Genomic DNA, 56,742 nt, shown 5'->3' with positions numbered 1-56,742 from the left:
GGTTCTTTCTCCGTGCGGTATATGTCAGGAAAGACTGTTTTACTGGGGTCCGACGGTAAAGGTCGGAGTGACATTGCCAGGAAAAAAGCTGACATTTAAAACATTAGCAGAAGTGCAACCGTATCATTGGTCAGCTGCTTATGACGACATTACAGAAAAGTGGAATCCTTTGAAGTGATTTATTTCGAATGATCAAAATGGGAGGCAAGTGACATGGAACCAAAATGGCTTGAATGGGCAAAGCAGCTTCAATCCATTTCACAGGCGGGATTGACTTAGCTGATTTATGGCAGAATAGCTATTTTGCTAGTGGCAATAGAATCTATATTGCAGATCAACTAATAAAAGATATTTCTTCAACCTATGCAAAAATTTCAGTTTTGGCAGCAATCGTGATTAGCTATTTGGAGTGAACAGTGGATGTAACCTGTTTGGAATTGACTAAAGGTATTCGAAATTAAAGAAGGTTCCACTAAAGAAAACCTTAGTCAATTCATGTTTTTTAAATGAGGGCATAGCTCTTGCTAGCATACTTGTCGTTCTATTAAAAAAAGTTCTTTAAGGGAGGCAGCATAGATTTCCTTCGCCTTTTTCAAATTCTCTTTCAAGCTTTTCAACACGCCAGACCAAGCCATTTCATGCCATTTAAAGGCTTCTGACCAGTTGTCATCGTTCTTAAAGCCTGTATGATTGATGTGAACGCTTGTTGTTGATTCATCTATCTTTTCCAATGAAACTTGCACAACCGTTAAGTCATTTTCAGCATTCATTAGCTCATTAAATGGATCAGGTCCCCGCCAAGTAAACTGCAATTCGTTCTCCGTAGCCATTTTGATTATTTTGCATCCCTTTGTATTCATTTCTTGTTTATTTCCAGGAATAAAAAACAGTTCATAAGCTCCTCCTTCTTTTGCCTCAATAACAGCTTCTGGGGCAAACCATTCTGCCACTCGTGCTGAATCAATCCATGCCAACCAAACTAAACTTTTTGGAGCGTAAATGTTAACCTTCTTTTTGATGGCTCTCTCATTTAATGTGCTTGTCATTTTTCACAACCTCCTTCTAGGGATTCTACTGATTTATGATCATTATATCATTATCATTTTGAATTTTCAGTCTATTCCGACTTGAAATCCAGGAAGGAAAAAGATAATTGAAAAGAGAAGTATCTTAAAATAACGATATCATATTTTAGCTTAATCTGGAGGATGGTCATGAGATTACCTACTAAAATTGGAATAGATTCCGAAGGCTACATTCTCAACCAAACGGCAAAGGAAAATATTCAACAGGAATTCAGACCGGTTCTGAACGCAGCTATTTCACTCTTGAAAATGTCGCTTGATGGGAACCTGCACAGTATTTATATTTACGGAAGTGTAGGGAGGGGAGAGGCGAAGCAAGGCATCTCCGATTTGGATTTGAATGTTATCGTCTATTCCTTCCCTTCAACAAAAGAGAAAAATCAGCTATTAGCCGATACCGAACGATTGGTTGAACAATATAAGTCGGCGATTAAGGTAGATTATAGTTTTGTTCAGTTAGAAGAAGCTGTATCGCTAGAAAATAAATATGAGTGGGGATTTTGGCTTCGTCATATGTGCTCCTGTTTGCATGGTGAAGATCTTTCGAAACAGTTCGAACGAATGAAGCCAAATGAAAAAATCAGTGCAGCCTTAAATGGAAACATCGAGCAGTTAATGGGACAATTCCGCCAAGAGTTGCAGCAAGATCAGCCTGCATCTAAACAAAGAAAGCGATCGATGTTAAAACGCATAATCAGAGGTGCGTATTTAAAAATTAATGTTTTAGATGAAAGCTGGTCAACGGAGAGTGGGGAAAATTTAAATATCCTCATGCACTATTTTCCCAAGGACCCTCTTTTTCAAGAGATTAGGCGGTTGCAGCTTTGTGAAGAGGAAATTTCAAGCAGTGAGCTGATAAGTTTAATTGATCAATTTAGGGGCTGGCTGATGGCGAGTGGGGGAATGAATGCCCTTTAAAAAGGCCAATCCAAAAGGAAGGGCAAATAACCCATTTAAAAAGGAATGAGTACATATGAAGATAAAATATCCCTCCCCTTTGCAAAAAGGAGATAGAATTGCTGTTTCTGCCATTTCTAGTGGGGTAGAGAAGTCATTGCATATTTTATTGGAGAAAGCGAAGGAAAATGTAGAATCGCAAGGGTACAAAGTTGGGTTGAATGATACTGACTGGAATGAGAGAAAAGCTAGAAGCGCCAGTAAAGAGGTAAGAGCTGAAGAATTCATGTCACTATTGAGTAATCCCACAGTTAATACGATTATTCCTCCATGGGGTGGGGAATTTTCTATGGAGGTTCTGCCTCGTTTAGATTGGGAGAAAATCAAGGAATTGCCACCTACATGGATTCTTGGTTACTCGGATATCAGTACAATCTGTTTTGTATATACGACTGCGACGGGGAATGCTTCAGCGCATGGGACGAATTTTATAGAGTTATCGGCTCCACGATGGGATGAACTGAGCGGGAAATGGATGGACGTTCTTTCAACATCAGCAGGTGAAAGGGTTAGTCAGTATTCATCATCCCAATATCAATCTTCGTGGCAAAAGACATTTGCATATCCAGGAACAGGATTCTATTTCGATCAAAAAACAGTATGGAAAAACTTAAGTGGGAGAAATGAAGAAAGGTTTTCCGGGAGATTGGTAGGAGGAATCATGAATACTTTGCAAGTCATCATAGGAACACCCTTCGATCATGTTGAGGAATATATAGCCTCCTATACGATCAATGAGGGCACAATCTGGTTTCTGGAATCGGTAGAGATGAGCTCGGCTGAGATTTATCGCTCATTATGGCAAATGAAGAATAACGGATGGTTCAAAAATACAACAGGCATTCTACTTGGCAGGGCTAGCGGTTATACACAGGCGAAGGATTTTATGCTAGAGGATGCCTTGAGAGAAATATTTGCTGAAGAAGGCATCCAAGTTTTTTATGATGTGGATATTGGTCATATGCCGCCTCAAAATATCTTAGTGAATGGGGCATATGCCGAGGTTTCATTTAATAATGGATCTGGAAAAATTGACATGCACTTTATTTAATTGTTGTTCTGAACTGAAACAAGAAATAGTAAATATATCAATCAAAACATAAGCATAGGAGTCTAGAATGAATCAATTAGGAATTGTCCTTGTAGTGAGCGTATCCATCTTTAAGGATGAGGAAGTGTTAATCATTAAAGAAAATAAACCGACGGCCATCAATAAATGGAACTTTCCAAGCGGGAGAATGGAGTATGGTGAAGATATATTGGAGGCAGCTCGGCGAGAGGTTAAAGAAGAAACAGGTCTTGATGTAAAATTGACAAGTAGCACAGGTGTATATAACTTTTATAGCAGTACAAATAACCAAGTTATTCTATTCCATTTTATTGCTGAACAATCAGGGGGATCAATAAAGCTTGAAGAAGATGAGATTGTTGAATGTAAGTGGGTTAAGCCTGGTGATCTATTAAACTATGAATTGCGCGAATTGCATGTCCTTGAACAAATCATAAATAATATAAAGCAAAAGAAATTTCTCCCCATCTCCTTATTTAATGCAATGATAGAAAGGGTCAATTTTAAATGATAACTAAGAGCAATCTCAACAAAGAAAACCTATTATACATCCTCGAAAATTCGTGGTCTATTCAATCAAGCTCACAATGGAGCAAGGAGGCATTATTATAATATTATGAATGGCCAACGGTGTGACTTTACGGCTTCGCAATTTGGAGGAGAAATTCATTATACCGATACTTCTTCTGACAGAAAAGAAGCCTTTTCAGATACAAATGATCTTCAATACAACCATCTAAAGAAACGTACACTTGATCAGCTTGCAAAAGGGAAATGAGAGGTTTTAATTTTTAGCAATAATAGAGTATGAATCTACGTCCTTATATTAGACCACTAGCTTTCGAAAACAAAATCATTATTAATAGAATGGTTCATACTCAAGGAGGTGCTTAAATGAACAATATAAGCTTCACAACAAAGCCGCCGTCAAGCTTCGGTCATCTGCTAACCATCTATGAAGCTTTAGGATGGAATTCACTGAATCTATCTATAGAAGAATTGGAACGAATGTGCCAACAGAGTTGGTATTGCCTTTACGCCTACGACCAGGATCAGTTAGTTGGAATGGGACGTGTTATTTCGGATGGGATAGTGACAGGGGTAATATGCGGCTTGTGCGTATCCCCGAGTCATCAGCAGTCGGGAATTGGCAAAGAAATAGTAAATCTTATCATTAATCATTGTGAGCAAAAACGTGTGATCCCTCAGTTGATGTGTGAACAACGTTTAGAAACATATTATGAAAAACTAGGCTTTGAAAAATTCACAATAGGAATGAAGAAGAGCATTAATCGCTGAATCTAACGCTGAGAGGAAGCATGATCGTGTTGGTTATAGAAGAAGAGATCAAAGCCGATATTATAAAATCAACTTCAAGGATATTAGGTTTCGAAATATTGGAAACTACTCCAATAAAATGAGGCTACTTGAATTTAAAATGGAAGGGAAGACAAATAATGGGGACTTTCTCATTAAGCAATACAATCAAGAACGGATGAAATTATACAATGCTGATAGCCTATTATTAGTATTTGAGCAGCAAGCCAGGCTTCAAAGAAATGGTTTTCCTTGTCCGAGGCTTTATTCGCATGACGACAATTTTCTTTTTGAATCTGAAAATGCTGAACGCTTCTTAATCATGGAATATTGTGATGGCGATATCATTCCTCCTGGAAAAATAAATAAAGCACAAATGCTGGACTTGGGAAAAGCAACCGGTCCGCATGCATGGTCTTTTGAATGACGGAACACTCCCCGAACAAGACACCCCAGAATGTATTCCACCGAGTCGCAAGGAACGTCTAGAGCAATTGGCAGGCTATACGAGCACAAACGGACAGAAGCCACACTCAATTGATACAACTTGTGAATCTGCAAAGCACATTAACGCAATCCATTCATATGGATGAATTTCAATTAGATAAGACGGGATGGGCGCCTAGAGATTTATGGATGGATAATTTATTATGTTTCCCGAGAAGGGATATCAACAATATTATTTGCAAAAGAGGCCGCGACAATAGCTGTAAATATTCCTCCACATTCCATAGTTCGATGAGAGTCGAAATAATATCATATTATAATCGTTTTATGCAAAGCAAACTAGGAGGAACGATTTATGACAGATTATACGACTCAGGAAATAAATCCAAAGATACTTTATTATGGAACTCCCGTCATATTATTAAATACACTTAATGAGGATGGTTCGACGAATATCAGTCCAATGTCCTCTTCTTGGGCATTGGGACATTCTATTGTTTTAGGAGTGGGTCTGGGAGGTAAAGCCATAGAAAATTTAGAACGTACGGCAGAATGTGTAATCAATGTGCCCAACCCCGAGCTTTGGTTAAACGTAGAGAAGCTAGCGCCTTTTACAGGAAAGCAGCAGGTACCCTCTTATAAAAGAGAGGCAGGATTTACATATGAGAAAGATAAATTTTCGGTAAGCAATTTGACTGAAGTAGGTTCGAAAAAGGTAAGGCCAGCAAGGATTAGTGAATGTCCACTTCAAATAGAAGCGTTTGTGAAAAACATCCGCATTCCAGACGATTCAAAGGAATTTGCTATTGTGGAAGCAGAAGCCGTCCATATCCATGCTCATGAGGAGATAATTATTGAGGATAATCATATTAATCCATTCAAATGGAGTCCGTTAATCTACAATTTTCGTCATTATTTTGGTTTAGGAGATCATCTGGGCAAAACCTTTCGTGCTGAAACGTAAAGGGTAACTGGACCTGCTTATAGATTATTATTTGTTGTCTTATTTTAGTTTTATATAGTAAAATATTTACAAGTATATAATATAGAACTGGGGAAAAACGATGATAATATCTGAGCAGTTACACGACTATTTAATGAGGCACTCTCATGAAATCACACAAACTTGGCTGGATTCTAGAAAAGATGACGGAAGTATCTATTCGAAAAATAGTACATATGAGGTCACAGAGTTATTAAGAGAGCAGAATCAAAAGTTTCTTAAAGTTGTCATTCAGTCCTTAATTAAAAATGTGGATTATGTTTGCTGGGCTGAAGAAGTATCAAGTGATCGGGCAAAGTCACAGACCCCTTTGCATATTTCCCTGCAAAACTTTAAGAAATTCAGAGGAATCTTTTGGGGATATTTAGTGAAATTTGCAGAAGAAAACAAGTTAACTATTAAGGATCTAGGGCAACTAGGGGATCAAATCAACTACACATTTGATCACATCATAGAGCTATTCTCCATGAACTATCAAAAAGTAAATGATCTAATAGTTGAGAGTCATCGGGAAGTAATCGTGGAGCTGAGCAGTCCAATCATCAAGTTGAATGAAAGCATTGGAATCCTTCCTCTTGTTGGTGGCATTGATACCCATCGTGCCAGAGTTATAAAGGAAAACGTTCTCTCAAAAAGCAAAGAACTTCTTTTAGATCATTTAATCATTGATTTATCAGGTGTACCATATTTTGATACCATGGTTGCAAATGAAATTTTCCAAATTGAGAAAATGCTCTCATTATTAGGAATTAGTGTGGCATTAACAGGTATACAGCCAACAATTGCTAACACATCCATCCAACTAGGCTTAGATTTCAAAGACATTTGCACTTATGCAACCGTTCAAAAAGCGCTGCCAAAATTGCTGGGAGAATGAGGTTATCGATTTAACTTCTTTTTGTGTCTTATGGAATTAAGGTCAAAGAGATCCAAATTAGCCGAAAATAAATAATCGCCGATAAAAATCAAAAAATGATCGATAAATTGAGATTATCGCCGATATATTGAAAAAACCGTCGATATATTTTTAAAACAGGATTTTAAAGCTTACCAGCTTCGATTCTTAGCTGAGCCCCCATCTTAGAGAGTCAAAATTCTAAAATGGTATCGATAAACTAAATAGTACGCCAAAAGTTGGAGGAAATATCAATCTTAGTTCGGAATTAATCTTCTATGAAGGCATCTACAATAAAAGAGAGAAAAGATCAAACAATCCATTTTAGGAGGATGATCCAAATGCAGAGAAGGTCTTTAATGATAGCATCATTGCCAGGGTACACAGAAGAAATAGGGGGCTGGCTTTGGTGTTTAGAAGATGTTCGGGGTTCTTTATTGACAGCGTTATCTGGAATCGATCAAGGTATGTTGGATGCAAAGGTCGATGAAAGGCAAACGATTGGTTCGCTGTTATATCATATAGCCATGGTTGAGGCTGATTGGTTATATGAAGAGGTGCTTGTAAAAGAGTGGGATGTGGAGATTAAGTCACTATTTCCACTAAACATTAGTGCTGAAGATCGCACTTTATCCCATATAGAGGGGCAAAGCTTAGAAGAGCATATTCATCGACTTAATAGGGTTCGTGAAGTGCTTCTTTCCTCCTTCCAGTCAATGGATTTAACGGATTGGCGGAAACCTAGAGTCTTAGAAGAATATGACGTTACTCCAGAATGGGTTATCTATCATTTAATTGAGCATGAATCACATCATAGAGGACAGATTTTTCATTTGCTTAAGAGATTGCAGATAGCTGAGCAATAAACAATTTTAAAATCCAAAGGGGTTAATTGGATGAAGAATTACATTTGTGAAACTTGTGGAGTGCAGTATGATTGTTCAATTGAAGCACCTGATAGATGCATGATATGTGAAGAAGAAAGGCAATTTGTAAGCGTCGAAGGGCAAACTTGGACGACATTAGATGCAATGGTTAATGAAGGTGTTTATAAAAATGTGTTTGATATTGAAGAGGAAGGGGTTCATGCCATATCAATAGAACCGAGTTTTGGCATTGGACAGACTGCGTATCTTATTCAGGATCAAAACTTTTGCTTGTTATGGGATTGCATTACGTATATTGACCAAGAAACTCTCAAGAGAGTGGAAGAGTTAGGTGGAATCGATGCAATCGCCCTATCTCATCCTCATTATTACTCAACCCAAGTAGAATGGGCAGAAGCCTTTAATGCTCCGATATATATTCATGAAGATGATCGGAAATGGGTTACTAGACCAAGTGAAAGGATTATCTTCTGGTCTGGTGAGTCGCTGCAATTAAAACAAGGTCTCACTCTTCATAGAATGGGTGGACACTTTAAGGGTGGTACGATTCTTGAGTGGCAAAATGGAAATAATCATAAGGGCATTTTATTCACAGGTGATATTATTCGAATTGTGGCTGATCGCGACTGGGTAAGCTTTATGTACAGCTACCCCAATTTTATTCCATTGCCAAGTTCAACCGTAGAAAGGGTCGCTGACAGGGTGAAAGATTTTAAATTTACGCGGCTATATGATGCTTTTCATCGTGTAATTAGTGAAGAAGCTGAGTTGAAAGTCCAAAAGTCTGCCCATCGGTATATTGGAGCGTTAAACGGGACATTGTTTGATACTTGATTTAAGTGATTGCAGTCTAGAGAATGCTAAGCCGCTGAAGTCAGTGGCTTTTTTAATTAGGTTGTTTAGATTGCGGTGCTGCTCCGTTTTTTAAAAAATCTGAACGGTTTGAAAAGGGTTGCTGAGTTTTGTAATGAAAAGGTTCATTTCTTACCTATAGATTAAGAAATGAACACATTATTATGATGGTTCATTTCAAATCTCAAAAATAAAAATAACTCCGTTCAAATAAAATCGATACGGAGTTATTATTGTAGCTTTTGAATGTTTTTTTCTTAATGTTTATTTAACCATTTAAAAGCTTGAACTACTTCCTTTGCAATCTCGATATCTTGGGCACTACTCCCTCCACTTATCCCGACGCCACCAACAATTTTGCCTTCACTAGCTAAAGGAATGCCTCCTCCAAGGATCACTATTTTACCATTATTGGTTGTATTTATACCGAATGAGGGACTGCCTGGGAGAGCTGCTTCCGCTAAATTAGCAGTCGGCATCTGCATACTTACACTAGTCCAAGCCTTGTTCTTAGAGATTTCTATACCAGCAATCCTCGCATTATCCATTCGAAGAAAAGCAATTAAATTAGCACCATCATCCACAATTGCAATATTGCTTGAGAGCCCCATTTGATAGGATTTTTGTTCGGCAACTCCCAATAGCTGTTTTGCTGTTTCAAGCGTTAGTTTAGCCAAAATTACCACCTCTTTCTTATATGCCTATAGGATATGCAATGAGACAAAAACGGTGAAAGCTTAAAGAAATTAATGTTTTTATATAAAATCCTATTTACTTTTTTGAAAAATAAAAAATCTCCTTTACTATTTAATTCATTTGGATAATACTTATATTCAAATGAATGTTTGAATGATGTGAAGGGGATGAGTAGATGGAATTCTATGATGTTGTGATCATTGGGGGAGGACAAGCCGGCATTACAATGGGATATTACTTAAAAAAAGAGGGAATTCGTTTCACCATTTTAGATGGTAATGAAAGAGTTGGAGATTCATGGAGGAAGCGATATGAGTCATTGGTGTTATTCACTCCCCGCGAGTATAGCAGTCTACCTGGAATGCAAATGGATGGTTTAATGGATGGATTGCCTACGAAAGACGAAATAGCTGATTATCTGGAGGAGTATGTTCACCATTTTGATATCCCTATTTTACATAATGTAAAAGTAGAAAAATTAGATAAGACCAGAAATGACTGTTTTTATATATTGACAGAGAAGGGGAAAATCGAAGCCAAAAGGGTTATAGTGGCTACTGGTGCATTTCAAAAACCGTATATACCTCTAGTGTTTAAGGATCAAGGAAAAGATATTTTTCAAATCCATTCTTCCAGTTATCGATCACCTAAAGAACTGCCAGGGAAATCCGTGTTAGTGGTAGGAGGGGGAAATTCAGGGGTGCAGATTGCTGTTGAATTAGCTGAAGAGAGAGAAGTAACGATAGCAGTAGGCCATCCATTTAAATTTTTGCCGCTTCGCTTTTTAGGAAGAAGTATATTTAGCTGGTTAGATAAGATTGGTCTTTTATATGGAGGGATTGATAGTAAAAAAGGAAGGTGGTTTCAAAAGCAGAAAGATCCTATATTTGGCGGAGAATTAAAATCATTAATAAAAAACAATAAAGTCAAAATTATGCCTAGAGTCATTAGCATTGAAGGAACCGATATTTTATTTGAAAACAAGAGTAGACAGACATTTGATAGCATAGTTTGGTCAACTGGATTTTCTCCTTTATATGACTGGATATCGATAGATCATGCGATTGCGGCAGATGGAAGGCCTATTCATGAGAGAGGGTTAAGCAATGTTGATGGCTTGTTTTTTATCGGACTGCCTTGGCAATACCAGCGAGGATCTTCCTTAATTTGTGGAGTAGGAATGGATGCAAAGTTTTTAATTCCGTACCTGCTTGAAACTTAGATCAGCCTTACAGTCAATAGCGAGAAGGAAAGGGATGATAAGATTGTTAGGTATGGACAGAAAAGGTCCAAAGGATATTATCATATTTGTAATCTCAGCATTAGCCATTATCGCTGCATTTCTTCGTTTACACCTAAGGATTCTTTAGAATTATATCAGTCTATCCACTTTACTGATGATATTTCAGAGTTAGATAGGATTATGCTCAAAGGCATGAGGCTAATTTTAATAAGGAGGATTATGGGTTTTTGAGTGAACTTGACAACCAGCCACAAAGTATTTCTCAATATACCTTATTTGAATATGAGGATAAGACCTATCTTATAAAGACAACAGAGGAGTTAGGGAGGTTAAAAGTAATGAACGTTGAAGAATTGCCGGAGGAAATCAGAAATTATTTTCTTAAATTAGAATAATAAATATTGCAGACCTAAGAATACGGGTATATACTCGTATTAAGAATGAATCACTTTTATAAGGAGAAGGTCTATCTATGAATCAAGCTTGTTATTGTATTCCGTTTAGAACGGCTGCTCGAAAGGTGAGTGCTCTTTATAATCAAGCGCTAGAGCCTGTGGGTGTAAACATAGCTCAATTTAGTATGTTGCGCAAAATTAGAAAGGCAAAGGAAATTTCGATTACTGAACTTGGCAAAGTGTGTGAATTAGATCGATCAACTGCAGGACGAAATGTGAGAGTGTTGGAGAAAATGGGCTTAGTACAATTTATTAAAGGTGAAGACCATAGAGAGACAACGGTTTCGCTTAGTGAAAATGGACATCAAACGCTTGAAGATGGGGAATTGCTGTGGGAGAAGTCGCAAGTGGAAGTGGAAAATAAATTAGGCGGGCCAGAAAAGGCACAGGATTTTTTAGAATTATTAAAAAGTCTTTAAATATAAATAAAGAGATACTTTTTTGTTCAAAAAGGGTATATACCCGTAAATGGAAGGTATGAGGTTCATGCGGCGTCTCCATTACAGCTGGATTGTGCTGATTATTGTTTTCTTTTCGATTATTGTTGCAGGGATTACGCGATCCTCTTCAGGGGTGTTCATTATTCCGTTTGAAGCGGACTTTGGGTGGGAACGATCAAAGATTTCCTTGGCAATAGCTATCAGCTTATTTATATATGGAATATCGGGCCCGTTTATGGGAGCGATTGTCCAAATCATCGGCATAAAAAGGATGATGCTTCTGTCCATGGGAACCTTGATGGCTGGTCTGGCTTTCACGTTCTTGATGAGTGAAACCTGGCATTTGATTTTAATATGGGGAATCATTATTGGTCTAGGTTCCAGTTTGTTTTTAACCGTATTAAGCCCAATTATCGCAAATAAATGGTTTGTGAAGCGCAGAGGATTAGCAGTTGGCATATTAACGGCTAGTACTGCGACAGGACAGCTTGTATTACTGCCAGTACTTGCTTACATCATTGATCGATACAATTGGCAGTATGCGGTAGCGATGATTTTATTTCTAAGCGCAGTTAGTTTCATTATTTTGTTTTTCTTAATGAAGGAATCGCCAATGGCAATTGGAACCATGCCATATGGGGAAGTTAAAGATACCATGGAATCGAAAGCAGTTAAATCAGGCAACAACCCTTTCATTATTGCATTTACAGCATTAGGTGAAGCAATCAAAGCGAAGGAGTTTTGGCTTTTGGCAGGCAGCTTCTTTGTCTGCGGTCTTTCCACCAGCGGACTGATAGGTACTCATTTTGTATCATATTGTGTAGGGTTTGGCATCGCAGTGGTTACGGCTGCTTCCATGCTTTCATTTATGGGGATTTTTGATTTGGTGGGGACGACTTTATCAGGCTGGCTTTCGGATCGAATCGATAATCGCTGGCTGCTCTTTTGGTATTACTCATTAAGAGGATTATCGCTGTTATTACTGCCTTTTGCTTTATATGAAGGCTCTTATGTTTTACTGATTATTTTCAGCATTTTTTACGGGATGGATTGGATCGCTACTGTGCCGCCAACGATCAATATAACGCGGAATATTTTTGGATTAGAGAAAAGCGTGATTATTTATGGTTGGATCTTCGCTGCCCATCAAGCCGGTGCTGCCGTAGCTGCCTTTGGCGGGGGGATTATTTTTGAGAGATTCGCTTCCTATACATACGCTTTTATAGGAGCAGGTGTGCTCTGCTTTGTGGCTAGTTTATTTGTGATTATTATTAAAAAGGAGAAAGGTATAGCAGCGAACTGAGGCAGATCATCGCATGATTTAATGAACTCCATTTGAAAAATGTTCCATTTCATTATATAGTGGAAATGAATATTTTCCAGATAGTGTGTGATTTGTTCATAGTAAAAGTAGTTGTGGCGGCCATCTTTTTGATTATTAATCTATTAGTCTTTTTTCTTTCTAAAGATAGTCAACAAAGAATGCAAGGTCGGGCCAAATTATGTTGCCTATTTCATCTTTTGTTTTTAATCATATACTGCAGATAATTTTGATGATGGGAGCTTTTGTACATCGATTGTTGCCATTTTTTGAGGTGTTTTTTATTTTTTCAATGGTTTCTTTGGGTTTCAGCATAGTGTTGCAGACTTATTCACTACCAAGCAGTTTATTTTATTGTGATGGAGGCGAATCATGTTCATTTATTATGTGTTTCTGTATTTGCCCATCCTTCTTGCTGTTTTATGTTCATGGGGGATTGTTTTAGCCGTTAGATACAATAGTAAACATTATATATATCCATTGGCTTTATTAAATGCAGGCGTAATCGTCCATTATATTGGATTGATGGCAATCGGCGGTTTCGAAGGTATGGGTGTGAGTATGATAGCTGCTCTTATAGTGGTTATCAGTATTGTTTGTATCATTATTATGTGGATTACAGATAGGGTTAAGATAAAAAAGCAGCACACTCTTTAGAAAAATAAACATTAGAATGGGATTTATCGCAAGGTTTTATATAAAAACTGAAACATCCCATTCTTCTTACAATTTAAATGCGGAAAAATCATGAAAGATTATCATACATTTTTTCCATTTGAGCTTTTAGCTTGATACGTTCCTCGGTTGAAATGCCCTCTAGTAGCAGCTGAGTTTGATTCATCCAGATATTCACTACAGGCTCATATAGGGCTCTACCTTTTTCGGTTATATATACTCTGCTTATGCGCCCATCAGATTTGTCGCGTTTCCTCGTCAGTATTCCTCTTCCTTCAAGCTTCTTCACCATATTGGTTACAGTTGGCGGTTCACATTTGAGCTTTTCGCTTAATTGTACTTGTGTTATACCGTCTTCTTGCCATAGTTGGCAAAGGAGTTGATCCTGTCCTACATATAAATCCAACTCACGGAGTAAATCTGCATAGTTGCGCCGCATTTGCGCAGTTATTTTATGGAGTAGCTCGCGAATTTCTTCCTCTACCATATATACACTGCCTTCCTTATTACCTGTTAATCATATGGAATTTATTTTTACATGTCATGGGTTGGTTGTAAAGAGAAACCGCTTTTAGGATGTAAGAATCGGATAAAAACGATAGGAAAGACAGTCTGCTCCATATTTTTTTTCTTGTTATTAAATGTGTTCCTTTTATGTAAAAGGAAATTCTTTTGCCCTCACATTAATTTTTTTTTGAATTCTGTAGGAATTCATTTGCTGAAGAGAGAATAAGATTATTCATATTCTACAGTGAGGTGTTTTTTGAGCAGAAATAACAAGCGAGCTATGAAGCATTCTCCCATAAGGAAAACAGCTTATTTATATGGGCATTAAGCTAGCTTCCTTCATATAACGTGGAAGGAATATTGTTTTCCTCATACAACGTATAGCCATGTGATCTCATTAGTGAGGTATGGAGCGATGGTGGAACTCTGTCTTGATCATATGCACAGACTAAGCAGAGTCCTTGCTCAATCACTAACTTATCGGCATCCTGTTCAAATTGTTCAAGGATGTTGAAAATGTCTTTTTGCTCACCCCATTCAACATGTGCCCATGTTTGGAAGGGAATTTTCTTTTCAAAGAAAGGTGTAACAATCTTTGTGAGATAGGCAAATATCGCTGGTGGGTGGAAACTGCCTGTAGAGAAGTAATAATCATAGTTATTTATGAAATGAATGGTTTTTAATTGTTCTTCATTAAGTAAGGGGGCCAGTTTTTCAAGGACTAACCCGTAAATTCTATCATTCTCAATCAAGAGTGTATGTCTGTCCTGTTCGATACTGGAAAGTATGTATGAAACACAATTTTCAACATAACTGTCTAGCTCCGAGATATTATAAAAAACATGAACGCCCTTGTTATGCTTTGTTAATTCTATGAACTGATTCTTCATCTTCTTATACCTCACGATTCATGTATTCTATGTGATTATTAATTATATCATTTAGGAATGTATTTTATATAAGACAAAAATGAGGAATCCGAGTTTAGTATTTATCGGCTTATTATAGGGCGGCGACAACCATCCAATGAGTAAATTGCACGGCGCTATTAACGAAAGGACCGTAAGCAGTAACAATTGAATCAGCAAGGGAGAAGAGATATCCGAAGAAGAAAAGGAATATCCTAAATCAAAAAAGATCAATGTACTCTAAAAATGAGATTAGGAGTGTACAAAGTGGATCAATCGATTAATTTACTTAAACTTATATTGATTTGTTCTGTTGCTGGTGTTGTGATTAGATTGTATGAAATGAGTCACAGCACTTCCCCTATCTTGTCCATTCATAATATTGATATTTTTATTCTTTTTGGTCTTATTTTTATTAGCGGGAAGGGCATATTTAAACCTAAACCGCGTTCGTGAGGAGAATGCTAATTGAAGCTAATGTCAGATACACAGTTTATTAGAAAAGTCGAGTTGAAAAGGGAGTTAATTCCATCTTTTGAAGCGTTTCCGTTTCATCTTCCAGTGATGAGGAATTTTGAAGAGCTTAGCTTGCATCCAAATGTTACTTATATCATTGGGGAAAATGGTATGGGAAAGTCAACCTTGCTGGAAGGAGTGGCTATTGCTTTAGGATTTAACCCTGAAGGCGGTACGCTGAACTTTAATTTCTCTAATTATGATTCACATAGTCCATTAGACCAATATCTCCGAATTATCAAGGGCTTTGATAGGCCAAGTGATCATTTTTTCTTTAGGGCTGAAACCTATTATAATCTTGCTACGAATATAGAGGAGCTAGATAGAGAGCTGTCAACTGCGCCGAAAATCATTGATTCATTTGGTGGAAAATCGTTGCATGAGCAATCTCATGGGGAAGCTTTTTTTGCCGCTTTTATGAACAGATTTACCGGACATGGTCTATATATTCTTGATGAACCTGAAGCGGCACTGTCGCCACTTAGACAAATGTCAATGTTAGCGAGAATCAATGAGCTGGTTCACTTAGGTTCACAGTTTATCATATCAACCCACTCACCGATTATTATGGCTTATCCTGAGGCGAAAATGATGCAGCTTTCTGAGGAAGGTATGGAGCAGGTAAATCTTGAAGAAACAAGTCATTACTCGATGATGAAGCAGTTTTTTGAAAATAAGGACAGGCTGCTTCATCATTTATTTAAATAGCATGAGAGCGAAGTCAGGATTCTTTCTTCGCCCTTTGATTATTATCAGTTTTACATTAATTTGCCGAGTGGCCCATCTTCTTTGATGGTATCTTGCAATGAATAGATAGAAATGGGGAAATAGATAGTGCCGTAAACATACGGAAGCAGCTCGTACACATCAAAATAGATTACAAGCGTTTTATCTGCTACATAAAATGGCTGGGTTGCCGATATGCCTGGGTACGGAGCTAAGAGATTGTCTTTTAAGTTTCGTTCTGCGATCTGTGCTTGGATTAGGATGTTCAGCTTTTCAGTATAATTGCTTCCTTCTTTGAACAAATCTTTTAAGTTATAGGATTTTCCGCTAAAGATATCAAATGTCAATCCTTTTTCCAGCGTAATGCCATGCGCCCCTCCTGAGTAGGAGTAAATCGTCATAGTCAGGCTCAATATCCCTTGCTGGTTATTCTTTAAATCAAATCCTCCAGTGAGCGTCGATTCAGGCTGTCCATAGCCTTGGTCGTGCATAAACTTCCAAAGTGTTTTATTAATTTTCTTGTTCATTCGTGCCTGTGCTTGCGGCGGGGTCCAAGCATACACTTCCGGCTCGAATACATCTGTTTTAGGCAGTTGAATATGTTTAGGTTTAATACCTGCAGGAAATAAAGACTGGTTCATCTCAATCCCTCCTCTTGCTTAACTTATGATGTGTTGAGGGATGATATGATTGTGGTATATGGAGAGAGAATTTATTTATTGGCCATTAAAAAAACCACCATTGTTTAAAACGCTCAATGGTGGATAGGGTGCTTTAGTCTTCTTTTGCTGCTTCTAAATGAATTTCAAGACAATCCCATGATTCTGTTAACCCAGCGACTACGCCCATTTCCATGATTTTGTTCAATTCATCTTCAGACTCAAATTGTGTCCGGCATATTAGATTTGTTTTTCCATCATATTCTTTGAAGCTTAAAGTAATCATCATCTCGGGCATATTAGCGATTGTGTTCTCATCCTTATCAGAGAATGCATCAATATAGACAATTCGCTCAGGTTCAACGATCTCTTTATAAGTTGATTTTCCCCAAGACTCGTGTCCATCGGTCGAACGCATACAGTAATGCCAAACTCCTTCAGGAAAAAGCTCCATTCTGTAATTGGTTGTTGTCCACCCTTTTGGACCCCACCAGTTAGCTAAATGAGTGGAATCAGAAAAAGCTTTAAACACAAGCTCCCTTGGTGCATTGAATACTCGTTCTATAATGAGGTCTCTGCCTTCAACTCTGGATAAGGTTTCATTAAAAGATTTCTTCATTTTTTTCCTCCTTAGATTAGTGATCCTTCTCTTCCTTACTTTGTAATTGGAGCAAATAATCATCCAGCTGATTGAATCTCTCTTCCCAAAGGTAGCGAAAGGAATCGAGCCAATCATCTAACTCTTTAAAGGCTTCTTGATGAAGATGGTACACTCTGCGGTTGGCTATTGGTTGTACATGGACAATTCCTGCATCACTTAAAACACGTAAATGCTTGGAAACCTGAGGCTGCCGAAGTCCAGTTTTTTCAACGAGTTCACCAACTGTATGTGGTCCGTTGCGTAAAATTTCAACAATGTGTAAACGATTTTGTTCTGAAAGTGCACTCAATATTGACTTCATAATCACAATATATCACAAAAAGGAATATTCCTATCAAGGAATATTTTAGTGTTTATTTTTTAGATTCTGAAAATGGTAAGATAGTTACACGAGGGGGAGAGAGAATTGAAGCAAAATATCTATGACAATCCAACTTTCTTTAAAGGATATACAGAGCTACGTGATAGTGGTATTACTTATAATGATTTTTTGGAACAACCTGCAATGAAAGAAGCAATATCAAACCTGGAAGGAAAGACGATTCTTGATCTTGGCTGCGGAATGGGCGGGCTATCGAAATATTGTGCAGCTAATGGCGCAAAAAAAGTAATGGGTGTGGATATTTCGGGGAAAATGATCGAGCGAGCTGAGAAGGACAACCGTCATGAGAACATTCAATATCTTTGTCAGCCGATAGAAGAATTACAGTTGCCTAGCGAGTCATTCGATCTCATCATTAGTTCATTAGCTGTACATTATATAAAGGACTATTCTGCACTTGTTGCAACGGTTTATCACTTATTGAAAAAAGGCGGCAAGTTTGTTTTCACTACCGAGCATCCGATTACTACAGCAAATAAGGAAATGAACGGTTGGATAACTAATGAAGAAGGTCAAAGGCTCCACTGGCCAGTTGACGATTATCATGAAGAAGGACTAAGGAAAGACCATTGGTATGTGGATGGAGTCATTAAGTATCATCGCACGATTTCCTCGTTAATCAATACACTAATCAGTTCTGGATTTACTTTGGAAAAAGTCGTTGAACCTCTTCCAACAACTGAAGGCTTAAAAGAAATGCCTAGAATTATCCATGAGAACCGTAAGCCGTCTTTCATTTTGATTCAATCTAGCAAATGATGGGTTGGAAAATAAAATAATTCGTATTTGGTCAGTTATAATAAAAGAAAAGCTGGTGCGATTGAGGTGTGACCTTTGTACAACGATAATAATATAGAGCGCAGACTAAATACGTTCATACAGGTTTCTAAAAATATTACCTCAAATGAAAGCTTGAAGGAGCTTATTCAAGAAATCATTGAAGAAGTAATTGAGTCAATTGAAAAAGCAGATGCAGGGTTTCTAATACTGTGGAATGAGGAAAAAGAGTACTTAGAGATTGAAGCAGCTGTAAATTTTAAAGAAGAAATGTATTTATGTAATAAGCTCCTTAAAGGAGAGGGCATCAGTGGTTCGGTTTTTGCGGATGGTCAAAGTCGATTGATCAATTCTGTAGATAATATTGAAAAAGCGATGTCTAATATGAGAAATAAAACACTCCAGTATTATTTGAAATCTACAGTCCATGCTTTAATGCCTATAAGTTGTTTGTCCGTTCCTCTCACACATCAAAATCAGAAAATCGGTGTACTGACGATAGATAACTTCAAAAATGAAGGCTTTTTCACTAAAGAGGATTTACGTTTCCTTGAAGCGATAGGCAACCAAATTGCTATTACTATTGTAAATGCACGCGCTTTTCAAGAAAAACAACAGAGAGCCATACAACTAGAAACCATTCTCCATCTTCATAACCAATTAAATGAGGCGGTCTTAAATGGCAAAGGAATGCAATCCCTTGTCGAGAGCTTGGCCACGAATGTTGAAGGCAGCATCTATTATTTTGATTCTTTATGCCGATTAGAGGTCTCTTATCAACCCTCGAAAGAAAACATTCCACTTTTGATAAAGTGGCTTAAGGGGCATATGAAAGAGCTGAGATCTCAACAGTTGCACAGTATCTTTAATGAGCAAATATTCATAGGACAAGCGCTTTCTGTCAGGTCATCGTTTGGTACGATCGGTTTTCTTGTCATCACAGGAAAGGTGGCTACGCTTGATACAGTAGGTGAACTCGGCTTTAAGCACGCAGCTTCTATTATTGCTATTGAGCAGATTAAACTCCAGGAGCAAATCAAGCATAGACAAGCAGAAAAAGAGTTATTATTAACTGAAATTTTAAATAGAAACTTCACCTCAGACGTACAGGCATCATTGAAAAAGTACGGAATGATTACTGCCAAAAACTATGTGTTTCTCGCAATAAAAAGTGCTCATCATTTATTTGAGGATATCAATCAAATGGTTTCGTTTGAAGAGTTACTAAAGCGTATCTTCGGTAAGAAATATTATGTAATGACTTTTCCGCATAATGATAAGATTTACCTTTTACTCGGTACAAAGGAATCCATGAACGATAAGCTTGATGAAATAAAGATGTTCGGAAGCAGGCTCCAATCAATTTACAACGACGCTCATATCTATATTGGCCGCACTGTTCAATCTCTTCGACATATTCCAATTTCCTTTCATGATGTGAAAATGATGGCAGATGGACAGTTTAAGGATGGAGGGAAGAAAGGGAAGATCTTTACTTTTCGTTTCTTAGGATATAAACGTTACTTATTAAATGTGCCAGATGAAGAAGGAGCTCACTTTGTAGAAAACATACTGGGACCCATCCTTTATCAATCCAATCGGACAGGAAAAAACGACCTTCTTTATACATTGAAAATCTATTTGGATTTTAATAAAAATACCGTACAAACCGCAGAGGCCATGCATCTCCATCCAAATACAGTCTACTATCGCCTACAACAATTACAGGAGAAGCTTGATTGTGACTTCGATAATTTAGAGGATTTAACTAATTTAAAGACCGCTTTGTTTTTACATGAAAAAAAATAAAATGGCCCGATGTACGTGGCTTTTATTCCATTTGTTGATAAATTAGAAACAGCAGGCGAATTTGCCTGCTGTTCCTTTTGAATATTAATAACCGAAATAATGATAGTCATAGTCATATTCATGTCTAGGTCCACCAGGTCCAGGACCATGTCCAGGTCCGCCGGGTCCATGTCCAGATCCACCCGGCCAATGCCCAGACCCGCCTTGCCAATGTCCAGATCCACCCGGCCAATGCCCAGACCCGCCTTGCCAATGTCCAGATCCACCCGGCCAATGCCCAGACCCGCCTTGCCAATGTCCAGATCCACCTGGCCAATGCCCAGACCCGCCTTGCCAATGTCCAGATCCACCTGGCCAATATCCATGCCCAGGACCCCACCAGCCAGATCCTCCGCCATATGCCCCACCGGTTCCTGGGTAATTTACATAACCAGGTGCTCCAAAGCCACGCGGTAAATAATTAGCTTGTATTTGTCTTTCCACTTAATCTCCTCCTCAAATGATACAGGTTAGTGTATGTGAGGAGGAGCTTATGGGTGAATGACTAAACCGAGTTGAATTTCTATCGCTTTATAATGAATCAAGAGATGTTGAGAATGGTAAGAAGGAGATAGCTAGCCTTCCTAAAGTGATTAAATCATTTTTGGAGGCTATCTTATATAAAGGAGATTGGAAAATAATGAAACAAAATAAATATGAAGAGCAAGCTTCTTTTCGGCAAACGAAAAAATGCCGAGTTCTATAAAAGGAGGAGCGGGCGAATGGCAGGTATTGAAAGCTTTAATCTCTGAGTTGGACAATAAACATGTACTTGATTTACGTTGTGGATTTGGCTGGCATTGCCGATATGCCCGTGAACAAGAAACAGGTAAGGTCATTGGGGTAGATATATCTGATAAAATGCTTCAAGTGGCACGTGGAAAAACACATGGCCCACAGATTTCATACATGAGGATGCCGATTGAAGATATTGAAATTGAAAATGACCAGTTGATGTAGTCATCAGTTCATTGGCTTTTCATTATATTAATTCATTCGATGAGCTCTGTAAAAAAGTCTATGATTGTTTAAAGAAGGGTGGCACTTTTGTTTTTTCTGTTGAGCATCCGATGTTTACTTCACAAGACGGGCACTATAACGAACATGGTGTATGACTTCGTTGGCCTGTTGATCAGTATCAATTCGAAGGACTCCGAACAACCAAGATTCTCACTGAAAATGTCATAAAATATCATCGAACATTTTCAACTTATGTAAATGATTTATTAAAAGTGGGCTTTTGAATTAAGGCTGCAGAAGAACCGATGCCTTCTGAAGAGATGTTAGCAAGTAACCCTGAAATGAAAGCCGAAATGCGCAGACCGATGTTTTTGATATTTTCTGTTGAAAAATAAATCATCACCCAATGTGGGGATATTTTTCGAGGAGAAAACGTATTAAACATGGCGGGAGGGATTTAAATGCCCTTCGTCGCAGAAAAAAGATGCCCTATAATTAAACACACACAAAAATAAGACCCTCCCACTCATTTGCGAGCTGGAGGGTCATTCGTTAGGATATATTTTTACATTCAGAAAAGAATGTCTTAGTTAGTGATGCTTTGTTCCTGCGTCTGCCCAGATTCTTTCTCCAGGAAGCTGATCGCAGCTGATCCTAATGTTTTTGCTGCGATGAGAAGAGAGCGCTCATCGATGTTGAAGCGTGGATGGTGGTGCGGATATACGACATCCCATTCAGGATCCATTGCACCGGTAAAGAAGAACGCTCCTTTTACATGTTGGAGGTAGTAAGCAAAATCCTCTCCTCCCATGAGTGGATCACATTCGACTACTGCCTGCACCTCTTCTATGTTCTTGGCAGTTTCGGCAATAAAGGCTGTTTCTGCTTCATGGTTAACAACAGGAGGGTATCCTCGCTTATATACATATTCATATGAAGCATCCATCAGCAGGCATGAAGATTTTAAAACATTTTCTAATTCTTTTTCGATTAAATCGCGTGCTTCTTCATCAAATGTACGTGCTGTTCCAATCAATGTAGCAGTATCGGCGATTACATTGAATGGATTCAATGCTTCAAAATGGCCGACAGATACGACAGCTGGATGGAGTGGATTCACTCTTCTGGAAACGATTTGTTGAGCGCTCGCTACAAATTGAGAACCGATCATTACCGCATCCTTGGTTAAATGAGGTTCAGAACCGTGCCCTCCTTTACCCTGGATCTTAATATTGAATTGATCGGCAGCAGCCATAATTGGACCAGATTTCAATTGGATTGTGCCAACAGGGAAGGTTGACCAGATATGTGTGCCAAAAATGACATCAACACCTTCTAAGCAGCCATCTTCGATCATAGAAATCGCGCCACCTGGTGCAATTTCTTCTGCAAACTGATGGATGAAGACAATGGTTCCAGCAATCTCATCCTGAATCTTGTTCAGTGCTTTTGCGAGAACAAGTAAGGTAGCTGTATGACCGTCATGACCGCAAGCATGCATCGCACCATCTACTTTAGATTTATATGGGATATCGTTTTCCTCTTGAATCGCAAGCGCATCAAAATCTGCACGTAACGCAACCGTTTGACCAGGCTTACCTCCGCGCAGTGTGGCAACGACACCGCGGCCGCCCACACCCGTTCTAACCTCATGACCAAGCTTTTGATGATATTCAGCAATATAAGCTGGCGTTTTTACTTCATGGTAAGAAATCTCAGGATTTTCATGAAGATAGCGACGGATTGAAATCATTTCTGGTTCGAATTCTTTTAATAGAGTAAATAGATTTTCCATGTTGAAGCCTCATTTCAATAAAAGATTTTTTGTTTGAAAAAACAGTTCTTCGGCGCCATTGGCTTTATATCGCACGCTGCGCCTCGTAGTCTATAAGAAGATATTGTCTCCAGGGCCGACTGGTATTCCAAGTAAATACCAGATTGAGAAAAGGATAATCCAGCCAATTGCAAAGAAAATAGAGTATGGAAGTAAGGCAGAGACCAATGTACCAATACCGATAGATTTATCATGCTTTCTTGCAAATGAAAGCAGAATAGCAAAGTAAGCAAGCATCGGTGTGATTGGGTTTGTAATCGAATCTCCTACTCTATATGCCATTTGTGTAAACGCAGGACTGTAGCCTAAGTACATAAACATCGGTACGAAAATAGTTGCGAGCAATGCCCATTTTGCCGAAGCGCTTGCTATTAATAAATTGATAAAAGCACAAATGATAATAAAACCAATAAGCATTGGCAAGCCAGTGAAATTCATTGCTTGCAATAGTTCTGCTCCTTTAATAGCGAGGATCGGACCGATATTACTCCAGTTGAAGAAAGCTATCATCTGGGCAGCGACAAATGCGAGCACGATAAATGGAGCTAGGTCAGCAATGGATTTAAACATTTTGTCGGCAACGTCTTTATCATTTTTGATTCTCTTAGCGCCAATTCCGAATGCGATGGCAGGCAATAAGAATAAAAACAGCATAATAGGTACGATGCCAGACATGAATGGAGAATTAATGAATGAGCCTGTTTCTGCATCACGTAACCAGCCATTTTCAGGAATAACCATAATTAGCAGAATGGCGACATAAGCGGCTAATGTAATGCCTGCATAACGAAGGCCTCGTTTTTCATCTGTAGTAATTTCTTCAATCTTTTCAATATTTCCTTCGAACTTTCCAAAGCGAGGTTCAACAAATTTCACAGTGACCCAAGTGGCAATCCCTACTAATAGGAAGGTTGATACAATGAGAAAATAATAGTTCATTGTTGGGTTGCCGATATATTCGGGGTCAACCATTCTTGCTGCTTGTTCTGTAATACCTGCCAGCAAAACATCCAGTGAATTTAAAAGGATGTTGGCACTAAATCCGCCACCAACCGCTGCATAGGTAGCTATGAGTCCGACTAGCGGGCTTCTGCCAAGACTCATGAAGATCATCGCAGCAATTGGAGGGAAGACGATAAATGCTGCATCAGCTGCCACACCGCCAACAATCGCAGTAAACAGGATGACAGGAAGAATGAGATTTTTTGGTGCACTTAACACGGACTTTTTCATTACAAGCTGGACTAAGCCGGTAGATTCTGCAACACCTACTCCAAGCATAGTAACGACAACTAATCCAAGTGGTGCAAAGGAAGTGAAGTTTCCTACCATATTCGTTAAAATTTGAACAATTCCTTCACGATTCAATAAATTCACTGCTTCAATCGTATTTCCTGAAGCAGGGTCTTTGGCAGAAACCCCTATGAGAGAAAGAAAATAAGATAAAACTAAAATAATAGCTGACATAATGATAAAAAGAGTGACTGGGTCAGGGAGCTTATTACCAGCACGCTCAATCACATCAAGAAAACGGTCAGATATTTTCTTCTTTTGTGGTCCTGGATTTTGATGTTGTTTAGCAAGAACGCTCATTGCAAACCTCCTATTATAGTAACATTAAATTTTTTAACTTTTTAAAAATCATACGGGTGATTATTTTTAAATTCTATGGAGACAAACACAAAGATTTTTATTATTTTTGTAGTCTGGCACAAAAATCGACATATTTTGACTTCTTTTAATACTGTAAAATCGGCTCTTGGCGCATGTTTTTTCAAGATGATGTTATATCGCGTTAATATAGTAAAGAATTTAATTGGCAGCAGTGTAGCCATATTGAAACCTTCCGAAAAAGTAGCAATATTCAACAAATGGGGGGTGTAATCCAATTTATTGTAAGAAAATCATCTCACCTTTGCCGATAAATAAAGGAAGAAAAAGAAACTCATAGAATATGTCATAAGACAAAAATAGAAAAAGGGATGAACAGATGAAATTAACACCAGAAATGATAAAACAACTTTCAACTGACATTGAGTCTGTATTAGTAGAAAAACTGAATTGGCAGGTTCAGCACCTTTCTTTTGCTGCAAACGGTGTAATTAATGCTGTTTTTCGTGTGAAGGAGAAAGAACTTGGAGAGGTAGCTCTCCGCATACCCTGGATACCAAGGGAAAATAGAATGGATGGAGAAGATAGCAGTGTTCTTTCATTAAAGAAGGAAGCCATGATTGCTCAACATTGCTATCAATTCGGAATCCCGGTGCCAAAAATCCATCAAGTATATCTGAGTGAGGATATAAATTTCTTAGTTTCTGATTTTATTCACGGGGATGAAGAGCCAATTTCTTCATTTGAAATGGGAGAGCTTGTTGCAAGAATTCATCGGGTGCCTTTAGAGGGCTTCAAGCTCGTGGATCAAAAGGATAGTAGACTAAGCGATATCATTTCACAGAGACTTGTATCGCGTATGCATATACTAAGAACTTTAATAAATGAGGACATACATACTCCTGCATCGGAGGATATAGCGCAGATACTTGAACAATCAAGCACAGGCCAAGTTCTATTGCATCTTGATGTGCGTCCGCCAAATATGATAGGGATAAAAGGGAAAATTAAAGCGCTTTTCGATTGGGATAACGCCTTTATTGGGGATCCAATTATGGAGTTAATGCGAGTTTCGGAGTCTTGTGAGATAGATGAGCAAGAATTTATAAGAGGGTATGGAGATAAGCGTTTGTTAGAAACGAGTTCACTCATACAGGCAGTTTATCGTTTAGATACGGCTTTGATGTTGACCATCTTATTCACCAGCTTTGTACACAATCCTATGAAAAAGAAATATTACCTTGGTCGTGTTCGAACACTTCTTCAAGTCGTACGGAAGCATATGTAACTTTTTCGCATTAAAACAGTCTATTACTACGAAGGCGGTGATGATTGTTGAAAAAGTGGATATTTTCGTTAATATTTTTAAGTTTGTTGATAAGCGGATGTGGAACAAAAGAGAACGGTGGAAGTGAGCCCATAAATGTGAGTTATGAAAAAGAGGACTATAAAAAAATCCTTTCAGCTAACAATCAGCTAGGGATGGATCTAATTTCCGAGCTGGATAGGGATGAAGCAGGCAACATATTTATTTCTCCTATGAGTTTGATGATGGCATTATCGATGCTTTATAATGGGGCGGACGGCGCAACAAAGGATGAAATCGCTCAAGTGCTCCATACAAATAAGATGGATGTGAAAGAACTGAACGAAGCAAATGCCTCCTTACTTGCAAAACTGAATAAAGAAACAGACCTTATAGAGTTGAATATTGCCAATTCAATGTGGATCGATAAAAAGTATGAGTTCCAAACGGACTTTGCTGAAACGAACAAGGGATACCTTAATGCGGAGATTCAAGAAATAGAATCAGCCGACATCATTAATAATTGGGTGAAGAAAGCTACCAATAATAAAATTGAAGAAATGGTTGAGGATCCATTAAACCCTGATTTAGCGGCAATCTTACTGAATGCTATCTATTTTAAGGGTGAATGGAAATATGAATTTGAAAAAAATGAAACAAAAGACGGAGACTTTACGTTAAATAATGGAGAGACAAAAAAAGTTCCTTTTATGAAAATGAAAGAAAAGCTGGCTTATATGGAAAATAATGATTTTCAAGCGGTTTCTCTACCTTATGGTGACGGCGAAATGAGTATGAAGGTTTTCCTTCCTAATGAGAATACTAGCATGGGAGAATTTGAGCAGATGCTCTCAACTAAAAATTGGGAAAAGTGGAATAGTGAATTCTCCGAAAGCGAAGGGACAGTTGTTTTACCAAAATTCGAGTTGGAATATGAGGCGAATTTAAACGAAGCATTGCAAAACCTAGGAATGCCTTCAGCTTTTTCCTCTGAAGCAGACTTGTCCAAGGTAATAAAAAACGATGGAGATTTCGCGGTTAGCGATATTAAGCAAAAGACGTTTATAGAAGTGAATGAGAAAGGTACAGAAGCTGCAGCCGCAACATCTGTCGAAATCGTAAAAATGTCATTGGTTGAACAGCCATTCTATATGGACGTAAACCGGCCATTTTTTATGGCTATTACTGATGATGAAACTGGAATGATTCTCTTTATGGGGTCAATTGCTCATCTATGAAAAATTTAATATTTAGAAACCTTTCACGAGAGATAGACGTATATATTCTTGAATCTATCCTACTTGAGCGAGGTGCATGGTATGGCGCTTATAAAAGAAAGAGGAACGCAATAAAGAAAACGGATCATCTTGGGATTCATTCTGGGATATATTTATATACCAGAGTTAATCATACTTCCGTTTAGGCTTGTCTTTTTTCTCCTAAGAAAATTAGTCAGGCTATTTGACTGGAAGTAAACGGTATTTGCTACTCAACAATAGATTCTGCTTTCCTTTTCCTGTCTTTTTCTTTAATATGAAGATGTCTGTGTTTAATCTAAAAATCGATCAAGAAGCGAAACTGCATAGTTGAAAAAGGCAGGGATAAAATGGAACAACTAATAATGGAAATAATCAATTGGTTTAAAGATTTATCATATTTAGGTATTTTCTTAGCGCTTTGCATTGAGTTTATACCGGCTGAAGTCGTGCTGCCGCTTGCGGGATTCTGGGTATCTGAAGGTGATATGCTGCTTTGGGGTGTTGTCCTTGCCGGGTCTTTAGGAGGGGTAGCTGGTCCGCTAACCTTGTATTGGCTAGGAAGATACGGCGGCCGTCCCTTCCTGGAGAAATACGGGAAGTACTTTTTTATCAGTCATGAGAGTTTAAATAAGGCAGATGCATTTTTTGAGAAGCATGGTGCATTCGTCGCCTTTAGTGCCCGATTCTTACCTGGAGTCAGAACGATTATCTCCGTCCCTTGCGGCATGGCAAAAATGAACCCTTGGATTTTCTCCCTTTACACATTTTTAGCAATGGCACCAATCACTTTTTTCTACGTATACCTTGGAGTCAAACTAGGTGAAAACTGGCAGGACGTAAAAGGGATTCTAAACGATTATATGCTTCCCGTTGGTATCCTGCTCGTGGTAATCTTTGTGGTCTATCAGTTAATCAGAAGGAAAAGAAATAAAGATAAAAGCGAATCAATTTCAGATTTTATGTCAAAAAAATAAGCTTGTCCATGTCCACGAGAAGTAAACCTCGTGGGCTTTTTTTGTAGATGACTTTTAATCAGGTTCTTATAGGCGGATTAGAACAACAAAGAGCCAAAATCAACTAAATCATGTTCTAAAAATCAGATTAGAACAAGAAAATCGAGCAAATCATGTTCTAATAATCGGATTAGAACATGAAAAGAGCGAAAATCGAGCAAATCATGTTCTAATAATCCGATTAGAACATGAAAAGAGCCAAAATCGAGCAAATCATGTTCTAATAATCGGATTAGAACAAGAAAAGAGCCAAAATCGACCGAACCATGTTCTAATAATCGGATTAGAACAAGAAAAGAGCGAAAATCGAGCAAATCATGTTCTAAAAATCGGATTAGAACAAGAAAAGAGCCAAAATCGGCCCAACCCTGTTCTAATAATCGGATTAGAACAAGAAAAGAGCGAAAATCGACCCAATCATGTTCTAATAATCCGGTTAGAACAAGAAAAGAGCGAAAATCGGCCCAACCCTGTTCTAATAATCGGATTAGAACAAGAAAAGAGCGAAAATCGAGCAAATCATGTTCTAATAATTGGATTAGAACATGAAAAGTGCGAAAATCGAGCAAATCATGTTCTAATAATCGGATTAGAACATGAAAAGAGCGAAAATCGACCCAATCATGTTCTAATAATCGGATTAGAACATGAAAAGAGCGAAAATCGACCCAATCATGTTCTAATAATCCGATTAGAACATGAAAAGAGCGAAAATCGAGCAAATCATGTTCTAAAAATCGGATTAGAACAAGAAAAGAGCCAAAATGGACCCAACCCTGTTCTAATAATCGGATTAGAACAAGAAAAGAGCGAAAATCGAGCAAATCCTGTTCTAATAATCGGATTAGAACAAGAAAAGAGCGAAAATCGGCCCAACCCTGTTCTAATAATCGGATTAGAACAAGAAAAGAGCGAAAATCGGCCCAACCATGTTCTAATAATCCGATTAGAACAAGAAAAGAGCCAAAATCGACCGAACCATGTTCTAATAATCGGATTAGAACAAGAAAAGAGCCAAAATGGACCCAATCATGTTCTAAAAATCGGATTAGAACATGAAAAGAGCGAAAATCGAGCAAATCCTGTTCTAATAATCGGATTAGAACAAGAAAAGAGCGAAAATCAACTAAATCATGTTCTATCAACTAAACCAAGCTTTTAAATTACATAGAATTCATCACAGCATTTAAATAAGAGGAATTTTTTGCAACGTTTATCCTTCCTCAATCGACTTAAGTATGAAAAGGAGGGGGGAATCAAAATGGAGATTGAAAAGCTCGTGAAAAAAGCTAAAAAGGGCGATGATGAAGCATTTGAACAATTGATTAGTACTGTTCGTCACAAATTATATAGAACAGCCTATTCTTATGTTAGAAATGAACAGGATGCCCTCGATATTTACCAAGAAACGATATACAAAGCGTACACTTCTTTAAAGACCCTAAAAAAACCTGAGAGCTTTCAAAGCTGGATTATAAAGATTCTTGTTTTTAAGTCCATTGATTTTATAAGAAAAGAGTCTCGTCATTTTCCGACGGATGATGAAAGGGTTTTTTCTAAGTTAATTTCAAGTGAAAATGTTGATTTAAGCGCTCTTTCTATGGATCTGTCTGAAGCATTTAAATTCTTGGATGCCAAATCCAAAACGATTATTTTGTTGAGGTATTATCATGATTTATCCATTAAGGAAATTGCCCACATCATGAATTCACCTGAGGGAACAGTCAAATCTCAATTAAATAGAGCGCAAAAAGGGCTTAGACCGATTCTAAAGGAGGGTTATTTTTATGAATAAAGAAAAGTTGAACCATTCTATGGAGAACATTGAGATACCGGTTGATAAACTAGTAGCGAGGGAGAGGGCAGCTATGGCCCAAGGGAAAAAGAGAAGTAAAATCACAAAAATTACCAAGCATTCTGCCCTGGTTGCATGCGGATTATGCATTACCTTGCTTGGCTCCGGATTTGTGTCCACAGGCATGGCGGCAGGGCTATCCAATCTTCCATTCATCGGGCCTATTTATGCGGAATTTCGCGATATTGCTTCAGACCAGATTCAAAAAGATCAATTAGCAACGCCTATAGATATACAAGATAGTCAGAATGGCATAACAATGACAGTAAAGGAAGCTATTTATGATGGAGGACGATTGGTAGTAACGGTAGAGTACACTGGTGAAAATGATCTTTCACTTGAAGAGGGAAGAGTCGGGAAAAATGAAGTCACTATTAATGGACAGCCAATTGAGGAAGTGATGGGTACTAAAGCACAAGATCCTATTGAACCGAATAAAATCATTGAATACCACCAATTTACGCTGGCGAATAATGATCAGGATAACGATAAAATTAATGTTGCAGTTCATGGTGAAGATTTATTTGGCTATAAGGGAAATTGGCAAGTAAACTTCCCGCTTGAAAAATTAGATGGAAATATAGAAACAGTATTGCCAGGTGTCACTGCTGAAACCAGTGACAAAAAATATGCGATAACAGCTGAAAAAGTAATATTTTCGCCTTTGTCAACAAGGATAGATTTAAGAGTAGATTATCCTGCGGTTATGGATGAAAATGATACATGGCCATGGTTCGATTTTACTGTGGTAGATGATAAAGGCAAAGTTTATGATGGAATAAAGCTCCAGGCTGGCATGGCAGGGAATTTCGGACACGAGATGGTGTTGGAATTGCCGCCTATGGACTCTGCTCCACATTCACTCACTCTTAAACCAGCTGATATAAATAAAGAAGGCTATCGAGAAGAAATTAGCGAATTAAAATTAGAGATTCCTTTCTCACACTAAAGCAAAAAGAGCTGCGAATATGTTCGCAGCTCTTTCATTCATGCCAGACGGATAAATAATCGACGGTTGAGATGACATTTAGAGATTTTTCCTCTTTTACATAAGCCGCCCATTCACCTTGTCTTTCTTTCATTTCCCAGCCATCGAGCTTTAGACGCAGACGATAGGTAAGAGGGAGACCATCTTTTTGTTCTTGTGACGCCGCCCACCAATCAGGTTCATAGAAAGCCTCTTTCTGCTTAGTAATCTTTGCATCTCTAGGGATTGGAAATCCATATAGATCATCAGCGGATTCATATCGGAAAAGAATCATACCAATGAAGGCGATGCTAAAGATAAGAAGAATCGATATCGGGATGAGAAACGCTTTTTTGGTCATGACAATGGTCCTTTGCAGTTTACTTTTTTAGACTGATATTTGATTGAATAGGTTACGTATTATATAAAAATCCCTTATTAGCCACCATCATAATGACAACCGTCCCATCATTTATCAAAAAAAGGAAAATGGGGAAGGGAAGAGGAGGCTACATGCAGAATTAGAAAATTAGAGCATAGTGCTTCGTCTTTCCAATCTCGCCAAATGCGGGTGAACGCCTTATCGAATACATTTAATTCTTCGTATCTTGTCTCATTTTTGTATATATTAAACCTATTACTCCAACTATTAATAAACTAGCAAATACAAGAAGAGCAGGTAAAGATAAGTTCTCCCAATTAGAATTAACTGCATTATTTGTCATAATAGGAACACCAAATATACCTACGAGGGTAAGGGAAAGGTAGTACCTGTATTTTTCCTTTTTTTCCAATTAAACACACACCTTATCCAAAAAAATACAATAAATCCATTTAATATATATTATCATAAATAGAAAAAATTACAAATTATAGTGTGAATTGTCAAAATGTTTGATAAACTAAGCAGCAAGGTGCCTATGCCTTGCCCAGCAGCTGATGGTTTGATATACACGCTTACTTCAGCTACACCAGAATAAACAGGGCGCTTTGATAGGGAGACAATGCTGCCTAGCCTAATATTTCTGGACCAGACCTCGCAACGAGACGGCATACTTGATTCCATACTTGCCATGTAGGCGCCGCTGCTTCAAAAGTGACATTCCAGGTTGCTATACCGTCCATATAAATTTGGCTCACTTGTTCCCAGTCCTCTTTTACCATGAAGTCAACCTGAAGTCTTTTTATAAACGAATATCTCCTTATATACTGATTGGTTGTAGATTAAATTATTTTTGTATAGATATTAGAATGTAAAATCAGCGATTGAACAGCTTCGTAAATTGTTATTTGGAAAACTAGTGAATCTCCAGGAATATTATCTCATTATTTTAATATTATTAAATAAAATGATATAAGAAATTTAGGAGGAATGTATATGAGATATTATGCGTCTACTAGTGAACGAGGAATTAATCGAGAGTCATTACCATTTAAGCTTTATGAAAAAGCGAAGAAGTTTGGCACTTGGGATCCAAGGAATATTGACTTTAGTAGAGACAAGGCAGATTGGGAGTCCTTATCGGGTGAGCAGCGGGAATCACTGCTTACGCTCATTTCTTTCTTTTATAGTGCTGAGGAAGCTGTCACCAAAGATGTTCTTCCATTAATCTATGCGATATCAAAGACTGGTCAATTTGAAGAAGAGATGTATTTAACCACCTTTTTATTTGAGGAGGCGAAGCATACGGATTTCTTTAGCCTGCTATTACAAAAAATAGGTGTGCAGGGCGAATTGAATTCATTGCATACTCCTGCATATCGAAAATTATTTGATGAGATACTCCCTGAGACAATGGAGCGTTTATTGAAGGATCAGTCACCTAAGGCTATTGCGGGTGCAGCAGTTGTTTATAATATGTTTACTGAAGGGATTCTCGCGGAAAGTGGATACTGGACGTTCTATCAAAATCTCGTAAATATCAATAAAATGCCTGGCTTACTCGAGGGAATAACCAATATTAAAAGAGACGAATCACGGCATATTGGTTTTGGAACCTTCTTATTACAGCGCCTCATTTCTGAGGATGCAAGCATGCTTGAATATGTGTTAGGCAAATTACAAGAATTGATGCCATTGGCCCTTCAAATCAGCGAAGCTCCTGAGGAAGTGAACCCATTTGGCGTAGCAGTGGCGGGTAATCATGCCTTTATGCAGAAGCAATTGAATGCTAGAATTGAAGTGTTAAAAAGAGCAAAAGGCAAAACGTTAGAGGAAATTTATAAAATAGATGTAGTTTTTTAGATGGTGGGTAGATTGAAAAACCGACGATAGATTTAAATCATAGATGTTTCACCATAATGCTGACTCTTTTGAGAGTTTCGAACGATATATATTTATATATGGTTTTTGCATGTAGGCAAATTTAGTATGGTAGGGGTTTTTCGAAGCTTACCGCGGGGCTAGCAGTTTCGTCGCTACGCGTCTATCTCGCTTCTTCCGCAGGAGCTGAGAGGCTGCTTCTCCAAATCCACAGAAGTTTGCTTATTTTTACTTTTATGGTTTCCAATAGGTTGAATTTCGACTTATCGACACCATTTTCTTTAAACAAGAATGCTGATTTAACAGCATTCTTGTTTTTTTATTGGCTTCTCTTTTTGCTGATTTCACCCTTTGGGGACAGCCTCTTTATTGTCTCCGCTTGAAACAACGGGGATAATATTGGAAAATAAGGTGAGGTGAAAGTATGATAAGTGTGGAAGAGTTTTTAGAAGACAATTTTTCAGGTATAAGGCTTGAAGGAAGCTTATATGGTCAAGCTGAAATAGGGATTCATTTCGAATTAGCGCAAGATTTCTATCAACTCAACGATGATGGGACATTAAATAAAGAAATGTTTAAAGTGGTTTACTCAGAGGTTCTGGCTATTTTTCATGCTCTTTTTTCAGAAGAGGATAAAATTCTTCTGGTAGCACAGGTATATAAGAAAGAAGGCGGAAAACATAAACGTCTAAAAGTATTTAATCGTCGCCTTAAAAATTGGAAATTGAAATATAGAATAGAAGCGAGTACCTTACCTGATTTGACAGAAGAGGGAGAAACGATACAAAGGTTCAGTTTGACATGTAAAAAACAGGATTTACGCTACATACAAATAATACAGGCGGCATGTCATGAGGATTTTCATAAGCTCACTCCAGCATTTGGCAGGGAGTATCGATACCCTGATGTTTTTTTCATGAATGTCAGCAAAAAGCTGATTTTCTTCATATATGATGATCGAGGATGTGAAGTGGTTGCTGCAGATGGGGGTACACTTCTGCCAGTTTACGAGAATTTTAAGAAATTAGTTGGAGAATATGATCGTGAGAGGATTAAGCGTGTGCTTTTGAAGTCTAGATTTGATCATTAGTGGTCTCAATAGATTATCAATTTTTTTGAAAAAGGGAGAGAATATGTTGAAAGTACTATTCTTAGCATATCCACAGTATGCTGACTTTGAAATCGGTCATGTGCTGTTTCTATTAAGAAAAGTCGGGAAGGCTGAGATTGTAACAGTTACGGTGAATGGTCTCCCTGTTGAAAGCATTGGTGGATTAAAGGTTCATGCAGAGACTAAACTCACTGAAATCAAGGTCAATGAATTTGACCTTATCCTTATTTCAGGTGGGGATGGCATTGGTGAAATGATAGACGAAGAGAGTGTTAGCCAAGTATTGCAAGCGGCTGTGAAACAGTCGATTCCGATTGCTTCAATTTGTGCTTCTGCTGTTTTGCTTGGTAAAGCTGGATTATTGAAAGGGAAGTCATTCACTTGCCTGGCTCATACATATGAAAGAAATCATCACCTTTTTGAAGGGGCTACCTATACTGGAGAGAATATTCTGGTCGAGAACAACATCATTACAGCAAAGGGAACTGCCTTTGCAGAATTTGCCACGGCCACATGTCAGCTATTGGACCTCTTTCCGACGAAAGACCAATATCATTCTTGGTTAAACTTTTGTAGGGGAAATAATTGAAATGTCACAAAATTCTCAATATTAATTACCTATTTTTGGATAATTATATGATAAGATTAAATTAGGTAAGTGTAATTAATCATTGGGGAGGAATCATGCTATGACTGAGAAATACAATGATTTGATAGGTGAAATTTTAAAGAACTCGGATACGAAGGATTTACCAGGCAAGGGAAAGCCGCTTCCAAACAATTATTATCAACAGGATATATTTCAAAACTTCCAAAAGATTGCGAAGGATGCAGGTTTTTTGCCACCTTGGCTTGAGCTTCAAAAAGAGATATCCCAATTGGTTCATCAAGCAAAAGAAAAAGAGGATATGAATAAAATCAATAAAAAAATTAAGGATTATAATAAGATATGCCCATTTTCGATGCAGCGGTACCCTATAAGCTTTGAAGGGTTAGAGAAGGCGAAGGAAATTTGGTAAGCATGTGTGATATTGAGTTCCTTTTCGATTGTACGAAACACCAAAAAATAAGAAAAAAACCTTAACAAAATTTCTAATAAGCACTTTTACCACAGACCTTCATACGAGTTTTTATGATAAGTGGATGTTACAATCATACAAAAGGGAGGGCTTTTAATGGAGAAAATTATTTTGTTTGATGGCGAATGTAATTTCTGTGATCGCAGTGTTCAGTTTATACTTAAACGAGATGATGAAGCCCTCTTTAGATTTGCTTCTTTACAAGGTGACGCAGGTCAAAAGCTATTGCAGCAGTACGATGTCCCAGCAGATACGGATAGTTTTATTTTTATCGATGGGAATCAATGCCACGATCGCTCCTCGGCAGCATTGAATGTTTTCCGTCATTTATCGGGAGGATGGAAGCTCCTATATGGACTAATCATCGTGCCCAAGCCCATCCGAGATGTTTTCTATAATATCCTTGCGAAAAATAGGTACAAATGGTTTGGGAAAAAGGAGAGCTGTACGCTCCCTTCACCAGATACTCGTAAGCGGTTTTTAGATTAGAATTTTTCTCCCCAAATTTCTGAAGTTCTGTTTTCCCAGTCTCTTGTTAATTTAAATTTATCCTCCGTAGATATTGTTAGTTCACCTTTCCGTTCGATGGTCTCTGTTTCTTCTCCGTTGTCAAAAAGTAATTCAAGCGTGTATTTATAGCTGGTCAAGTCGTCTTCGGTGTTAACTTCTTCAAGCTTTACGTCCTTCAGTTCAATTTTGAATCCTGTTCGCTCGGAGAATTTAGGAATGATATCATAAAAGCGGTTGATCATCATTTTTTCATACAGTTCATCTGATAAATAACCCTTGAACTCTTCGGTAAACTCTCGGCCATCGGGCGGGTGAGCAGGGTCTGTCACAGTATATTGCTTCGTCTTATACTCTTTTACAAAAGCTTTTATTTCTGCCTCATTATTTGAACAGCCTGCTAATCCAAAAAATAGTATGGAGATGAACATAAATGCTAACCATTTCTTCATTTGCGGTTCCCCCGTTTCTTATCTAATCATTCGAATTTGGAAGAAAAAGGTTTCGTTTGGTGATAAATAAAGAAGAGAAAACTGTGAAGGAAGAAGAATTCACACTATACTAAGCTACAAGGAGGTATTTTTATATGTCATATGAATTGAAAACGAAGGAAAATGATCGCAGTGTAATAGAATTTATAGAAGCTGTTGAAAGTCCAAAGAAACGAGAAGATGCCTATCGATTATTAGATTTATTTACTGAAACAACAGGCTATCAGGCGAAAATGTGGGGTCCAAGCATTATTGGCTTCGGCTCCTATCATTACAAGTACGATACGGGTCATGAAGGTGATGCTCCTTTTGTAGGGTTTTCGCCACGCAAAGCAAAAATTAGTCTTTATTTTGCTACAGGCGAGCCAGAAAGGGAGCACCTATTAGAGCATTTTGGCAAGCATACATCTGGAAAAGCATGTGTTTATATTAATAAAGTAGCAGATATTAATGTCGATGTTTTAATAGATTTAATTCTTCACTCGATGAAATTTTTACAAACGAAATATAATTGAGAGGGGCCCATATTTGGGTCCCTTTTGTTATCTACTCATACCCTCTATATGAAAAAATAAAGGAACCTTTGATTGGCTCTACTATTTTTTATTGATTATTTGGTTTGCGAGATCTATTGTTTCTTCTTGTCGTTGCTCTGGTGTGAGGTCTTCATTTAGATAGGTGATGCCATAGTTCACTTCAGCAACTAAAAATGAGATGGTATTTTCAGCATATGATCCGGTTAGGTTATTCGCAAGGGTTACTTCTTCGGAATTAGGAACCGAATACTCAGTAACAGGATAATCAGCTTCAATAATCAATATATTTTCTTCATTATTTTGATCATGTGTCATGAAGTGGAGCATTATCGTTCTTCCATCATGATTCACGTCCATAATGGTTGGCAGATTGAATGGGGCTGAATCAAAGGGAAGCTCTTCAGGCAAATGTACGTCAAATGGTAAGGCCTCCAATGCAATCTCCATAGAAGGAGCTTCATAGGTAATCGGAATATTCTTGGCTTGTTCTTCTGATATCTCATTTTCCGGTTTACTCACTTTAAGTTCCGAGGTATCCAGCTTGCTGCAGCCAGAGATGATCATAAGGATAAATGCTGTAAAAATAAGTTTTCTCTTCATAAAAATTCCTCCAATAAAAAATATACGAATGGATAATGGAAAAAGTTTCAGTTGAGAGATTAAGATGAAATCTCTCATAAAAATGTAAACTGCCCATGCATTCTTGCCGATGGAAGAATAGAAAAAGAGAGTCCAACAATCGGGACTCTCTTAAACTTCTTTCGATGAGACTGGTAAAAATAATTTTATTCCGCGTTTATTAATCGGAAAGATTTTCATATCTGCTGCTAAATGACTAATATACCCAGTTAAGCAGGCTAAATAGGCTCCATCGATTTGAACAGAAGCTTCAAATCCATATGCAATCATGCCGTAAAAGATTATCCCAGCAATTGAATGTGTGTAACCTCGATGGGAGACAAACGATGCGACGAAAATATAAATTCCTAGCATAATCAGCCAAGGTTCCTGTAAGGAAACTCCACAGGCGATCACGCCTACTCCGGTCACTGTTAACATATGCCTCTGCTTGATAAGTGAGGATATAGTGATCATGGCCACTCCTATACCAATGCCAATCCATGTATCTGCGGCTTCTCCTTCATAAAGGCTATAGAAAATCATGAGCATTCCGATGATCTGTGCCGCTGCTTGGATGACTTTGTGGGATAGCGTAATTCTTCCCCTCAGCTTTCCATCGATATCGAGATCGGGGACGAGTGCAGATACAGTACCCAGCCCAATTAAAATGGCCGTCTCAGTTGGAGTGGACTGAAAAGTGTTCGCTGTAATAAAGCCTGCGGCAGCTCCAATAGCCGCGTGTGCTGTTCCATTCACTTTGCATTCCACCTTTAAAAAAATATAACCATCTATCATTCTACAACAAAACACTTGTTCTGTTTAGAGGAAAATAGATATAATAGAAAAATAGTTCGAAATGTAAAGAGGAGATCTAAAAATGAAGCTAAAACTTGAGACTTATCATCTGGGAGATTATCTTCAGGAGCTTGAAACGGTTGATTTCACCCACCCGATTATACAGGCACTGAGAGAGGAAATATTTCACGATGCTCAGTCCGACATCGAGAAAGTGAAAGTAGCTTATGAATACGTCCGGGATCATGTGAATCATTCTTGGGATATCCAAAGTGACAGAATAATATGCAAGGCTTCTGAAGTGCTGGAGTATAAGGAGGGCATTTGTTATGGAAAATCGCATTTGCTTGCTGCTCTATTGCGGAGTGAAGAGATTCCGACAGGCTTTTGTTATCAAAGGCTCATGTTATTTGATTCTCCAGAAGGGGGTTACTGTATACATGCTTTAAATGCAATTTTTCTTCATTCCATAAAAAAATGGATTCGATTGGATGCACGCGGAAATAAACCAGGCGTTCAGGCAGAATTTTCGATCGAAGAAGAGAAGCTTGCTTTTTCTGTCAATCCTGACTTAGATGAGATTGATTACCCGATGGTATTTACAAAACCGTATGGCTCCACCCTTAATACGTTAACTAGTCATAACATTGCACTAGAGATGTATCAATTTGGCTTACCTGAAATTTTATAAACAAAAGGACTTTATTTCTATGATAGCGAAATTTATAAATAGTACGAGGAGGGATAACAATGACAGGGAAATTAATGCGAGTAGGCACTACATATCTCCCGGTTCAGCACATCGATCAAGCGACGGCATGGTATGTTCATAAACTAGGGGCAGTTCTTAACTATAAAGATAAGGAAAAGGCGATAATTAATCTAGCAAACCAAAGCTTCTTTCTAGTCAAAGCAGCAAGCGAAGAGACGGCCAACTTTATTGCATACAACGGAGATGAACGATTTACGATGACATTTGAAGTAGACGGTCTAGATGCACTTGAAAATCTGCATAGCGAGTTGGCTGCTCAAGATGTATTAACGGGAGACATTGAAAACAGAGGTCATGCAGGCAGAAACTTTATTTTTCAAGATCTAGATGGAAATCTATTTGATGTCTGGAGTGAAATCAGCCCAGACTTTAAAAAACGATACGGTAGGGAAGACTGATTGTTTAGGGTGAAACCAGTTGCAATAAGGGCAATCATTCTTACTCAATAATCAATCATCAGATACTTTTGTCTATTCTTTAGGAGGAAACCATTTGGATATTCAAGCTGCATTAGATCGGTATTTTCAAGCATGGAATGAAGCATTCACAACGAAGGATGGCGAGAAGATTAGAGGTCTCATGTCCGAAGACTTTAAAGGATACTGGGCACATTCCGGTATGAAGGAACCAGATGTTTACGACTACTACTATGATTTGAATAGCGTGCTTAAACAATATAAGCAAGCGGAAAAAAGCTTTGAAGTGCTATCTTATTCCGAAAGAAGAGGCAGCGAGGATTACGTTGTACTAGGTACGGAAACCAACTTGGTTGATGGCGAACCCTTTCCGGCAAAATGCATGTTTATCTTCACTAAAGAAGATAATGATTGGAAGCTATTTAGAGAGTATATTGAATTAGAGCGATAATAACGTCCTTTGGTTGTGAACCCTCACAGCCTTTTTTTTTGCATTAATATGCGTTATTATCACCTTTTTTGATTTTTTTTGTTGATAAATCTTGCAACTTTCAAGATTTATCACAAATCTCTACCAGTAAAAATCAATGTAAACTTTCTTAACCTATTATTAAAATTTTTAAAATAATGTAAAAGCTTTGTAAGGTTATCTCACATGATGATATACATATGTTATTGTTGTCTATATACTAAGAAACAACAAAATAACACGAGAAACCACATAAAGCAAAATAAAAAACATGAATATGTAATTTAATTCCACTAGAAACAAAGATTAAGGAGATTGATACATGTCAGTATTAGCAGAAGAAAGAAAAAAGAGAATCGTTGAGCTTGTTGATCATCAAGGGCAGGTGAAGGTCAATGAGCTTGCAAAGGATTTTAATGTATCTACTGAAACAATCCGGCGTCATTTGGAAGAGTTGGAAGGCGAGAAGAAAATTAAAAAGGTATATGGCGGTGCGGTGAGGATTGATACGATGCCTAATGAATTATCAATGTTTGAGCGGGAAATTTTAAATATCGATAAGAAGAGAATCATTGGAAAGAAGGCGGCATTGATCATAGAAAAGGGAGATGTCATTTTTATAGATGAGGGGAGCACGACACTTCAAATGGCTTCTTCTCTCAAAAATATTGAAGGTTTGACGGTGATAACTAACTCTTTTCCACTTGTAGTGAAGCTGATGGGATATGAGGAACAGAAAGGCTTTATGGGGGAGATTATCTTCTTGGGAGGCAATGTCAGAAGTAATCATTTTCGTACATCCGGCTCGTTAGCGGAGAGGATGGCAAAGGAGTTTTTCGTTGATAAGGCTTTTGTTGCAATTGACGGGATCGATCCAGATGCGGGTATTACTAGTTATGACTTAGATAAATGCATGCTTTCAAAAATATTTATTTCCAATTCGAAGCAATCCTATATTTTGAGTGATTCAACAAAAATTGGGGTGAGAGCGAACTATAAGATTGAAACCTTGAGTGAAATTGATTTTATTATCTCAGATGTTAGAAAGCCTGAGGTAATGCCAATCGCCGATTACAAATGGATTCAAGGCTAACAGCACTTATCAACGATTGAAACGATGGGAGAGCTGCCAGGTTTAATTGAAGAAATTAATCGCTTACTAGCGGAAGAACAGCTGATTTCGCATGGGAAGTAATCTCAATTTGCAGCGAGAAGGCGATGTGAATACAAGCAATGGGCGAGAAGAGTGGATGAAACGACTAAGTGAAGTGAGCTTAGAGAGAATCGGGGCCGATGAACAGGTTTTCATGAAGCAATCGATGTCCACTCCATGCTTAAATGGAATTGTGGATGCGGACGGGTGTAATATTACGGATTTAAACGGTAAGAAGTATCTCGATTTCCACGGGAATAGCGTCCATCAAGTGGGGTATAAAAACCCTTATGTGGTGGAAGCGATTAAGAAACAGATGGATCATCTTCCGTTTATTCCTAGACGATATACAGCAGATATTACCATTCAGGCGGCTGAAGCTTTAATAAATAAAACGACATCAAAGGGTTATAAAGTTCTATTTACTCCATCTGGCAGTGCAGCAGTGGGACTGGCCATGAAAATCGCCCGTAAAGTTACCGGGCGTCATAAAGTCATCTCGATGTGGGAATCGTTTCATGGAGCAGGGCTGGATACGATTTCTGCTGGTGGAGAATTTGTTTTTTAAAAGGATATCGGTCCGCTTTTACCCGGGATGATTAAGGTGATGCCCTATAATGGTTATCGCAATCTATTCCGCTGTGAGTCTCCTGAGGAAGCAGCGGGGATATGTTTGGATTATTTAGAGTATACAATACGGCATGAAGGTGAAATCGGAGCCATCCTGCTTGAGCCGATAAGAGCAACGGATACGCATATCCCGCCGTTATCCTATTTTGCAAGATTGCGAGAAATCTGTGATGCGCATGGCATTCTACTTATTTTTGACGAGATACCTACAGCGCTGATGAGAAGCGGTACATTCTATGTTCATCAAAGATACGGAATAGAGCCTGATTTGTTGGTGCTAGGAAAAGGGCTTGGAGGGGGCGTGCTTCCACAAGCCGCTGTACTGGTGAAAACAAAGTATGACATTGCCGGCGATATTTCTTTAGGACATTACACACATGAAAAACCAGCGTTAGGCAGCGCGGCAATTTGTGCGACCATCAATTATATTGACAATTATAAATTAGAGGCAAACTGCCATTCTCAATCTCTTTATGCAGAGGCTCTGCTTCAAAGGCTTTATGAAAAATATGATTGTATTGGCGATATTCGCATTGCTGGATTATTAATCACTCTAGAGCTAGTTATCGATCGAAAAACGAAAGAAAAGCATGACAATCTAGCAGAAAAACTGCTTTATTATTGTCTGGAAAATGGACTTTCATTTAAAGTTTCAGGAGGCAACTGCATTACCTGGCATCCTCCGCTGATAGTTAGTAAAAGCCAGCTGGAATTTGCAGTGGATTTGCTAGAGGATGGCCTTAAGAAGTTTTATTGTTAAGTAAAATATAAGTTGATCTGTTGTCGAAAGGTCTTGGTATTTACTGCCCTATCTACCACAGAATCATAAATAGATAGGGCAGTATAATTCTTTTACACCTAGTCTTTATTAGAAAGTATTCTTAAATTTTGCCACACTCTGGACAGACTCTCATAGATGAGTCTGTTTTTTTTTTACGTCGTCCAAAAAGAATATAAGTTACTTGGAATGTAAGACAAAAGCCTAAATCCACATTTAAATTATAAGAATAATAAAGATCTCCATTAGAAACTTTTTTCGATTCTATTCGTCATTAAGTGTAAGAATGAGTTGATTTCATTCTATGAAAAATGAAGAAATTCTAAATTAAGTCATCTCTATCAAATGTTTGGAAAACAAAAAGATCCATTAATGAGAGTGAGATGACATTCATAATAATAGGTTCTAATTAGTCATTTCGATCAACAACTAATTGCCTCTGTCTCTGGGGATTAATCGGAAAACCCTATTCACAGGCAGTGAGAGCTAATTTATCTTGTAAACAATGGAACTATGATTCTGACTACTCAAATGGATTTAAAGCTCCGAACCTATTGGATTTGAATAGCAAAGCAGTGAAAGAGCCGACTTATCCAGCTGTGGCAGAATCCAATGTATGAAAATATATTTAAAATGATGGAGTGAATAATATATGAAAACAGGGTTGCATATCGCCATCGTCATGGATGGAAACGGAAGATGGGGGAAACAACGTGGTTTATCTCGAAGCGAAGGTCATTATGCGGGTTCAAAGGCAATGGAGGAGCTCATTTATTCTTCAGTTGAAATCGGTATAAAAGTATTAACCTTATATGCCTTCTCTACTGAAAATTGGAAAAGACCCAAGGATGAAGTCAATTATTTAATGGATCTGCCTGCAATCTTTTTAAAAGAAAAACTCCCAACTTTTATGGAGAAGAATATTAAGGTATGTGTTTCAGGAGATATAAATGGATTGCCTGTTCATACAAGAGAAGCCGTTGCAAGCGCGATTAGTACGACAAAAAACAATGATGGACTTATTGTTAATTTTGCAATGAATTATGGAGGAAGGGCTGAAATTTTATCGGCAGTGAAGTCATTAATGAAAGAAATCCATTCCCAGAACGTACAAATTGAACAAATTAATGATGAGATGATAGAGAACTATTTATATACCCATGGGCTGCCTGACCCTGACATTATCATACGCACCGGTGGAGAGAAGCGGCTGAGTAATTTCCTTGTATGGCAGTCCGCAAAGGCAGAGCTATGGTTTACGGAGCGATACTTCCCTGACTTTGATAAAAAAATGCTTCAACAGGCGATTGTTGATGTAAAAGAAAGAAAATATCGTTTTTTGCAGGAAAATGTAGGTCTTTAAGCGTAATGTATCATTTTGGAGTTTTGATTGTACTGTGAAGGGATAAAGGTGAATATAGAGTGAAAGGAGAAGGTAGCTATGAATTGGATTCTTCCTTTTGGTTTAACTATATGCGCCTTTTGGATTCTTTATTTTTCTACTCAGTCTCTTCCAGTTTGTTTGCTTGGCGGGGTTGTAGCGTTTACAGCAGGAGTGATTGGATCAGCTTTTATATTGAAGAAAAGGAGAGAAAACCATGAGTGACTCCCAGGTGTGGAAAGCAGTTGATCATTATTTAAGTGATACACTTCAAGAAGATGATGCAGTATTATCGGCTGTTCTTAAAGCCAATCGTGAGGCGGGTCTGCCTGCGATTGATGTTTCTCCCAACCAAGGGAAGCTCTTGTACTTACTTGCCAAGCTAAAAGGGGCAAAGAATATTCTAGAAATCGGCACCCTAGGGGGCTATAGCAGCATATGGATGGGGCGGGCTTTACCGGAGAAAGGGAGACTAGTAACACTTGAGCATCATCCTGCCCATGCGAAGATTGCCAATGAAAATATTAAAATCGCAGGGCTAGAAAGTAAAGTCGAAGTGATTGAAGGCTTAGCCATTGAATCATTATCGGTGCTTCAGCAGACAAACGATGCAGGATTTGATTTGATCTTTATCGATGCGGACAAGCCCAATAATCCGCATTACTTAAGAATGGCACTAGAGCTGGCAAACCCTGGAGCTCTTATTATCGGGGATAATATTGTTCGTGAAGGAAAGGTAATTGAGGAGAATTCAGAAGATCCTAATATTCAAGGAGTCCGTGGATTTTTAGAGCTATTGGCAGAAGACTCTCGCATTGAATCCACCGCTATTCAAACAGTTGGTGAAAAAGGCTACGATGGCTTTGTTCTGGGAGTGGTGAAGGCATAATGGATCGGCATAGAAAAGTTATTTATTCGATGATGGTGTCACTGGATGGATTCATTGAATCAAAGGACGGAAATATTAATTGGTCTTTACCAGATGAGGAGCTCTCTTTAGCATTTTAATGAGCTGGAACAGGAAATTGATACTCATCTGTATGGACGAAGATTATATGAAAATATGGCCAGCTATTGACCTGAAGCTGAGCAAAACCCGAGTGCAACAGCAGAGGAAGTGAGATACTCTCAGAAATGGAAGAGTGTCAAAAAAGTAGTGTTTTCAAAAACACTGACCCATGTAGAATAGAATGCACGTTTAGTGAATGATGATCTCAAAGCTGAGATATCAAGGCTGAAAGAACAGGCTGGCAAGGATATGGACCTTGGTGGCTCTGAAATTGCATCAGCTTTTATAGAGCTTGATTTAATTAATGAATATCGGCTATACATTCATCCAATCCTTTTGGGTGAGGGAAAGCAGATGTTTCAAGCAAATAAATTAATGAATATGGAGCATATTGAATCACGCCGTTTCAGTTCGGGTGTTGTATTATTAAGATATGGCAGAAAAAAATCTAAAGAAAACTAAATATTTTAATAATTTTATACTATAATAATAAGATGGAGGTGATCGATATTCGAGCCGTACTCTTTGATTTTGACGGAACATTAGCGAATACTTTGCCGCTATGTATCCACGCCTTTCAAGTCGTTTTTAATACTTTCGATAAATGCGATCTTTCTGCGGAAAAAGTGAAAGCAATGTTTGGCCCCTCAGAAACAGGAATCATAAGAAAAAACCTTAAGCATGAAGAAAAAGAACAGGCGATTGAACTGTATTACACCATATATGAAAACAAACACCATCAATTCGTGCATGTCAATCATGAGATTGATGGTTTAATTTCGTTTTTAAAAGAACATGGCGTTAAGCTGGGAATCGTAACTGGGAAAGCGCGGAGAAGCTTGGACATTTCATTAAAGGTATTGGGAATGGAAGGGAAATTTGATGTCATTATAACAGGAGATGATGTCATAAAGCCAAAACCCGACCCAGAAGGGATATTCACTGCTCTCCAACGCTTAGGTGAGGAACCAGAAGATTCGATCTTTCTAGGGGATAGTGATGCGGATATTATGGCAGGATTAAAAGCAAATATTTATACTGCAGGTGTTCATTGGCTTCCCGATGGTCAGACCAAAGAATTCTCTATCATTCCTGATTCTGCTTTTCTTACAGTAGATGAATTTTGGGATTTTCTTAAACTGGGTGTTTTGAATGAAAGATAGATAGATACATATATATAGTTAGATAAGGGAATAGCATCCCTCCCTGATTATAGATAAAAGGGAGGCTTCTATGACGACGGTAGGTTTAGTAAGGCATGGTGTTACTGAGTGGAATAAATTAATGAAAGCACAAGGGTTATCTGATATTCCATTAGATGAGACGGGTAAAGACCAGGTTCATGCATTAGGCAGAAGATTAGCAGCTGAAGAGGAATGGGATATCATTGTTTCCAGTGATTTGAAGAGAGCTGCAGAGACAGCCCAAATCATTGCAGAGGCGACAGGGCATCCAAATGTTATCTGTGACGAAAGAATTCGAGAAATTGATTGTGGGATGATTGAAGGAACAACAGAGGATGACCGGCAAGGAAAATGGGGAGCAGACTGGCGTTCCTTGGACCTTGGCATGGAAAAAAGAGAGGCAGTTGCAAAGAGAGGCATCACCTTTCTCAATGAAATCATCGAAAAATATGAAGGCAAAAGAGTTCTTGTTGTGAGTCATGGTGCTTTCATTGGCATCACATTGCAGTATTTATTGCCAGAACGATTTCAGCGTACACTGATAGAGAATACGGCAATTACGATATTGAAGCACATAGACAATGTGTGGGACTGCACACTCTATAACTGCATAAAGCATATAGCTGCAGATAAATTATCGGTTAAGGAGTTGAATTAATTGCCAACCATTGGATTTGTCAGACACGGAATTACTGAATGGAATGTGTTGAGAAAAGCGCAAGGTCTGTCAGATATTCCCCTTAATGAAACAGGCATTCAGCAAGCAAGGGCAATTGCACGTCGATTAGCTGCCGAAGAGAATTGGGATATCATCATTTCAAGCGACCTCCAGCGAGCTGCTAAAACAGCTGAAATGATCGCTGCTCAATTGGGCTTAGAGGACGTAATAAAAGATGAACGCCTTCGAGAGTTATCAGGTGGCGAGATCGAGGGGACCACTGAGGAAGACAGGCAGGCAAGATGGGGAGAAAAATGGTTCGACCTTGCTCTGGGAATGGAGACAGGTGAAGCAGGAGCGCAGCGGACAATCGCACTAATGGAAGAAATAGTTGAACGCTATCATGGAAAAAAAGTGTTGCTCGTCACTCATGGCGGGATTATTGGAAATACATTTAAACAGCTTTTTCCCGAGAGAGTTAAAACAACTTTTATCGATAACACATCTATATCCATTATTGAAAAGGTGGAAAAAGGGTGGTCCTGTTTGCTATATAATTGTTCAAAGCATTTACAGGAAGAAAAAACTTGAGAAGAAGGAAGTGATCTTATGATAGACGTGAGATATCCAATCGGTAAATTTGATTTTGAAGGTAAACTAACAACCGGTGTCATTCAGGATTGGATCATGGAAATTGCTAACTTGCCGCAAATGCTGAGAAAAGCTGTGGAGGGATTAAGTAATGAACAGCTGGATACACCATATAGGGAAGAAGGCTGGACCCTTCGGCAGGTCGTCCATCATATTGCCGATAGTCACATGAATGCATACATACGATGTAAACTTGCCCTCACGGAGGATCAACCTGCAATTAAGGGGTATGAGGAGGGTGAGTGGGCAAAGCTGCCTGATTATCAATTGCCAGTCGAGGTTTCGCTTTCCTTAATTGAAACGCTCCATCTGCGGTGGATAGTCGTACTGAAAAACCTGATGACTGAAGAGCTGGATAAAACATTCTATCATCCTGATTCAGGAATCATTTCAGTAGGGGAAAATATCGGCCGATACGCATGGCATGGCTGTCACCATTTGGCGCATATTACGACATTGAAGGGTCAAAAGAAGTGGTGATTTTATGCTTACCTAAGTGGGGAAATTAGGTATATTATACTAATAAGAGATTTTAACATTGAATGAAAGGAGTGATGTTTTATGGCAATGAAAAAAATGACACGAAAACATAATCACAAAAAATACTTCAGGGAGAATGGCTATCAATAACAAACATTTCCCCTGGCACACTTTAAAATAGGGGAGTAATAATTATGCCAACATTAACTTATACTAGTTTATTAGAAAGAACTTTAGAAATAAATGCTAAGGACGGAAGTTTATCAGCCTATCAATATATTACTGAATATGCTGATAAGGTTGGAGGGAATAGAGCACAAATCTATAATTTTCAATATTCATTGGCGGCTGCTGCCGGTTTAGAAAATGAAGCTTTATCACTGCTGGAGGAAGCAGTTAACGAATGCGGCTATTGGTATGGATATGATTATTTAAATAGTGATGAGGACCTTGATTCATTAAGAGGATATCAATCGTTTCAGCATATCGTTGAACTATGCAAGCAGAGGGAAGAGGAAGCGAAGAACTCGGAAAAGCCATTTGTAAAAAGGATACAGCGCAGTGGCAAGGAGCTGCTTGTTGCCCTGCATGGTGATCAGGAGAATATAACGATTTCGGAAAGGTATTGGTCTGCTGTCGATCATGCTGATTTAGCTTTCATCCAATCTTCTCAAATTGAGTTTTCCGATGGCTATGTTTGGGATGATTTACAGCGAGGCAAAGGCGAGCTTACAGCTTTTTATGAAGAGTTGGCTCAATCCTTCACCCCAGAGACCATTGTACTCGGTGGATTTTCTGCTGGAGCAAGAATTGCTTTTCAGTCAGTAGTCGATGAAGAAGTTAAAGTAAAAGGAATGATTCTTGTTGCACCGTGGCTGCCAGATTTAGATGAATATGCACCCAAGTTAGCACACTTAAAGGCTAATGGGACTAAGGTGTATGTCATTTGTGGAGATAAAGATGATGATTGCTATGAGTGCAGTCTGCAGCTGATTTCATTGCTAAAAGAAAACGAAGTTGAATGCCAAAGCAGTATCATTACCGGTTTATTACATGACTTTCCAGTAGATTATAAAGAAAAACTAAACGAAGCTGTCGCGTTTGTTTATACAGATTGATAGAAGGAACCTGCTACGGCAGGTTTTTTTCAGCTGTGATAGATAAACCTGCGAGGTAAATAGGATGCTAAGGGGGATAAAGTGGATGGAATGGAAACATAGGGAATATACCATTTCTACAAATAAACAATATTTAGATCGCGAAGTCATTTATGAATTTTTACATGGTCAGGCCTATTGGTCTAACAATATTCCAAAGGATATTGTGATGAAATCTATTGAAAATACCGACCTTGTTTTTGGCGTATATCAAGGCGATTTGCCTGGATCTCATGAACAAATAGGCTTCGCAAGAGTAATCACAGATTCAGCGACCTTTGCTTATCTTTGTGATGTATTTATTCTTCCGGCATATCGGGGCTTAGGGTTATCAAAATGGCTTGTGGAAACGATCGTTTGGCATCCGGATTTACATGGTATTCGTAAATTCATGCTTGCGACTAAGGATGCCCACACTTTATATGAAAGATATGGCTTTGAGGCAGTCGATAATCCAGAATTAATTTTACAGAAAGTCAGAAAAATACCTTACTAAAATAGGAGCGGTATATTGAATAATATTCTTTTTACAAACAATATGGAAAAGTACGCGAAACCTGAGGCATACGATCAAACGTATAATCACTTTCAGAATGACCTTCCCCTGTTACTTGAATGGGCTGTTAAAAAAGGCGGAACAGCGATTGACCTTGCTTGCGGTACGGGAAGAATCACAATTCCGATTGCAGAGAACGGTTTGGACATTATCGGCATTGATTTAAATGAAGGAATGTTAGAAAGGGCAAAGAAAAAGTCAGCTGAAAAGAACTTATCTTTGAAGTGGTTTTTACAAGATTGCTCTAGCTTCATGGTAAATGTGGAAAGCCCATTTATCTTTATGACCGGCAATTCTTTTCAGCATTTCTTAACCAATGAATCGCAAAACGCTTTGCTGCAATCTGTTTATCATCACTTACAGGAAGACGGCATTTTTATTTTTGGAACGAGATTTCCTAAGTTTACAGACCTAGTGACTGAAAGTACAGTGGAACAAACGGATCATTCTATCGAGTACTTTGAAGAAGAATATAATCCAATTACACAGATTCTCTACTCAACTTCCATTAGAAAAATAAGTACAGAGGATGGGATAATCGAAGAGAAGGACAGCATTTCACTTCGCTATGTATTCCCTCAAGAGATGGATCGACTATTGGAACAGAATGGTTTAACCGTACGCCATCGTTACGGTACTTGGGATAAGAAGCCACTGGATGGCACTAGTGCAGAAATGATTTACATATGTCAAAAAATAGTAGAGGAGTAGCCGCTTGATCAAACCGATTGCTAATTTAGTGGAAGTGGGGTCAAATGAACTTTTAGTAGAAAGCAAAGAGGATGGCTTTCGTTTTCTAGATCGCATGGTTTGGTAAAAGTATATGAAAGCGGTGAAAATCACTTTGATTCCATTAGGCGAGTTCCTATATGGCGTGTATGCTCGAAACAAACTTGTCGCAATAGGTGGTCTTTAATCAGGACCCCTATTGCACACAGCCACGAATAAGGAGATTCTACGTTTCAAAGCAATTAAGAAGAACAGGAATTGGAAGTTATTTGCTAAATGAAAGGATTGCAGCTGCCAAGAAAACGTTTCAGATACTGGTTCTTCATACAGATACAAGTGAAAGTGATCCTCGCTTGGCTTTTCTCTAATGCGCATCGCATGATCTTGTACTGAAAAATAAAAAGATCAATAAAAATTTCCAACAGGACACTTAACGAAGAAAAAAATGCAATAATAATCCCAAACTCAAGGCAAAACAGAGTGAGAAGGTAAGAAAACCGCAATAATAATCCCAAACTCAAGGCCAAACAGAGTGATAAGGTAAGAAAACCGCAATAATAATCCCAAACTCAAGACCAAGCAGAGTGAGAAGGTAAGAAAACCGCAATAATAATCCCAAACTCAAGGCCAAACAGAGTGAGAAGGTAAGAAAACCGCAATAATAATCCCAAACTCAAGGTCAAACAAAGTAGGAAGGTAAGAAAACCGCAATAATAATCCCAAACTCAAGGCCAAACAAAGTGAGAAGGTAAGAAAACCGCAATAATAATCCCAAACTCAAGGTCAAACAGAGTGAGAAGGTAAGAAAACCGCAATAATAATCCCAAACTCAAGGCCAAACGGATTGAGAAGGTAAGAAAACCGCAATAATAATCCCAAACTCAAGGCCAAACAGAGTGAGAAGGTAAGAAAACCGCAATAATAATCCCAAACTCAAGGCCAAACAGAGTGAGAAGGTAAGAAAACCGCAATAATAACCCCAAACTCAAGGTCAAACAGAGTAGGAAAAAAGATCACAAGAGAATCGAAAATAGCAAAAAAAAGTTAAAAACTTATAAGAAAAATGCTGAATTTAATAAGAAAGAATCATATTAATATAGACTTCTATAAAAAAATAAGGATAAACTCTCCATAAATCCCCGTAAACCTTCTTGCCGGTAGGATTAACCTCATGGTAAGAGATGCCCTAAATAATTTTAATATTCCAAATTGATTGAATTAATATTTTTAAATATATAGAATATGAGTATGCAGAAAAAAGAGGTGACAGAAATGGAATTAATTAGGCACACCAGTCGAAACCGGGAGACATACCAAATCAAGATGGAATCTTCTTTATTATGGGAGTGTGCGCTCGGAATTGCGGCCATTACTAATACATCATTACATCATACATTGGAAAAACCGATGGAGGATTGGGAGGAGATAAAGGATTCACTTCCGCAGGCACTTTTAGAAGAGCTCGAATTTGTTCAAGAAAATAATACTTGGAAGGCGTTGCTTCAGCTCCTCCATCAAAAAAGCTTTTCTGATTTAACCATGTTTACTACATATATCAATCATCTTTCCGCACAAACACTCAAATTTATTTGCTTACCTTTCTTAGGCAGCGATTTTCAGCAAATAAGATGTGATGCTTCGAGTATGGAGCGTGAAGCAATCTATGAAATGCAGGAATTGACAAAGGATAATCCATTTTTTCCACAGTATATTGAATTTATTAGTTTAGGAGATGCTAGTATTCTAAAGTCGCATCTGATTGCTGTGATGACTGGATGGTATGAGGCAGTCATTCAAGCACAAGAGGAAGATGTGGAAAGGATACTGCAATTGGATCTCAAAGATAAACAGCGGATGCAGGAAAAAATGACTGCCGAGGAATTGGTAGAGTGGGCAACAGGGGGAGTCAGCTACCAGCCCGAGCCTCGTGTAAACTCGGTCCTTCTTATTCCGCAATACACCTATCGCCCATGGAATATTGAAGCAGATATCGAAGAAACAAAAGTATTTTATTATCCAATTGCCAATGAAAGCATCAATCCTTCTGATCAATACATGCCCAATTATTCCTTGCTGCTCCGATACAAGGCACTCGGGGATGAAACGCGAATGAGGATGATCAAGCTATTGAACGAGAAAGACTGCAGCCTCCAAGAAATTACTAATCATTTAAATATGGGGAAAACGACCGCTCATCATCACTTAAAAATCCTGCGGTCAGCCAAGTTAGTGGAAACGAAAGCAGCTCAATATTCCTTGAAAAGACAGGCTTTGAAATGGCTTAATGATGAAATGAGCAGCTATTTAAGTAGATAATCCTGAATAAAGAGGAAATATAAACCATAATGCCGAATTCTTCTATTATGATTACTTGATTGAATGGAGGAAAGTTTATGGATAGCGCCATAAAAGAAGAAATCATCTCATGGATAAAAACCATTTTATTTGCCCTACTCATTGCATTCATTTGCAGGCAATTTATTTTTTCCCCTGTAACAGTAAAGGGTGAATCAATGTCTCCTACCTTTGAGGAGAATAATTGGTTGTTCGTAAGTAAAACAAGCACGATTGATCGGTTTGATAGGGTCGTCTTTGATGCACCGGACAAAGATGAAAGATATGTAAAAAGAATCATCGGTATTCCAGGTGATGAAATAGAAATGAAAGATGATAAGCTCTATGTAAACGGTGAAGTCTATGAAGAGCCTTATGTCAAAAAGGAATATCGTTTATTGGATAATAAAACAACAGCGGATTTTACTCTAGACGAATTAACTGGAAAAAAAACCGTCCCTGAAGGCTATTATTTTGTGTTGGGGGACAACCGTAAAAAGAGCCATGATAGCAGACGATTCGGTTTCATCACTGAGGAATCGCTTATCGGAGAAGTGAAGTTTCGTATATATCCGTTTAATTAAGATGTAGACTTCCCACTTTAATCAGTGGGGAGTCTTTTTATATTTAAAGAACGAAATGCCTCTGAAATATTATTCAATTCTAATATTCCATTACCTCTATTACACAGTGAGCATGTATGATATCAACTCTTTTAAACAAAATCCTTTTTTTTACATTTTGCTAGTATATTTTCCTTATTGAAACATGAGAAATTTGTCGGAATTTGTCTGTTGAAATATGTAGCCTTTAGCAAATCATGGATATAGAATCAGTTTGTTGACTTATTTATTAATTGTTGGCAATTTACCTGTTTTTTGTATGTGGGGGTGTCGAGGTCGATTTATCGTTTGAGCTAGGCAAGATATTATTGTGAAGGATGGATGGATTTTGTGGAAGAAATTATTTAATAGTTTATTAGTATTTATGTTGTTATTCAGTACGGTTGACCTTCAAGCATTTGCAGAGGAGAACAACAGTGAAGCTGAAACAGCGGACAAGGTGGCAAATGTTCCAGATGAGGCTGAAAAGGTTAGAGAGCTGGAAGAATTACGCGAACCAAACACGAAGACCTTTGTGAATTCGGATGGAACATATACAACAGAGATTTATACTGAAGATATCCATTATGAAAAAGACGGTGAACTTACGACCATCTCGAATACTCCGCAGGTAAACAAGGAAGCCGATAAAAATGAATTTAAGTTTGTTAACAAGGATAATCGCTTTAAAGTAAAGTTTGCGGCAAATACAAACAAAAAGAACTTATTAACTCTTAAGCTAGGGAAAGATAAGATTAGCTATAAGCTTCTTGGTACGGAGAATGTTAAGGCTAAAAAGGAAGAAGGCTTGATCATCTATGAAGATATCTTCAAACATGTAGATTTTGAGTATAGTCTTGGAAGCTCCAGTGTAAAAGAAGATATATTTCTTAAAGACAAAAGCGCCGAACGGGAGTTTAAATTTCTCATCACAGGTGATCTTACACCGAAAAAAGAAGATCGAGATATTAATTTTTATAATCAACAAGGTGAACTCGTTTGGATGATGCCTCATCCTTTTATGGAAGATAAAGACGGTAAATACTCAGAAGAAATCAAATTTTCTGTTGAAGAAGCTGAAGATGGACATATCTTAACCTTAAAGCCGGATGATTCTTTTCTTGATGCCGAAGATACAGTGTATCCTGTAAGAATTGACCCGACTGTTAATATCGGTGGTGCGGCATCCAAGACGCTTGATACTTATGTCATGAAAAGTTATCCGAACAATAACTATCATACAACTCCGGAGCTGAGATCAGGCTATACTCCTTCAACCGGTACAACGAGATCCTATCTCGATTTCTCGCAATCACTGCCAAATCTTTCAGGGAAAATACTCGTTAAAGCAGAGCTGAATTTATATAAGTGGAACGATATTGGCTCGCCTATAGCTACAAAGGTATACGCCAATAGAATTACAAAGGCCTGGGACAGTACAAAGATCAGGTATAATGATCAGCCCAGTTTTAATACAGATACAAGTTATGGATCAATAGCCAATACTGGCAATGCCAAATGGCTGAAAATGAACCTGACGGATCTTGTGCATGGCTGGATGAAGGGAACCTATGCCAATCATGGCGTAGTCCTGAGAAGCACGTCCGAGGGCACAGCAGGCTCCTATCAAAAGTACAGCGCTTCTGAAACAGCGAGCAATAAGCCCTACTTGGCGGTAACCTATTCTGAAGCGCCAGCAGCGCCTACTGCAACAACGTTCTCGAACAGTAACAGCACGGGCTATGTTGATTTGGCCTGGAACAAGGTAGATGGCGCAACCGGGTATAAGGTGCTCATCTATAACGGCAAGGCATATGAAGAGTTTGATGTTGGCAATGTGACAAAGTGGAGTACAAAGGGCAAGAAGCTTTGGCCAACAAGAACGCAAATAGACAATAAGCAATATGGATTAAGGAAAAATGGAGACGGAAGAGAACTGCCGGAAAACCCTAATGATCTATACAAGCGGGGCGGAGGAGATAAACCAACAAGTACAAACTACTGGTTTAGGGTTTCAGCTTACAATAAATACGGGACAACCTCTCAGTCAGGTGCCACTACTCCAAGCATCCCGGATAAAACAAAGCCGACTGTACCGGGAGGAGTTCAAGTAACAAATGATCGGGTGGAGAATTTTACAATCGGCTGGCAGCCATCCAGCGATTTGGACGGCTCAGGTGTAGCAAAATATAAAGTGTACATTGGAGATAATCCAAATACGGCGAACATTGTCAACGGAGCGGAAACAACAAAAGAATTTTACACGGTTGGCAACAATCTCGTGCCGCGGAAGAAATATTATGCCTGGGTGCAAGCGATAGATAAAAGCGGAAATATCAGCAATAATTCTACAGCAGCATCTAAAGAGGCAAGAAAAGAATATGATGCGCAGATTGAAAGCTATTATATTCCAACTGAAAGCGATATAGATAAAGAAGCAGGAGAAAAGTTATGGTTTGAAGTAAGAAATACTGGTACAGCTACATGGAAAAACAGCGATAATATCAGTCTGTCTATCACAAGCAGCAGCCCAGATAAGACAGCGCCTACTGGTTTTGTTGGCTATTTAAAAACAGGCGAGGAAATCAAGCCAAATGGAACGAAAAGATTTGAGATTGATTGGAAGCCTAAGAAAGGCGTCATCGGATCATATGGAATAAAAGCCGTTGTAGGAAAGGGCGCTGATCCGGTCTATATCAATCCGCCGGAAAACATAGTAGACAAGAAGATTCTAGTTAAGGACACGCAACCGCCTACTGGAAAGGTTGTCATTAATGACGATTCTAAATATACGACAAATCTTGACGTAACCTTAAAGGTAACTGATGTATTTGATAACGCAAATGGAGAGAAGTTTGCACAATTTGCAAATGGACAGAAGGACGCAACAGCTGATTCCTTAAAGTTTTCTGAATCAAAAAAGGTAGCGCAGTCAAGCGAATCATTTGGGTGGAAGCTGGATAATCGTGAAGGCACACATTATGTTTATGCGCGTTTTCTAGATAGCAGCGGAAATATATCGAAGCTCTACCACGATACGATCATTTATGATCAGACGATACCAAGCATCAGCATTAAAAATGTAGCAAACGGTGATTTCTTCTCCGGCAAGCGAAAGATAGAGGGTTCGATTACTGATAATCAAGGAAGCCTAACCTATCAAATTGATTACAGTTTAAAAAATGATGAATCCCCTAACTGGAAGCTAGTTAAAAAGGGGACGGCGGCTGTCACGGAAGGCGTTCTAGC

General features: G+C 38.3%; 68 protein-coding genes and 2 pseudogenes (2 of these 70 running past the window's edge). 53 read left to right on the top strand and 17 right to left on the bottom strand.

The window, feature by feature from the left end; genetic code table 11:
• Together J2S17_RS16100 and J2S17_RS28905 are read left to right on the top strand one after the other, a co-directional pair.
• Positions 1-178: the 3' end of a cytidine deaminase gene (locus tag J2S17_RS16100; protein ID WP_307476555.1), read on the top strand. Its footprint begins 251 nt before the window's first position; 178 of the gene's 429 nt are visible here — the last part of the coding sequence; its start codon lies off the left edge, out of view; it ends in the stop codon at positions 176-178.
• A 35-nt stretch (positions 179-213) separates the two neighbouring features.
• Positions 214-279 carry an NUDIX hydrolase N-terminal domain-containing protein gene (locus J2S17_RS28905; protein WP_370875046.1) on the top strand — a complete coding sequence of 22 codons (66 nt, stop codon included), beginning with the start codon at positions 214-216 and terminating at the stop codon, positions 277-279.
• A gap of 245 nt (positions 280-524) precedes the next feature.
• Here the strand turns inward: J2S17_RS28905 and J2S17_RS16090 are convergent, their stop codons facing one another.
• Entirely contained in the window at positions 525-1,046 is a 522-nt protein-coding gene (locus J2S17_RS16090; protein ID WP_307476551.1) for an SRPBCC family protein, read from the bottom strand.
• 168 nt (positions 1,047-1,214) lie between these two features.
• Here J2S17_RS16090 and J2S17_RS16085 point away from each other — a divergent pair, with 168 nt between their 5' ends.
• The 10 genes from J2S17_RS16085 to J2S17_RS16040 all read left to right on the top strand — a co-directional run bounded on the left by J2S17_RS16085 (position 1,215) and on the right by J2S17_RS16040 (position 8,494).
• On the top strand, positions 1,215-2,003 hold the full coding sequence (locus J2S17_RS16085; RefSeq protein WP_307476549.1) for a nucleotidyltransferase domain-containing protein: 789 nt from the start codon (positions 1,215-1,217) through the stop codon (positions 2,001-2,003).
• A gap of 55 nt (positions 2,004-2,058) precedes the next feature.
• Positions 2,059-3,093 (top strand): S66 family peptidase, encoded by a 1,035-nt coding sequence (locus J2S17_RS16080; protein ID WP_307476547.1) that lies wholly within the window; start codon positions 2,059-2,061, stop codon positions 3,091-3,093.
• A 67-nt stretch (positions 3,094-3,160) separates the two neighbouring features.
• A complete protein-coding gene (locus tag J2S17_RS16075) occupies positions 3,161-3,622 on the top strand; it encodes an NUDIX hydrolase (protein WP_307476545.1) in 462 nt (153 codons plus the stop codon).
• A 12-nt stretch (positions 3,623-3,634) separates the two neighbouring features.
• Entirely contained in the window at positions 3,635-3,889 is a 255-nt protein-coding gene (locus J2S17_RS29040) for a YunG family protein (RefSeq protein ID WP_442342045.1), read from the top strand.
• A 116-nt stretch (positions 3,890-4,005) separates the two neighbouring features.
• The gene (locus J2S17_RS16065) at positions 4,006-4,410 is read left to right on the top strand and encodes a GNAT family N-acetyltransferase (protein ID WP_307476541.1); all 405 of its coding nucleotides are present in this window, start codon (positions 4,006-4,008) and stop codon (positions 4,408-4,410) included.
• 118 nt (positions 4,411-4,528) lie between these two features.
• Complete coding sequence (locus J2S17_RS16060; RefSeq protein WP_307476538.1) at positions 4,529-4,855, top strand: protein kinase family protein; 327 nt, start codon at positions 4,529-4,531, stop codon at positions 4,853-4,855.
• A gap of 375 nt (positions 4,856-5,230) precedes the next feature.
• Positions 5,231-5,839, top strand: a complete 609-nt coding sequence (locus tag J2S17_RS16055) for a flavin reductase family protein (RefSeq protein ID WP_307476537.1) — start codon at positions 5,231-5,233, stop codon at positions 5,837-5,839.
• Between the two features lie 100 nt (positions 5,840-5,939).
• Complete coding sequence (locus tag J2S17_RS16050; protein ID WP_307476535.1) at positions 5,940-6,755, top strand: STAS domain-containing protein; 816 nt, start codon at positions 5,940-5,942, stop codon at positions 6,753-6,755.
• A 359-nt stretch (positions 6,756-7,114) separates the two neighbouring features.
• On the top strand, positions 7,115-7,639 hold the full coding sequence (locus J2S17_RS16045) for a DinB family protein (protein ID WP_307476533.1): 525 nt from the start codon (positions 7,115-7,117) through the stop codon (positions 7,637-7,639).
• Positions 7,640-7,669: 30 nt separating this feature from the next.
• Complete coding sequence (locus tag J2S17_RS16040; RefSeq protein ID WP_307476531.1) at positions 7,670-8,494, top strand: MBL fold metallo-hydrolase; 825 nt, start codon at positions 7,670-7,672, stop codon at positions 8,492-8,494.
• 275 nt (positions 8,495-8,769) lie between these two features.
• Here J2S17_RS16040 and J2S17_RS16035 read toward each other — a convergent pair whose 3' ends face one another.
• Positions 8,770-9,189 carry a GlcG/HbpS family heme-binding protein gene (locus tag J2S17_RS16035; protein ID WP_307476529.1) on the bottom strand — a complete coding sequence of 140 codons (420 nt, stop codon included), beginning with the start codon at positions 9,187-9,189 and terminating at the stop codon, positions 8,770-8,772.
• Between the two features lie 194 nt (positions 9,190-9,383).
• On the opposite strand from J2S17_RS16035, the gene J2S17_RS16030 reads away from it, so the two are divergent.
• From J2S17_RS16030 to J2S17_RS16010, 5 genes are all read left to right on the top strand, one after another.
• Complete coding sequence (locus J2S17_RS16030) at positions 9,384-10,430, top strand: flavin-containing monooxygenase (protein WP_307476527.1); 1,047 nt, start codon at positions 9,384-9,386, stop codon at positions 10,428-10,430.
• Positions 10,431-10,678: 248 nt separating this feature from the next.
• Positions 10,679-10,846, top strand: coding sequence for a hypothetical protein (locus J2S17_RS16025; protein ID WP_307476525.1), 168 nt, complete (start codon positions 10,679-10,681; stop codon positions 10,844-10,846).
• A 77-nt stretch (positions 10,847-10,923) separates the two neighbouring features.
• Positions 10,924-11,325 carry a MarR family winged helix-turn-helix transcriptional regulator gene (locus J2S17_RS16020; RefSeq protein WP_307476523.1) on the top strand — a complete coding sequence of 134 codons (402 nt, stop codon included), beginning with the start codon at positions 10,924-10,926 and terminating at the stop codon, positions 11,323-11,325.
• A gap of 67 nt (positions 11,326-11,392) precedes the next feature.
• Positions 11,393-12,649 carry an MFS transporter gene (locus J2S17_RS16015; protein WP_307476602.1) on the top strand — a complete coding sequence of 419 codons (1,257 nt, stop codon included), beginning with the start codon at positions 11,393-11,395 and terminating at the stop codon, positions 12,647-12,649.
• 390 nt (positions 12,650-13,039) lie between these two features.
• Complete coding sequence (locus J2S17_RS16010; protein ID WP_307476521.1) at positions 13,040-13,324, top strand: YesK family protein; 285 nt, start codon at positions 13,040-13,042, stop codon at positions 13,322-13,324.
• Between the two features lie 88 nt (positions 13,325-13,412).
• Here the strand turns inward: J2S17_RS16010 and J2S17_RS16005 are convergent, their stop codons facing one another.
• Complete coding sequence (locus J2S17_RS16005; protein WP_307476520.1) at positions 13,413-13,829, bottom strand: MarR family winged helix-turn-helix transcriptional regulator; 417 nt, start codon at positions 13,827-13,829, stop codon at positions 13,413-13,415.
• A 349-nt stretch (positions 13,830-14,178) separates the two neighbouring features.
• Entirely contained in the window at positions 14,179-14,739 is a 561-nt protein-coding gene (locus J2S17_RS16000; RefSeq protein ID WP_307476518.1) for an MEDS domain-containing protein, read from the bottom strand.
• A 285-nt stretch (positions 14,740-15,024) separates the two neighbouring features.
• Here J2S17_RS16000 and J2S17_RS15995 point away from each other — a divergent pair, with 285 nt between their 5' ends.
• Positions 15,025-15,213 carry a hypothetical protein gene (locus J2S17_RS15995; RefSeq protein ID WP_307476516.1) on the top strand — a complete coding sequence of 63 codons (189 nt, stop codon included), beginning with the start codon at positions 15,025-15,027 and terminating at the stop codon, positions 15,211-15,213.
• A 12-nt stretch (positions 15,214-15,225) separates the two neighbouring features.
• Positions 15,226-15,981 (top strand): AAA family ATPase, encoded by a 756-nt coding sequence (locus tag J2S17_RS15990; RefSeq protein ID WP_307476514.1) that lies wholly within the window; start codon positions 15,226-15,228, stop codon positions 15,979-15,981.
• 50 nt (positions 15,982-16,031) lie between these two features.
• Here the strand turns inward: J2S17_RS15990 and J2S17_RS15985 are convergent, their stop codons facing one another.
• From J2S17_RS15985 to J2S17_RS15975, 3 genes are all read right to left on the bottom strand, one after another.
• The gene (locus J2S17_RS15985) at positions 16,032-16,640 is read right to left on the bottom strand and encodes a DUF3298 and DUF4163 domain-containing protein (protein WP_307476512.1); all 609 of its coding nucleotides are present in this window, start codon (positions 16,638-16,640) and stop codon (positions 16,032-16,034) included.
• A gap of 133 nt (positions 16,641-16,773) precedes the next feature.
• Complete coding sequence (locus J2S17_RS15980; protein WP_307476510.1) at positions 16,774-17,277, bottom strand: SRPBCC family protein; 504 nt, start codon at positions 17,275-17,277, stop codon at positions 16,774-16,776.
• A gap of 16 nt (positions 17,278-17,293) precedes the next feature.
• Positions 17,294-17,620, bottom strand: coding sequence for an ArsR/SmtB family transcription factor (locus J2S17_RS15975; RefSeq protein ID WP_307476509.1), 327 nt, complete (start codon positions 17,618-17,620; stop codon positions 17,294-17,296).
• Between the two features lie 105 nt (positions 17,621-17,725).
• Here J2S17_RS15975 and J2S17_RS15970 point away from each other — a divergent pair, with 105 nt between their 5' ends.
• Complete coding sequence (locus J2S17_RS15970; protein ID WP_307476507.1) at positions 17,726-18,460, top strand: class I SAM-dependent methyltransferase; 735 nt, start codon at positions 17,726-17,728, stop codon at positions 18,458-18,460.
• Between the two features lie 75 nt (positions 18,461-18,535).
• Positions 18,536-20,287 carry a helix-turn-helix domain-containing protein gene (locus J2S17_RS15965; RefSeq protein WP_307476505.1) on the top strand — a complete coding sequence of 584 codons (1,752 nt, stop codon included), beginning with the start codon at positions 18,536-18,538 and terminating at the stop codon, positions 20,285-20,287.
• Between the two features lie 84 nt (positions 20,288-20,371).
• Here J2S17_RS15965 and J2S17_RS15960 read toward each other — a convergent pair whose 3' ends face one another.
• On the bottom strand, positions 20,372-20,770 hold the full coding sequence (locus J2S17_RS15960; RefSeq protein WP_307476503.1) for a hypothetical protein: 399 nt from the start codon (positions 20,768-20,770) through the stop codon (positions 20,372-20,374).
• A 196-nt stretch (positions 20,771-20,966) separates the two neighbouring features.
• Between J2S17_RS15960 and J2S17_RS15955 the strand changes: the two are divergent.
• Positions 20,967-21,681 (top strand): annotated as a pseudogene (locus tag J2S17_RS15955) (class I SAM-dependent methyltransferase).
• Positions 21,682-21,872: 191 nt separating this feature from the next.
• Here J2S17_RS15955 and J2S17_RS15950 read toward each other — a convergent pair.
• On the bottom strand, positions 21,873-23,081 hold the full coding sequence (locus J2S17_RS15950; RefSeq protein ID WP_307476501.1) for a M20 family metallopeptidase: 1,209 nt from the start codon (positions 23,079-23,081) through the stop codon (positions 21,873-21,875).
• A 90-nt stretch (positions 23,082-23,171) separates the two neighbouring features.
• Positions 23,172-24,713 carry an AbgT family transporter gene (locus J2S17_RS15945; protein WP_307476499.1) on the bottom strand — a complete coding sequence of 514 codons (1,542 nt, stop codon included), beginning with the start codon at positions 24,711-24,713 and terminating at the stop codon, positions 23,172-23,174.
• A 397-nt stretch (positions 24,714-25,110) separates the two neighbouring features.
• Here J2S17_RS15945 and J2S17_RS15940 point away from each other — a divergent pair, with 397 nt between their 5' ends.
• From J2S17_RS15940 to J2S17_RS15930, 3 genes are all read left to right on the top strand, one after another.
• Positions 25,111-26,019, top strand: a complete 909-nt coding sequence (locus tag J2S17_RS15940; RefSeq protein ID WP_307476498.1) for a phosphotransferase family protein — start codon at positions 25,111-25,113, stop codon at positions 26,017-26,019.
• A gap of 47 nt (positions 26,020-26,066) precedes the next feature.
• Positions 26,067-27,275, top strand: coding sequence for a serpin family protein (locus J2S17_RS15935; protein ID WP_307476496.1), 1,209 nt, complete (start codon positions 26,067-26,069; stop codon positions 27,273-27,275).
• A gap of 368 nt (positions 27,276-27,643) precedes the next feature.
• Positions 27,644-28,270: a DedA family protein gene (locus tag J2S17_RS15930; protein WP_307476494.1), complete on the top strand. Its 627-nt coding sequence runs from the start codon at positions 27,644-27,646 to the stop codon at positions 28,268-28,270.
• A gap of 122 nt (positions 28,271-28,392) precedes the next feature.
• On the opposite strand, the gene J2S17_RS15925 is transcribed toward J2S17_RS15930, so the two are convergent.
• Positions 28,393-29,454, bottom strand: a complete 1,062-nt coding sequence (locus tag J2S17_RS15925; protein ID WP_307476493.1) for a hypothetical protein — start codon at positions 29,452-29,454, stop codon at positions 28,393-28,395.
• Between the two features lie 116 nt (positions 29,455-29,570).
• Between J2S17_RS15925 and J2S17_RS15920 the strand changes: the two genes are divergently transcribed.
• Together J2S17_RS15920 and J2S17_RS15915 are read left to right on the top strand one after the other, a co-directional pair.
• Entirely contained in the window at positions 29,571-30,104 is a 534-nt protein-coding gene (locus tag J2S17_RS15920; protein WP_307476491.1) for a sigma-70 family RNA polymerase sigma factor, read from the top strand.
• On the top strand, positions 30,097-31,113 hold the full coding sequence (locus tag J2S17_RS15915) for a DUF4179 domain-containing protein (protein WP_307476489.1): 1,017 nt from the start codon (positions 30,097-30,099) through the stop codon (positions 31,111-31,113). The genes J2S17_RS15920 and J2S17_RS15915 overlap by 8 nt, the downstream gene beginning before the upstream one ends.
• Positions 31,114-31,147: 34 nt before the next feature.
• On the opposite strand, the gene J2S17_RS15910 is transcribed toward J2S17_RS15915, so the two are convergent.
• The 3 genes from J2S17_RS15910 to J2S17_RS15900 all read right to left on the bottom strand — a co-directional run bounded on the left by J2S17_RS15910 (position 31,148) and on the right by J2S17_RS15900 (position 32,295).
• Positions 31,148-31,492, bottom strand: coding sequence for a hypothetical protein (locus tag J2S17_RS15910; protein ID WP_307476488.1), 345 nt, complete (start codon positions 31,490-31,492; stop codon positions 31,148-31,150).
• 232 nt (positions 31,493-31,724) lie between these two features.
• Positions 31,725-31,925: a hypothetical protein gene (locus tag J2S17_RS15905; RefSeq protein ID WP_307476486.1), complete on the bottom strand. Its 201-nt coding sequence runs from the start codon at positions 31,923-31,925 to the stop codon at positions 31,725-31,727.
• A gap of 217 nt (positions 31,926-32,142) precedes the next feature.
• Entirely contained in the window at positions 32,143-32,295 is a 153-nt protein-coding gene (locus tag J2S17_RS15900) for a hypothetical protein (RefSeq protein WP_307476484.1), read from the bottom strand.
• A gap of 214 nt (positions 32,296-32,509) precedes the next feature.
• On the opposite strand from J2S17_RS15900, the gene J2S17_RS15895 reads away from it, so the two are divergent.
• The 5 genes from J2S17_RS15895 to J2S17_RS15875 all read left to right on the top strand — a co-directional run bounded on the left by J2S17_RS15895 (position 32,510) and on the right by J2S17_RS15875 (position 36,073).
• Entirely contained in the window at positions 32,510-33,376 is an 867-nt protein-coding gene (locus tag J2S17_RS15895) for a R2-like ligand-binding oxidase (RefSeq protein WP_307476482.1), read from the top strand.
• A 442-nt stretch (positions 33,377-33,818) separates the two neighbouring features.
• On the top strand, positions 33,819-34,484 hold the full coding sequence (locus J2S17_RS15890) for a DUF3885 domain-containing protein (protein WP_307476480.1): 666 nt from the start codon (positions 33,819-33,821) through the stop codon (positions 34,482-34,484).
• A gap of 43 nt (positions 34,485-34,527) precedes the next feature.
• On the top strand, positions 34,528-35,094 hold the full coding sequence (locus tag J2S17_RS15885) for a DJ-1/PfpI family protein (RefSeq protein ID WP_307476478.1): 567 nt from the start codon (positions 34,528-34,530) through the stop codon (positions 35,092-35,094).
• Positions 35,095-35,194: 100 nt separating this feature from the next.
• On the top strand, positions 35,195-35,524 hold the full coding sequence (locus tag J2S17_RS15880) for a DnaJ family domain-containing protein (protein WP_307476475.1): 330 nt from the start codon (positions 35,195-35,197) through the stop codon (positions 35,522-35,524).
• A gap of 156 nt (positions 35,525-35,680) precedes the next feature.
• On the top strand, positions 35,681-36,073 hold the full coding sequence (locus tag J2S17_RS15875; protein ID WP_307476473.1) for a thiol-disulfide oxidoreductase DCC family protein: 393 nt from the start codon (positions 35,681-35,683) through the stop codon (positions 36,071-36,073).
• Here the strand turns inward: J2S17_RS15875 and J2S17_RS15870 are convergent.
• Complete coding sequence (locus tag J2S17_RS15870) at positions 36,070-36,543, bottom strand: hypothetical protein (protein ID WP_307476471.1); 474 nt, start codon at positions 36,541-36,543, stop codon at positions 36,070-36,072. The two genes, J2S17_RS15875 and J2S17_RS15870, sit on opposite strands and share 4 nt — an antisense overlap.
• Positions 36,544-36,677: 134 nt before the next feature.
• On the opposite strand from J2S17_RS15870, the gene J2S17_RS15865 reads away from it, so the two are divergent.
• Positions 36,678-37,097: a DUF1801 domain-containing protein gene (locus J2S17_RS15865; RefSeq protein WP_307476469.1), complete on the top strand. Its 420-nt coding sequence runs from the start codon at positions 36,678-36,680 to the stop codon at positions 37,095-37,097.
• A gap of 81 nt (positions 37,098-37,178) precedes the next feature.
• Here J2S17_RS15865 and J2S17_RS15860 read toward each other — a convergent pair whose 3' ends face one another.
• Together J2S17_RS15860 and J2S17_RS15855 are read right to left on the bottom strand one after the other, a co-directional pair.
• Positions 37,179-37,718, bottom strand: a complete 540-nt coding sequence (locus J2S17_RS15860; protein ID WP_307476467.1) for a hypothetical protein — start codon at positions 37,716-37,718, stop codon at positions 37,179-37,181.
• A 150-nt stretch (positions 37,719-37,868) separates the two neighbouring features.
• Positions 37,869-38,495, bottom strand: coding sequence for a metal-dependent hydrolase (locus J2S17_RS15855; RefSeq protein WP_307476465.1), 627 nt, complete (start codon positions 38,493-38,495; stop codon positions 37,869-37,871).
• A gap of 121 nt (positions 38,496-38,616) precedes the next feature.
• Here J2S17_RS15855 and J2S17_RS15850 point away from each other — a divergent pair, with 121 nt between their 5' ends.
• The 20 genes and pseudogenes from J2S17_RS15850 to J2S17_RS15755 all read left to right on the top strand — a co-directional run.
• The gene (locus J2S17_RS15850) at positions 38,617-39,225 is read left to right on the top strand and encodes a transglutaminase-like domain-containing protein (protein WP_307476463.1); all 609 of its coding nucleotides are present in this window, start codon (positions 38,617-38,619) and stop codon (positions 39,223-39,225) included.
• A gap of 59 nt (positions 39,226-39,284) precedes the next feature.
• Positions 39,285-39,704 (top strand): VOC family protein, encoded by a 420-nt coding sequence (locus tag J2S17_RS15845; protein ID WP_307476461.1) that lies wholly within the window; start codon positions 39,285-39,287, stop codon positions 39,702-39,704.
• 94 nt (positions 39,705-39,798) lie between these two features.
• Complete coding sequence (locus J2S17_RS15840; protein ID WP_307476459.1) at positions 39,799-40,173, top strand: nuclear transport factor 2 family protein; 375 nt, start codon at positions 39,799-39,801, stop codon at positions 40,171-40,173.
• Positions 40,174-40,513: 340 nt separating this feature from the next.
• The gene (locus tag J2S17_RS15835; protein ID WP_307476458.1) at positions 40,514-41,284 is read left to right on the top strand and encodes a DeoR/GlpR family DNA-binding transcription regulator; all 771 of its coding nucleotides are present in this window, start codon (positions 40,514-40,516) and stop codon (positions 41,282-41,284) included.
• A 91-nt stretch (positions 41,285-41,375) separates the two neighbouring features.
• A pseudogene (gene pbfA, locus J2S17_RS15830) lies at positions 41,376-42,734 on the top strand ((R)-1-hydroxy-2-aminoethylphosphonate ammonia-lyase).
• 670 nt (positions 42,735-43,404) lie between these two features.
• Positions 43,405-44,115 (top strand): undecaprenyl pyrophosphate synthase, encoded by a 711-nt coding sequence (gene uppS, locus J2S17_RS15825; protein ID WP_307476455.1) that lies wholly within the window; start codon positions 43,405-43,407, stop codon positions 44,113-44,115.
• A 78-nt stretch (positions 44,116-44,193) separates the two neighbouring features.
• Positions 44,194-44,358 carry a hypothetical protein gene (locus tag J2S17_RS15820; RefSeq protein WP_307476453.1) on the top strand — a complete coding sequence of 55 codons (165 nt, stop codon included), beginning with the start codon at positions 44,194-44,196 and terminating at the stop codon, positions 44,356-44,358.
• Positions 44,351-45,022 (top strand): O-methyltransferase, encoded by a 672-nt coding sequence (locus J2S17_RS15815; RefSeq protein WP_307476451.1) that lies wholly within the window; start codon positions 44,351-44,353, stop codon positions 45,020-45,022. The genes J2S17_RS15820 and J2S17_RS15815 overlap by 8 nt, the downstream gene beginning before the upstream one ends.
• Before the next feature lie 312 nt (positions 45,023-45,334).
• Positions 45,335-45,604: a dihydrofolate reductase family protein gene (locus tag J2S17_RS15810; protein ID WP_307476450.1), complete on the top strand. Its 270-nt coding sequence runs from the start codon at positions 45,335-45,337 to the stop codon at positions 45,602-45,604.
• 32 nt (positions 45,605-45,636) lie between these two features.
• Positions 45,637-46,305, top strand: a complete 669-nt coding sequence (locus J2S17_RS15805; protein ID WP_307476448.1) for an HAD family hydrolase — start codon at positions 45,637-45,639, stop codon at positions 46,303-46,305.
• A 70-nt stretch (positions 46,306-46,375) separates the two neighbouring features.
• Positions 46,376-46,984 (top strand): histidine phosphatase family protein, encoded by a 609-nt coding sequence (locus J2S17_RS15800; protein ID WP_307476446.1) that lies wholly within the window; start codon positions 46,376-46,378, stop codon positions 46,982-46,984.
• Entirely contained in the window at positions 46,985-47,575 is a 591-nt protein-coding gene (locus tag J2S17_RS15795; protein ID WP_307476444.1) for a histidine phosphatase family protein, read from the top strand. It begins immediately after the preceding gene.
• Positions 47,576-47,593: 18 nt separating this feature from the next.
• The gene (locus J2S17_RS15790) at positions 47,594-48,115 is read left to right on the top strand and encodes a YfiT family bacillithiol transferase (RefSeq protein ID WP_307476442.1); all 522 of its coding nucleotides are present in this window, start codon (positions 47,594-47,596) and stop codon (positions 48,113-48,115) included.
• Positions 48,116-48,309: 194 nt separating this feature from the next.
• Positions 48,310-49,233: an alpha/beta hydrolase gene (locus tag J2S17_RS15785; RefSeq protein ID WP_307476440.1), complete on the top strand. Its 924-nt coding sequence runs from the start codon at positions 48,310-48,312 to the stop codon at positions 49,231-49,233.
• An 85-nt stretch (positions 49,234-49,318) separates the two neighbouring features.
• On the top strand, positions 49,319-49,768 hold the full coding sequence (locus tag J2S17_RS15780; RefSeq protein WP_307476438.1) for a GNAT family N-acetyltransferase: 450 nt from the start codon (positions 49,319-49,321) through the stop codon (positions 49,766-49,768).
• Positions 49,769-49,783: 15 nt separating this feature from the next.
• On the top strand, positions 49,784-50,539 hold the full coding sequence (locus J2S17_RS15775; RefSeq protein ID WP_307476436.1) for a class I SAM-dependent DNA methyltransferase: 756 nt from the start codon (positions 49,784-49,786) through the stop codon (positions 50,537-50,539).
• 194 nt (positions 50,540-50,733) lie between these two features.
• On the top strand, positions 50,734-50,925 hold the full coding sequence (locus J2S17_RS28900) for a GNAT family N-acetyltransferase (RefSeq protein WP_370875037.1): 192 nt from the start codon (positions 50,734-50,736) through the stop codon (positions 50,923-50,925).
• Between the two features lie 904 nt (positions 50,926-51,829).
• Entirely contained in the window at positions 51,830-52,873 is a 1,044-nt protein-coding gene (locus J2S17_RS15765) for an ArsR/SmtB family transcription factor (RefSeq protein ID WP_307476432.1), read from the top strand.
• A 77-nt stretch (positions 52,874-52,950) separates the two neighbouring features.
• Positions 52,951-53,475 (top strand): signal peptidase I, encoded by a 525-nt coding sequence (gene lepB / locus J2S17_RS15760; RefSeq protein ID WP_307476430.1) that lies wholly within the window; start codon positions 52,951-52,953, stop codon positions 53,473-53,475.
• Between the two features lie 367 nt (positions 53,476-53,842).
• Positions 53,843-56,742 carry the beginning of a DNRLRE domain-containing protein gene (locus J2S17_RS15755; protein ID WP_307476429.1) on the top strand. 5,491 nt of this gene lie beyond the right edge of the window, so the window shows 2,900 of its 8,391 coding nt (coding positions 1-2,900); it begins with the start codon at positions 53,843-53,845; the stop codon falls past the right edge of the window.

It is taken from the genome of Cytobacillus purgationiresistens, assembly GCF_030813235.1.
Classification (GTDB): Bacteria; Bacillota; Bacilli; order Bacillales; family Cytobacillaceae; genus Cytobacillus; species Cytobacillus purgationiresistens.
Note: the sequence above shows the minus strand (reverse complement) of the source record. Positions and strands in the feature narration are given on the sequence as shown.

Coding starts and splice junctions, on each gene's coding strand:
- J2S17_RS16060 (WP_307476538.1), top strand. CDS start 4,529: ATGAGGCTACTTGAATTTAAAATGGAAGGGAAGACAAATAATGGGGAC.
- J2S17_RS16055 (WP_307476537.1), top strand. CDS start 5,231: ATGACAGATTATACGACTCAGGAAATAAATCCAAAGATACTTTATTAT.
- J2S17_RS15850 (WP_307476463.1), top strand. CDS start 38,617: ATGAAGCTAAAACTTGAGACTTATCATCTGGGAGATTATCTTCAGGAG.
- J2S17_RS15895 (WP_307476482.1), top strand. CDS start 32,510: ATGAGATATTATGCGTCTACTAGTGAACGAGGAATTAATCGAGAGTCA.
- J2S17_RS15915 (WP_307476489.1), top strand. CDS start 30,097: ATGAATAAAGAAAAGTTGAACCATTCTATGGAGAACATTGAGATACCG.
- J2S17_RS15910 (WP_307476488.1), bottom strand. CDS start 31,492: ATGACCAAAAAAGCGTTTCTCATCCCGATATCGATTCTTCTTATCTTT.
- J2S17_RS15885 (WP_307476478.1), top strand. CDS start 34,528: ATGTTGAAAGTACTATTCTTAGCATATCCACAGTATGCTGACTTTGAA.
- J2S17_RS16085 (WP_307476549.1), top strand. CDS start 1,215: ATGAGATTACCTACTAAAATTGGAATAGATTCCGAAGGCTACATTCTC.
- J2S17_RS16015 (WP_307476602.1), top strand. CDS start 11,393: ATGCGGCGTCTCCATTACAGCTGGATTGTGCTGATTATTGTTTTCTTT.
- J2S17_RS15780 (WP_307476438.1), top strand. CDS start 49,319: ATGGAATGGAAACATAGGGAATATACCATTTCTACAAATAAACAATAT.
- J2S17_RS15860 (WP_307476467.1), bottom strand. CDS start 37,718: ATGAAGAGAAAACTTATTTTTACAGCATTTATCCTTATGATCATCTCT.
- J2S17_RS16080 (WP_307476547.1), top strand. CDS start 2,059: ATGAAGATAAAATATCCCTCCCCTTTGCAAAAAGGAGATAGAATTGCT.
- J2S17_RS15835 (WP_307476458.1), top strand. CDS start 40,514: ATGTCAGTATTAGCAGAAGAAAGAAAAAAGAGAATCGTTGAGCTTGTT.
- J2S17_RS16090 (WP_307476551.1), bottom strand. CDS start 1,046: ATGACAAGCACATTAAATGAGAGAGCCATCAAAAAGAAGGTTAACATT.
- J2S17_RS15890 (WP_307476480.1), top strand. CDS start 33,819: ATGATAAGTGTGGAAGAGTTTTTAGAAGACAATTTTTCAGGTATAAGG.
- J2S17_RS16045 (WP_307476533.1), top strand. CDS start 7,115: ATGCAGAGAAGGTCTTTAATGATAGCATCATTGCCAGGGTACACAGAA.
- J2S17_RS15815 (WP_307476451.1), top strand. CDS start 44,351: ATGAGTGACTCCCAGGTGTGGAAAGCAGTTGATCATTATTTAAGTGAT.
- J2S17_RS15805 (WP_307476448.1), top strand. CDS start 45,637: ATGGAGGTGATCGATATTCGAGCCGTACTCTTTGATTTTGACGGAACA.
- J2S17_RS15820 (WP_307476453.1), top strand. CDS start 44,194: ATGAATTGGATTCTTCCTTTTGGTTTAACTATATGCGCCTTTTGGATT.
- J2S17_RS15930 (WP_307476494.1), top strand. CDS start 27,644: ATGGAACAACTAATAATGGAAATAATCAATTGGTTTAAAGATTTATCA.
- lepB (WP_307476430.1), top strand. CDS start 52,951: ATGGATAGCGCCATAAAAGAAGAAATCATCTCATGGATAAAAACCATT.
- J2S17_RS15800 (WP_307476446.1), top strand. CDS start 46,376: ATGACGACGGTAGGTTTAGTAAGGCATGGTGTTACTGAGTGGAATAAA.
- J2S17_RS16005 (WP_307476520.1), bottom strand. CDS start 13,829: ATGGTAGAGGAAGAAATTCGCGAGCTACTCCATAAAATAACTGCGCAA.
- J2S17_RS15880 (WP_307476475.1), top strand. CDS start 35,195: ATGACTGAGAAATACAATGATTTGATAGGTGAAATTTTAAAGAACTCG.
- J2S17_RS16030 (WP_307476527.1), top strand. CDS start 9,384: ATGGAATTCTATGATGTTGTGATCATTGGGGGAGGACAAGCCGGCATT.
- J2S17_RS16000 (WP_307476518.1), bottom strand. CDS start 14,739: ATGAAGAATCAGTTCATAGAATTAACAAAGCATAACAAGGGCGTTCAT.
- J2S17_RS15865 (WP_307476469.1), top strand. CDS start 36,678: ATGTCATATGAATTGAAAACGAAGGAAAATGATCGCAGTGTAATAGAA.
- J2S17_RS15790 (WP_307476442.1), top strand. CDS start 47,594: ATGATAGACGTGAGATATCCAATCGGTAAATTTGATTTTGAAGGTAAA.
- J2S17_RS15985 (WP_307476512.1), bottom strand. CDS start 16,640: ATGAACCAGTCTTTATTTCCTGCAGGTATTAAACCTAAACATATTCAA.
- uppS (WP_307476455.1), top strand. CDS start 43,405: ATGAAAACAGGGTTGCATATCGCCATCGTCATGGATGGAAACGGAAGA.
- J2S17_RS16050 (WP_307476535.1), top strand. CDS start 5,940: ATGATAATATCTGAGCAGTTACACGACTATTTAATGAGGCACTCTCAT.
- J2S17_RS16040 (WP_307476531.1), top strand. CDS start 7,670: ATGAAGAATTACATTTGTGAAACTTGTGGAGTGCAGTATGATTGTTCA.
- J2S17_RS15845 (WP_307476461.1), top strand. CDS start 39,285: ATGACAGGGAAATTAATGCGAGTAGGCACTACATATCTCCCGGTTCAG.
- J2S17_RS15920 (WP_307476491.1), top strand. CDS start 29,571: ATGGAGATTGAAAAGCTCGTGAAAAAAGCTAAAAAGGGCGATGATGAA.
- J2S17_RS15870 (WP_307476471.1), bottom strand. CDS start 36,543: ATGAAGAAATGGTTAGCATTTATGTTCATCTCCATACTATTTTTTGGA.
- J2S17_RS15785 (WP_307476440.1), top strand. CDS start 48,310: ATGCCAACATTAACTTATACTAGTTTATTAGAAAGAACTTTAGAAATA.
- J2S17_RS16075 (WP_307476545.1), top strand. CDS start 3,161: ATGAATCAATTAGGAATTGTCCTTGTAGTGAGCGTATCCATCTTTAAG.
- J2S17_RS15945 (WP_307476499.1), bottom strand. CDS start 24,713: ATGAGCGTTCTTGCTAAACAACATCAAAATCCAGGACCACAAAAGAAG.
- J2S17_RS15980 (WP_307476510.1), bottom strand. CDS start 17,277: ATGAAGAAATCTTTTAATGAAACCTTATCCAGAGTTGAAGGCAGAGAC.
- J2S17_RS16010 (WP_307476521.1), top strand. CDS start 13,040: ATGTTCATTTATTATGTGTTTCTGTATTTGCCCATCCTTCTTGCTGTT.
- J2S17_RS16020 (WP_307476523.1), top strand. CDS start 10,924: ATGAATCAAGCTTGTTATTGTATTCCGTTTAGAACGGCTGCTCGAAAG.
- J2S17_RS15875 (WP_307476473.1), top strand. CDS start 35,681: ATGGAGAAAATTATTTTGTTTGATGGCGAATGTAATTTCTGTGATCGC.
- J2S17_RS15975 (WP_307476509.1), bottom strand. CDS start 17,620: ATGAAGTCAATATTGAGTGCACTTTCAGAACAAAATCGTTTACACATT.
- J2S17_RS15900 (WP_307476484.1), bottom strand. CDS start 32,295: ATGGTAAAAGAGGACTGGGAACAAGTGAGCCAAATTTATATGGACGGT.
- J2S17_RS15950 (WP_307476501.1), bottom strand. CDS start 23,081: ATGGAAAATCTATTTACTCTATTAAAAGAATTCGAACCAGAAATGATT.
- J2S17_RS16065 (WP_307476541.1), top strand. CDS start 4,006: ATGAACAATATAAGCTTCACAACAAAGCCGCCGTCAAGCTTCGGTCAT.
- J2S17_RS15940 (WP_307476498.1), top strand. CDS start 25,111: ATGAAATTAACACCAGAAATGATAAAACAACTTTCAACTGACATTGAG.
- J2S17_RS15765 (WP_307476432.1), top strand. CDS start 51,830: ATGGAATTAATTAGGCACACCAGTCGAAACCGGGAGACATACCAAATC.